The organism is Pseudomonas sp. PICF6 (assembly GCF_009831705.1).
In the GTDB taxonomy this organism is placed as follows: domain Bacteria; phylum Pseudomonadota; class Gammaproteobacteria; order Pseudomonadales; family Pseudomonadaceae; genus Aquipseudomonas; species Aquipseudomonas rhizophila.
In genome coordinates this window covers 326860-384530 of sequence record NZ_WUUD01000018.1, presented here as the reverse complement: position 1 = coordinate 384530, position 57671 = coordinate 326860, and the positions used below count along the sequence as shown (strand labels likewise).

The following is a 57671-nucleotide window of genomic DNA, read 5'->3' as shown; positions in this document are numbered from 1 at the left end:
CGCGCCGCGGCTGCCGAACAGCAAACCCAGGCCCTGGCCAGGGAACTGCAACAACTCAAACTCGCCGCTCCCGCGCTCCAACCGGTGGCATCCACTGCAAACGTTGCCACGCCGACGCTGGACACGCGGCTGGCAAAACTCGAAGCCCGGCAACAAAGCCTGGAAAAACAAGACAGTGGCGCATCCCTCACAGACGGATTCAGCTTCAAGGGGTACGCCCGCTCGGGGTTGCTGGTCAATGACGGTCTGGGTGGTGGTCGTGGCGGCCCTTATACCACCCCGGCCGGTTCCGTCGGCGGTGCCGTGGGGCGACTCGGGAACGAGGACGACACCTATATGCGGATCGACCTGTCGAAAGAGCAATACGCGCAGAACGGCACCCGCTCAAAATTCACCGTGTCCATTGCCGATGGCGTAGAAAGCTCCAACGACTGGACGGCCGACGAAAGCAACCTGAACGTGCGCCAGGTGTTTACCGAACTGGATCACATCGCGGCGTTCAAGGGGAACTCGGTGTTTGAGAATTCCACTCTCTGGGCAGGCAAGCGGTTTGACCGGGACAATTTCGATATCCACTGGCTGGACTCGGACGTCATCTACCTGGCTGGCACCGGCGGTGGCATCTACGACGTGCAGATGAACAAGAACTGGCGCTCGAATTACTCATTGATCGGGCGAAATTACGGGGAGTTCAGTGACGGCGGCGTCAATGCCGATGTTGAAAGCTACATCCTGACCTCCAACCAGTTCTTCGACAATGGGCAGTGGCAGTGGATGTTCAACGCCATTGGCGCTAAAGAGAACGACATCGGCCCCCGCAACAATGAGGCGGGCCTGACACCTGCGGACTCCGGCCTGCACAGCATGGTGGCCAATCACCAGAAGAACTTTTTCGGCAGGGAAGGCTTCTTCAAAACGGCGTTGCTCTATGGGCAAGGCCTGGGGGCAGAGGTCAAGAACATCGGCTCGGACGGCGAACTGATCGACGACGCCCGTGCTTTGCGTCTGGCGCTCTATGGTGAGACGCCCATCGCCCCCGGCTGGCGCATCGGTCCCAGTTTACTGGCCGAACAGAGCAAGGACCGGTACGTCAAGGGCGACGACTACCGCTGGATGACACTGAACGTGCGCCTGGCCAATGAAATCAACAGCAATTTCGAGATGGCCTACGAGATGAGCTGGCAAACCATGGACCTCGATCCCAAGGGCTACCTGCAACGCAATGCAGTCGACGGCAACTTCTGGAAGTTCACGGTCGCCCCGACCTTCAAACCTGATTTTGGAGACCTTCTCACACGCCCCGAGCTGCGCGTGTTCGCCAGCGTCATGAACTGGTCCTCGGATCTGGACAGATACAGCACCTCCGATTCCTTCGGCAAGTCTGACTTCAACGCAGGCGGCGTGTGGCAATACGGCATACAGATGGAAACCTGGTTCTAGATGGGAGGGCATCTTCTTCACAAGCAGAGGATGCCGCTCAACCCTCCATCAGCGCCAACCGGATGCAATTCATGCGATGCTTTGCTCCGGAGCGAATGCTGGATGCAGACATCCGTATGTCGCTGCAGCTCGATGTTCAAAAGGCACACTGACCAGTTTGCCTGATGCATCTACAAGCGGGTTCGGATAACCCGCTCATCCGAACCGGAGAAAAACAATGACATTCAAGGCTTTGCTCACCACCAAACCCGGCGATGCCATCGCGACACACCTGGTCGACTTCAAGGACGAGGACCTGATGCCAGGCGACGTGACCGTAGTGATCGAGTACTCGACCGTCAACTACAAGGATGCCTTGGCCCTGAGCGGCCGTTCGCCGGTCATTCGTCAGTTTCCGTTGATCCCAGGCATTGATTTCGCCGGTATCGTCGAGACCTCCAGCAATCCCGGTTTCGCGGCCGGCGACCGAGTGCTGGTCAACGGTTGGGGGCTGAGCCAGACCCACCATGGTGGCTTCGCGCAGAAAGCACGGGTGAGTGGCGACTGGCTGGTGAAGGTCCCAAAGGCATTTTCAACCCAGCAAGCCATGGCCATCGGCACTGCGGGCTACACGGCAATGCTCAGCGTGCTGGCGTTGGAGCATGGCGGCCTGAGCCCCGAGCGCGGCGATATCCTGGTGACTGGCGCCAGTGGCGGTGCCGGCTCGGTGGCGATCGCGCTGTTGTCGGGCCTGGGGTATCGCGTGATCGCCTCGACCGGGCGGCAAGAGGAAGCCGACTACCTGCACGAGCTCGGTGCGGCACAGGTCATCGATCGTCGGACCCTGTCCGAGGCAGGCGCCCCGATCGGCAAGGAACGCTGGGCGGGCGTTATCGATTCTGTCGGTAGTCATACCCTGGTCAATGCGTTGGCACAGACCCAATACCGAGGGGTTGTCGCCGCCTTCGGTTTGGCCCAGGGGGCAGATCTGCCGGGGTCGGTGCTGCCGTTCATCCTGCGTAACGTAACCCTGGCCGGTATCGACTCTGTCAATGCGCCCCAGAGTGCCCGCGTGCAAGCATGGTCACGACTGGCGCGTGACCTTGACGTGGACAAGCTTGCCCGCACCACCCAAGTCGTGGGCCTGGCTGAAGTTCCGGCAATCGCCGGTCGGGTGCTGGAAGGGAAGGTTCGCGGGCGCACCGTCGTGGATGTGAACGCCTGATTCTTTCGGCGAGCCGATTCCCATGAAGGCATGTCGCGGCCAGGCTCGTGCTGGCCCCGACGACAAAATCGAATACGAACTTGGAGAACATGCACAGAGACTCTTTATTTTTAAGTCGGAGGGCTGAGCGAAGGAAGTTTTCTTGCGCCTGCTGCAGAGTTTAACCAGAGCAGAATTGCGGCGAGAGAGGCGGCTAGTACCAGCGTAAGCCACATGATGACCAGCAGGGTGAATGTGACGGTATTGTTTAACTCACGGAAAATGCCGAAGGCAAAAGCGGTGTACCAAGACACACCCGAAACTGCACCGGATGCGAGAAATAAGGCGGCTCTGCTGCGGGAGACTCCAAAGAGCAGGGGGCGACTCAAGTCGCGTAGGGCTGCTGGCAACACAAATGCGTGGATGATTATTCCATTGATGGTCAGGACGATCACCACAATGACCTTCGCCCAGAGTTTGGGGTTTTCCAACTTTTCCGGCGACTCCATCGCGTAAAGGGCCAGGAAACCAAGGCCTGAAAGCCACAGGAGGCATAACCCAGCAGTGACCGCGTCGCTGATGAAGTGAAAGTTGCGGCCGATTTCAACGGGGAGGCTGCCCCTGCGCATCCACCGCAAGATCCAGAGGTCCAGCATCGTCGCCCCGCCAAGACCGAAGCACATACCGAGCAGGTGTATACCTACCAGAAGTGTCAGAACGTTCAGCTGTGGGAGTGGATCAGGCAACGGAACGCTAAGCGCAAGTGTGTCCGCGAGTAAATGACCACTGCTGGAGAGCGCAAGCAGGCCGCCGAAAAACATAAGAGACGTTCGCATCTTCATTTATTACGACCTTAGGCTAATGTTCTTATTCAGCAGGTAGCACGGGCGTGGCCACTCCTCAGGAAGGAACCGGTGCTTGAGCATCGATCAAGCTCTGGCTCTTGAGCTCCTCCCAGAAGGCTGCCGGTATACCGACCTTCATCGCTTGTACATTGGAAACTACCTGCCCCGGCGAACGCGCCCCCGGGATGATCGCGGACACTTGCGGATGTGCCGCCGCGAATTGCAGGGCGGCAGTATGAATGTCGATACCATGTCGGCTGGCAATCGCCATGATCCGCGCGCGTTTTTCTACCGCTCCGGCAGGTAGATCCAGGCTGAAGTTATATCGGCTGCGCCCTCCCAGAAATCCATCATTCAGAGGTGTTCCCACCACGACACTGGTGCCCTTACTTCTCAATGCCGGAAAGGTGTTGCGCAACGCATCGCTGTGGTCGAGGAGGGAGTACTGGCAGGCAAGCAACACGATGTCGGGCGTCGGGTCATTACTGGTCAGGGCCTGAACCACGGCGTTTGGTGTATTGACGCCGAAGCCCCATGCCTTGATGAGCCCTTCATTACGCATCTTTTCAAGCTCAACCATCGCCCCAGTGCGGGCAATTTGATACGCCGCTTCCCATCCGCTCTCCAGCTCAGTGTTATCTGGCGAGAGGTCATGGATAAAGACGATATCGATACGGGGTAACCCCAGACGCTGCAGGCTGTCTTCCACGGAGCGGCGCGTGCCTGCTGCGGTGTAGTCATATCGATAGTTGAAGGGCGCCGGCGACTTCCAGATAGCATGGTCCGCACGTAGGCCACCAGCGGCCGTCAATACGCGTCCGACCTTGGTAGAGACCACATAATCGTCTGGATTTTTGTCGTGCAGGAAGCGGCCTAGACGATATTCACTCAAGCCAAACCCGTAGAACGGCGACGTGTCGTAAAGCCTTACACCCGCCTCCCAAGCAGCCTGCAGAACCAAACCCGCCTGCTCGTCGCTGATCGGCGCAAAGATATTGCCAATCTGCGTCCCGCCCATACCAAAGCGTTGAGGCGTCATGTATCTCATGGCAAGCGAGGGCAAATTGAGGGGCAGGTCTGTGCGCACGAGCCGCCCTTGCGTAGGCATCACGCTTCCGCGTTCTGTCAGCGAAGAGGGCGCTGGGGCTGTAGCCAGTGAACTTGCGACACTCGATGCTGGCAGCAAAGCGGCTGCAACAGCACCCGCCGCCGAATAGGTAAGAAAATCTCGTCTGTCCATCCAGCATTCCTTTCACGACTGAGGGTTCACGGGCTCATCGAAGCCAGCATTCGTAATAGAAATTAGAACAACGAGGGTTGGCCGGGTGACCCTAATGCGCCGTATCTTTTGCACAATCCTGCCGATGCACTTGTGCTGGTCACGCACTCTCAGCAAACTCGAGCATTCCGTATATAGGGGCGCATGTGATGACGAGCGGTTCCTTCTCGCAGTTCCGTTTCAGCCATGTGCATTCGCCAAGCGTGCACGAACCCGCTCAGCCCAACGAACGCCTCCAGGCACTCAGGCGGCTTATCGAAAAAGTCACTCTGCAGATTGGGTTGAACGAGGTTTGCACAACGTCGATTCCAGGCTTGGCCTTTTATCGAGTGGCCGAACTAGGTACGCCCAAGTACTGCATTTATGAGCCTTGCGTGGCCATCATTCTGCAGGGCGCAAAGGAGATCGCGTTCGGCGAGCAAGCCTGTGAGTTTGAGCAAGGGGCGTTTTTTGTCACTTCGGTCGATATACCCACACTGGCTCGCGTTACCGCGGCTACCGAGCAAATCCCTTATTTATCAATTGTGTTGAAGCTCGATTTTGCCATGCTCAACGAGGTGATCCTGACCCTGGAACCGCCAAAGCAGGAAATGACTACTGAGGCGCGGGGCTTCGTATCCGGTGTGGCGACGAGTGAGATGCTCGATGCGTTCGCTCGACTCTCCACGCTGATCGACCGGCCGCTTGAAGCAGGCTTGATGTCCGGCCTTATCAAGCGGGAAATATACGGTAGGCTGCTGCTCAGTGAGGCGGGGAATTTGTTGCGCAGCGTCACTCGCGAGGGTTACCGAGACAAGGGCATCGTGAGAGCCATTGAATGGCTAAAATATCACTACGACAAGCCGCTGCACGTAGCCGACCTCGCCGAACGATCAGGAATGGCCAGCTCTACCCTGCATCACCGGTTTCGCAAGCTGACAGGCACCAGCCCCATCCAGTATCAAAAATCGTTACGACTGCAAGCCGCGCGCAGCCTGATGTTGACCGATAGGCTCGATGTGAACACGGCCGCCTTGCGGGTCGGCTATGAAAGTGTCGCTCAATTCAGTCGCGAATATGCCCGGCGTTTCGGAGCTCCACCCTCGAGAGACATCAAGCACGCACGGGAGAATGGTGGGCGGCTCGACTAATTAAGCGACCCAATCACCAACTTGATCAGGCGGTTGCAGATAAACCTAGAGTCAATTAGGCACTTAATGTGGCGTTGGTAGGTTGACCTCCGCAGCCTCGTCAAACTTCAACCGGGCCGCTTCAACTTCAGGCAATTTGTCGAGCGTCCATTTATGCAATTCGCGAAATGGCTGCTGCAGTGTTCGACCCAGTTGGGTGATCTCATACTGGACTGCCACGGGCGAGAACGAAATGACCTTGCGCGAGACGAGACCATTTCGCTCCAGCCGCCGCAGGCACTGTGTCAGTGCCTTCTGAGTGACGCCCTCCAGGCGACGCTTGATGGCATTAAAACGGTGCGGGCCATCATCCAGCACCGCCAGAACCATCATTGACCACTTATCTGCGATCTGGTCGAACAGCGCCCGGCTTGGGCACTCCGACGAAAAACATTGCGGCTTTAATTCCAGCATCGAAGTTTCCTCATGTATACCTAGGCGACTCTAAGTGCCTAATTGACATCTGGTTTACAAAATATACTTATATGGCTTCCAAAAGCAAACGGAGTCCATCCAATGTCAAACCCTGATACCAGCATCTTATTTCGTCCTTTTTCCATCCGATCGCTTGAACTGAAAAACCGGATTGTCATGTCGCCGATGACGAGGCAATTTTCGCCGGAGGGCATCCCCGGTGACGGGAGCGCCGCCTACTACCGGCGGCGGGCTGAGGGGCGGGTCGGGTTGATCTTGTCAGAAGGGACCGCCGTTGATCGTCCCGCTTCACGTAACGGTTCCGGCATTCCTTTTTTCCACGGTGAAGCAGCGTTAGCTGGATGGAAGAACGTGATTGATTCTGTTCACAACGCGGGTGGCCGTATGGGGCCGCAACTCTGGCACACCGGTGCTGTGCGTGACGTCAGCGGCTGGGAGCCTGATGCGCCGGTTGAAAGCCCATCTGGCCTCGACTCGCCAAACGTCCCGCGCGGTGTGGCAATGAGTGAAGAGGATATTGCAGACGCAGTTGCTGCTTTTGCCAAGGCAGCAGCGGATGCTAAACGACTGGGTTTCGACACCGTCGAGATCCATGGGGCTCATGGTTATTTGATCGATCAGTTCTTCTGGGCCGGCACCAATCAGCGCACCGATCGTTATGGCGGACCGACGATCAAAGAGCGCTCGCGCTTTGCCGCTGAGATTGTGTCTGCCGTTCGTCATGCCGTTGGGCCCGAATTCCCTATCATCATGCGCGTCAGCCAGTGGAAACAGCAGGACTTTGGAGTGCGCCTCGCCGAGACCCCAGCATTAATGGAAGCGTGGCTGCTACCGTTGGTTGAGGCGGGTGTTGATGTTCTGCACTGTTCGCAGCGACGTTTCTGGGACCCTGAGTTTCCCGAAATTGATGGTGAGAACGGGCTGAACTGCGCGGGCTGGGCGAAGAAAGTCACTGGAGCGACAACCATTAGCGTTGGCTCGGTCGGGCTGGACAATGACGTTACTCACGCATTCGCCGGCCAGGGCTCAACCCCTGCGAGCCTGGATCGGCTCGTCGAGCGTATGGAGCGCGAAGAGTTTGATCTGATCGCCGTAGGACGTGTTCTGCTGAGTGACAAGGATTGGGTCGCCAAAGTGGAAAATGGCGATTACGCGGAGCTGAAGGGCTTCAATCCGGCATCTTTAGCCGAATTGGTTTGAGCCTTACAGAGGAGTGGAGGGTGTGATGCCACACAGGTTTTAGTCTGAAGAAATCAGAGCTCTAGCCTAGGATTTTGCGAGGTCGAGAGCGTAATCCGTTGTTGAGTGCGCCATGACTGTTTCAACGACTGAAGCTGTTAAGGCCACTCAACACCTGTGTAAATAGGACCGCGTTGCGGTGCAGTCGTATTAAACGTTTTTCGAAACTCGGTGGAGTTCTGTTACAGGCTTTCCGGATCGCCAAAAAACATTTTGACTTGGCTCTAGGGCGATATTTTCAGGCAGAAAAATATCAGATATGCCCCCAGTTTTGCCCCCAATTGCATCAGTTTTACGAGTGATCGCGAATGGCGACTTCTTACATAGACCAAGATGGATTCGGATGGCTTTCGGTCAGATTGGACTGTTTGGCGTCGATTGTCGGTTGGTGAAGGGAGAGGGCGTGGCGCGTTTGAGCATTGCTTTTCAGGGTACACCTGAGATGATGTTCACTGATAGCATGTGGCCACTGAATGATCAGCGCTGATTTTCACATTCAATTTGGTGAATGCAATGTCCGATGCTACAGGGAAGTACTTAGACGTTTATCAAAGCTGGCAGCAACACCTCTTCAACTTCAACCTGGCAGTGCGGGATACCAATACGCCGGGCTTGCGTAAGCCTCAGCTTGCCGCCCTATACGCTTCACTGGGCCACCTGGTGATGTCTCCGGCCACGACGGCAACGATCGTGATGCCAACGGGTACCGGCAAGACCGATACCATGCTTGGTCTGCTTATCGCAGGGCGGTTGGCAAGGACATTGGTGCTCGTCCCGTCAGATGCCTTGCGTTCCCAGCTTGTCGAAAAATGCCTCGGGCTGAAAAAACTTCGGGAAATCGGTGCTGTTTCTGCCACAGTACTTAACCCTGTGGTTAGGGCGATCGGCTCAGGAATGTCGGCTGAAGATGTCCAACAGCTTGCCGAGGCGAATGTAATTGTCGCTACCCCGCAAGCATTGCAGCGATTCGACACAGAGTCCCTCCAAGCCTTGGCTGAGCTCTGCAGCCACCTGATCATCGATGAAACACATCATGTGGCCGCCATGACATGGGGGCGGGTGAAAACCGCGTTTAAAGAGAAGCCATGCCTGCAGTTCACTGCTACGCCTTTCAGGGAGGACAATCAGCCCCTTGAAGGCAAGATTATCTACAACTACCCGTTGAAGGATGCGCAGATCGATGGCTACTTCAAATCGATCGAATTTCACCCCGTGCGCGAATACAATCTCGAGTTGGCTGACCAAGTGGTTGCTGATAAGGCGGTAGAGTTGTTGCGAGGCGATCGAGAGCAAGGCTTTAACCACCTACTGATGGTACGCGCACGATCGCAAAAACGTGCTGAAGCCCTGTTTGAGCTCTACAAAAAGCATGAAGACCTCTCACCCATTCTGATCCACAGCAAGGTGCCGAATCGGGTCAAGCTGCTGGGTGAAATTGTCGAGAAGAAGTACAAGATCATCGTCTGCGTGGACATGCTCGGCGAAGGCTTCGACCTGCCAGAGCTGAAAATCGCGGCTATTCACGACCAGCATCGCAGTCCGGCCGTCACGCTACAGTTCATCGGTCGGCTAACCCGGGTTGATGACACGCTAGGCGACGCCAAATTCGTCTCAAACATTGCCAACCAGAAAGTCGATTACCAGATGGCAGTGCTTTACAAGGAAAGTGCCGACTGGAGCGCCGTGATTCGAGATGTGAGCCAAGACAAGATCGCCCGCGAAATCGAAAAAGAGACGTTCACTGAACAGTTCCCGGATGATGCCGACTCCGAGGAGATCTTCGGGTTGAACCCAAACCCCAAGATCAGTGCGATCGCCTACCATGTGGAGCGCGACCATTGGCGGCCAGAGAAAGCGAATCACTTCTCGCAGAAGAAAGAACCGCTGCAGTTCCTTTCTATCAACGACGATTCAGACACCATCATCATGGTGACCCGACGAGAAACACCCGTCGGATGGGCTCAGACCTCGGCGATTGTGGACACGAACTGGATTCTGTACTTGGCGTACTACCACGCGCCCGACAAGACGCTCTTCATTCACTCCTCTGGTGATGAGTCGCAAGCGACGCGTTTTTTGAATTTGATTGCAAAGGATGCCAGGCGAATCAACGGTGAGCCTACCTTCCGAACCCTACACGACATCAAGCTCATGAAGCTGCAGAACGTGGGGCTGTCCAGGACACGCAAGGATCTGAGATTCACGATGCACGTCGGGCGGGACATCAATACCGTCATCAGTGAAATCGAGAACGGCACGGCGAAAAAGTCCAACATCTTCGCAACGGGCTATGAAGATGGACAGCGCACCACCGTTGGCTGCTCTCACAAAGGGAAGATCTGGGAGATGAACTCTTCCAGCATCATTTACTGGATTGAGTGGTGCAAGCGCGCCTCACGGAAACTCAACGATGCCACGATCAATCCTTCTGAAGTGCTCAAGGATGTGATTCGTTCGGAGAAGATTGAGGGAGCCTGGCCAACGGGACTCTTCTATGCTGATTGGCCTGAGTCCATTGCGATCGAAAACGAGCAGAAAATTTCGCTGACGTTCAGTGGTGAGATCTTCAACCTGCTTGATGTCGAGCTTGGCAAACCTCAGCGGACCGACGATCTGACACTAGAAGTGCCCGTCATCGCCATAGCAGCAGATGGCACGGAGTGTCAGCTTCCTGGCATCACGATACGGTTACTGAACGACAGCTACAAAGTGTCCTGCCCTAGGGTGAAGATTATTTTCGCTGAAGAGAGCTCGTTTGAGCAGTACTTGGATGCGAACCCTTTAGTACTGCTAGCCGTGGACGGTTCGATGGTCGAGGGCAATTACCGGTTCTACACACCCAATAGCTTGGACTTGAAGCTTCCTATAGCGCTGATTGAGGCTTGGGACTGGCGGACCACCCAGATCCACAGCGAGTCCATGAGGGCAACTCGTAACATGGACACCGTCCAAGGGTTCACCTACAGCCGAATCGAGGACGACTATGCTTTCATTTTTAACGATGATGGCGCAGGTGAGATTGCGGATTTGGTGGCAATCAAAGAGAGCAAGGACGCAATCTTTGTCGACCTTTACCACTGCAAGTATTGCCCCCAAAAAGATGGCGAGGCTCGACCTGGAGCTCGTGTGAGCGATGTCTATGAGGTCTGCGGCCAGGCATCACGATCAGTAAAGTGGCTGCACACCGAGGAAAAACTCTTTAATCGATTGATGGGTCGGTACCAGCAATCGCTGCCGAAAGGGTTCGACAGAATCCTCAAGGGGGACCCAATAGATTTGGAGCTGCTTCGCAACAAGTGTCACGATCACGAGATGATTTTCAGATTTGTGATCGTACAGCCTGCCATTTCAGCAGCAAAGATCTCCGCTGATCAGCTCGCTGTCCTCGGGACAAGTTATTCCTACATTAAGAACGTGTCTGGCTCAGATGTCAGGGTTATAACCAGTGTATAACGCGAGGGCGAACTCATAATCCTGATTGTCGTATCTAGGTGGGGGGAAGCGTTAAATTTGCCGTAAGCCTTATATGCTATAGGAATACGGGCCTAGGCTCTGGCCAGAGCAGTGTGTCGAAGCTTTCTTCCGTTATAATTTTTTTCGCTCTCATCTTGGTTCTCCTGGCTATGTTTGAAAAATTTGCGCAACCCACCCTGTATTTCTTTCGGAAGCATCACGATCTGTAAGGTTTTTTTATGCATGCTGATTTTACTGTGAGTGGCTACGATAGGTTTTGGGAGTCCCTCTCAAGTCTGGGCCCTTTTGCCAATGAGGCGGATGTCGAACACCGGTTGGTTGCTCCTTTGCTCGCGACATTGGGTTACGAGATAGATGATATTCAGCCGAAAGTTCCGGTGTCTTTAACTAAGGGGACTAAGAAGGGGCGGTCGTTTGAAGCAGATATGGTTGTCTATGCAGGCTTGCCGAAAAATCGTGATACTTCTCTGTTGGTCATCGAAGCTAAGTCGCCAAAAAAAAATCTGGAGGATGCCAAAGATCAAGCCGAATCATACGCGGTTGCGTTACGTACTCCTGTGTTACTTCTAACAAACGGAGTGGATCTGCAAGTTTGGCAACTTCAGCGTACCCATGAGAGCGCTCTAATATTTGAATCCAATGTCATGCGTCTAGCTGAGCAACGTCCTCGGCTTGAACACCTGTTATCCAGGCAGTCGCTGATAAGACAGATCGAGGTGTTGGAAATCAAAAAAATTTCCGCCGAGCTGAACTTTAAAGATTACAAACTTGCAGAACTGTCTAGGAATAAGCAGCGCGCCATTGCCCGAAGACTGGTAGCGGAGCTTGGAGACGTGGTACTGTCAACATCGTTGATGGAGTCGTATAGTAAGGGGGCGCTTATCATTGCACCTTCTGGGTACGGAAAAACTGTACTGTGTAAGCAACTTGTGGAACAGGCAATAGAGAAAAGTTTTTATAATTTTGAACATGTCGGCGCTATTGATTTTCCGTTGTTCGAGTTTGCGCAATCGAATTGCGATGTGATGGACTTTATCTGTCAGCGTATCAAGGCGAAGCAAGCGCAAATATCGCTAGCCAGCGTTAGGTTTTCCGTGCAGCGATTTGGTGTAACATTAGTTTGCGATGGTTACGAATATGTGCCTTATTCCTTGCGTTCGTCTGTAGATTCTCAACTCCGCTTGTTCACGCGCGACTATCCCGACTGCCAGATTTTTATCTTCTCCCGCTCTTCGATGCCAGTCCGGCTAGAACTTCCCTGCCTTTTGCTGGAAAAGCTGGACAGTCAGGAGCAAAAAAATATGGTCGTGAAAACCATGGGGAAAGAGTTTCCAGCATTTGGGATGCCAAAATTCCTAACTGCATTAAGTGAAGTGCCTTTGTTACTGAGTCGTATAATAAATTTCTTTATGGTCAATAGCACTTTTCCAAGTCGTTTGGAGGAGCTGTTTGAGCACTGGCTGACTCAGTTGAGTGAAGGCTTTACGAGTACGCCTACGACTAAAATTTATTTAAATGAAGCCATGCTTTTGATCGCAGATTCGAGTGTGAAGCGCCGATTAACTGCTATAGAGGCTTTGAAACTTATCACCGACGCCGGCCTGGGTAGCGAGTGCTTTGACAACCTTCACAATGCTGGAATAATCGTGAGTACCGGTACTGGCGTAGGCTTTTTACATGACGCCCTAGGAGACTACCTTCATGCTCGAGCATTAGCGAAGAAGCCTCAGGCAGAATTTCTTGAAAGTATTGATACGTTGGATATTCAATCTGACTCATTATTGCCAGTCATGCTCATCTCGCTGGTGCATGAGTCGGCTTGCCGCAAGCGTCTATGGGGAAAAATTGATGCTTTTCCCTTACGCCAATATATAAACGTGGCGCGAAGCTGTAAGGCCGCGGGTGAGCCGAATCAGGATAATGTTCAAGAGTTTTTGAATGAAGTGTTAAGTGGTGTCGATATCATGCAAGTTCGCTACTTTCCGGATATCAGTCACGAACTCCGGTCTAGCCTTGCGTATGTGCATGTTCCGGTCGATGACGTTGCGATACATGGTGATATAGATTCAACGAGCTCTTCGAAGCTTTCATATAAAATCACGCCGTCAGATGGCTTGTCTTTGCGCGTAAAGCAGACCTCGCCAAGTGATAATCGCATGGTTCATGATGTTGATCTGACGCGCTCACGTTTGAATATGAATGGGGGTAGGTATGCTGCGGCACTAAACATAAAAGGTGCGCTTAACGAGATTGTCCGGCAACGAAATTTTCGAGGCGGAGTTTTACTGGCCAATGAACGTTCGCTTTCCCGGATACGTTATCTGGCATCGCTCGGTTTTAGAAAATTCACTCCGGATGACTCGCTAGCTTATTTGCTGGACCAACTCCGACCCTTTGCGAACGAGGTTGTGCCGGCTCGTCAGCATAGTGATATTGCCTTTCCGATTAATTCATTGATAGAAGATTTAAGATGTCTTCAGGATGCAGGTCGCGAAATTATTGAGTGGTGGTGGCTACCGCACTGGGATAATGAGGATCAAATGTTTGAAAAACCGGAGCTTGTGAAAGCTTATCTAAATTTTCATTTTTCACGAGCTACTGATCTGTATATTGAAGTCGTGAATGCCAGCTTTGGGAGTGTGGCCAGCGAATTTTCTTACCTGAACGCAATGCCTTTCAGAAGGGAGGCACTAGTGTCGGGAGGGTCGGGTGAACGGGCCATAAATTGGTACTGGGTCCCAGTGCAAAAAGTTGATGATTCTCGCACTATCTGCTGGTTCGAGCACGAGCTTCCTGATGGAGTGTTTATGAATTCCAAAAAAAGCAAGCACATAAGCACTGAGTTGTTGCGACTTAATCGTTCAGTGGGTGGGATCTATACCTCGGGAAGAGGAGGTGCTTTTCCCGCGCCCAATAAGTTTTATCAAGGAAGGCAATACAATTTCGAGGCCCCCACCCTGAGCGAGGTGGCGGAGATGGTAAAAAGTGATATCAGCGGTCTTTTTTGGAATTTGCTTCACTGATTGGTATGTCGGCGTTCGCTGTCTTTATTATCGCGTTGAGACTTTGAGTGTTTTTTTACAGTTGTCGGTGAAGCGTAATGTTCTTGTAGCTGAGCAGAATCTCCTCTGGCAATACTTGAATAAGGATGCTCATGAAAAACAAGATAGGGACGATTTTGATGAAGAGTAGGTGAGCGCTTGGTTGCTCTGCGATCTGCGCTTTGCTCTGCGGAGGGACGCCATTGTGCTCTTGCTGGAGCTGATTGATCCAGCGACGCAGCGCGAACTCGACAACTCCAAGCAAACGGCAGGCTTCGATATGGCTATAGCCTGATCGAGTACGAGGCCTGCTGCCGCGTGTTTGAATTCAGTGGGAAAGGAACGACATTGTTTGGTCATCAGGCACCTCTATCTGGCGAGCATTCTCACCTAAATGGGGGCCCGGTTTCATTAGACCACTACAAACAGGGCAGCGGCTCGACGCCAAAAAATCGGTGGTGGCCAAGGTAACGGCATGCCGCTTAGATTTACAGGCTTGGCTGCTTGATCAAAAGACTTAAGCCTCCGCTTCCCAAGGGCGACGCACGAATCGGACATAGACGCCCAAGGCGTCAACTGGTGATGAGTATTTCCTTACCCCAACGTCGGAACTGATAAGAAGGATCGGTGCACTCGGTTCTGCTGGGACCTTAGCGACCAACCAAGGAGCGAGGCTTACCATAGGCGGCTGCAGGAACGCAGTCTCGCGCCGCAGCCCCAGTGCCTCACGTACGTTCTCCTTCGAGGAGCTGCGCACGTCTTTGCAACTGATGCCCGCAAAGACCTGCAAGTGAGACGGACGTTCTCCCGCGCCAGGTTCAAGTACACAGACGTCAAGCTCGTGTCGGGCCTGGCGGGGCGCCTTGCCCGGAGTTCCACCGTTATGCGCCCAACTCAGCGACTCAAACTCGACCGAGGTCCAAGCTTCCCCCACGAACTTTCCAGCGGCGTCGAGCAGATCAAAGTGCGAGAACCTTTTGCGATCCGCCAGAGCAGGTTTGCTAGCCACGACCACCTCTGACGGCTTACCTCCTTTGGATGGTGGCCGATGAATGATTGACCCTTTTGGGTGTGCACGCCGAAATACCCTCAGTAAACGAGCTAGAACCAGCATTTCGTACAGCTTGTCGCGAGCCATCGCTTGCAGTTGAAGGGGGGCAGGCGCTTTCGCGGCAATATCGAAGAGCGCGCCCACAGCGTTGACCAGGTCAGTTGGTGCCGGTTGGTTCTTCTTTTTTTTTCTTGATGCCTGTCGCCAGGGATGATGGAGCCGTACTCATAAATCCTCCTTGGTCTCTCGTGGGAGAAATTTGAGCAACGCTTCCCGTAACGCAACTTGCTGCTTCGTCGGGCGCCGTCCAAGGTTACGTCGTAGGTTGGTTTTTCGGTTGCCGACGCGCATCTGCATTGACTCGACCTGCTGATCGCGTGCGAGCAACTCGTTGAGTTCGCAGCGAACTGCGTGCTCGGTTCCGCTGTTCACCGGAAAAGCGAGCACCATCAGTAACGACAGGGCCTCTTCAAATCGTTGTTTGGTCTCGCTGCGCCTCGCGGGTTCCGCGTTGCCACTGCTTAACCTATCACTCTGGGGCTCCTCTCCAAGAGGCTCATCAGGCTCGACTGGCGCGCTGAGCTTGGCCAGCTCCATGAACTGGTGCATCAATGGTCCCTCATACGCGCAAGCTCGTTGATGTATCTCGCGAAGTGCTTGTTCCAGGTCGTCCTCACCTTGCGATGTGATTTGCATGCTTCCTCCATGAGTGTTTCAGTGGGCGACGGGAAATTGCCTTTGATGAAGGCCCATTTTGGGTTGTGGATTCAACCATTCGCAACCGCCCGTTTTCGACCCAAAGCGAGAGTTAGGGGACTTGTCGGTAGTGACCGGAGAAGGCTGGTTGCTGCCGGCCTGATTCCGTAGCTGAACGTCGGCGGAGGCTGCAAGCTGACTTTCAACCGTGTGGGAGCCGGCAGACTAATATTCACAAGAAACCACTCGTCCTCACTTATGGTGAGGCGTTGGCATAGGGTCTTGGCCTGCACTGCCAGGATATAGATTTTTTTGACGATGACCAAGTCAGCGACTTCTTCACCATCGGTGAACCTCGGCGGTTTCAAGAGGGGATGGACGTGTCCTGCGTCCGCAGGAAGTCGAAGAGCAGCAGGCTCAACGGGGCGTGTAGTAGATGGCGTCCAGAAGCGCTGCGCGTCCCAACCAGATTTCGGCGTCAGCCGCATTGCTCGGCTGCGGATGTCTCCACCACGGATCACCGTGCATCGGCTCAATGATGCGCTGCCAGTAGTTCTCCAGGTTCGTTGTGCTCGGGCTGACACCGAAGTTTTCGCACAAGTCCTTTCGGTTGGCCGAATCGATGCACACGAATGCGTCAGGCCGCTTCATCGCCAAGAGCCTAGTCGCGGTCGGTAGTCCGCCGACTCGCCCGTCCTGATCGAAGGCTGCTCTGAACGCTTTGCAGTAGCGGTCGTAGTCGTCCTGCGTGACCGCGCCCATCAACGGGATGAAATCGAGGGCGTGGGAGAGACCTGTGGGCGCTTCGATGACCAGGTTCGCGAACGTCCCACTTGCGCCCATGCTCCCGAAAAGCCCGTAGTCCACGCCTGGCTGCTGAGACTTCTTGCGCCCGAGAGTGCCGGCAACCAGCTTGCGGTCGTCCTTGTTCCACTTCGCGTAGGGTATGCCAGTCGCGAAAAGGGCGCGAGCCTTTGTCAGAACGCCCAAGCGCTCCTTAAACAGGTGCGCAGACGGGTGTGATGAGCTTCGGACCTGCACGAGGTAGTCCGCCCAGCTCATGTCATGTGGCGCTCGCTTGGTATTCAGCTTAGAAGGTGGCCGAACGTCAGCGAACTTGATCAGTTCCTGTCGCGCAGCCGTCTTAGCTGCGTACTGGTGACGGTACCGAAAGAGGAACTCGTGAGAGATGTCCTCCGCCCCTTTCCACGCTTCTGCGACGAAGCGACTGAGGTCTACTAGCGCTGCATCGTCGAGCGAGCCATCAAGCAGCACGCTCGCCTCGACGTTTCGGCTCATCGCCGCCTTCGTGAGATTCGGGCTCCCGACGACGCAGCGTATGCGTTGCCCGTTACGAAACAGGTAGACCTTCGGGTGGAACAGATCGCCCGTAGGAGGAACGACGGCTGCGGCCGCTAGCGCTGCAGCCCGCTCAAGCACCTCGGGTTGCGTCTGGAACATATGAGTGCCGACAACGAAGTGCTCGAACTTCGAGCTGTCTTTCATCGCTGCCTCGAAGACCGCGTTCTCGGTAGACCAGGCTACTGCCCATTGCATCGACTCGCAGTTCTCAACCAGCGCTATGAGTGTCGACTGCGTCTGCGAAGCCGACAGGAACTTCACATCCATCTCTGCTTTTCCTCGTGCTTCTATTGAACTAAGTCCGGTGCGCTTCTGGGAAACGTCAGGAGAGGCGGACTGCTCGTGCAGCGACCGGCATGTAGAGCCATCGCTCGCTCACGGGCTTGGCGGTTGCGTTGAGAAGGGCATGACCGTAGGACTCGAGCTGGGGGCCGTGCTCGGCCACCAGGTCCTCGTCTCTGGCTGAGCCTCCGGGGTTCGACTTGTGGTCCAGGAGAATCCAGCCGTCTGGCAACTCCACCAGCAAATCGATGCGGCCCCTGATACGAGTGCCGTTCGGGCCATCTGCTTCGATGGGTACCTCGACGTAAACGGGACAGTCGGGCCAGCGCTTGGCTATCCAAGCTTGGAACGCTGAGGTCTGGGTGCACACGGCATCCTTATCTACAGAACCAGCCACGGCCCAGGTCTTCAGAATGCCCTCGACGTCAGGGGGAGAAATACCGCCAAGCACGACGGCGCGTGCGATACACAGGTGAAGCGCCGTGCCCAGCGATGCCATGTCGGGCTTGCCTGCCAGGCTTAGCCGAACTCCGACGGCGTCGGTCTCGACAACCGTGAATGCACCGCCCGAAGCAGAACTCGGTCGGTGCCACAAAGGTTCGGCCTGCACGCGCGGACGAGTTGTAAACCAGTGGCAAGCCTCGGAGGCTTTGGCAGGTGGCTCCGTTGAGCACTCATCCTTGTTCCAGGACTTAGATAGCCTGGAAAGCTGCTTGCCTTCGGAAGTCGTTATTATTTCTGAGTCATCGAACAACAGCTCGGCTGCACCTTTAATCTCGCCGACCCAGGCGCGGCCCGGCCCTGACCTGCGTACGAAAGATAGTGCGACGTTCATGTCACGTGCGCGGGTCAGGCCCACATATAGCAGACGCTTGTTCTCCGCCAAGGCCTCTGCCTGCATGGCTTGGCCAGTTACGCTGGCTTCGGCATTGAGTGCGGCTTGGGGCTGGGACCGCTTGCCCCAGGTCTTCAGCCAGCAGTGTACGAAGCGGTTGGCGAGCGGCTGCTGCGGATCGAAGCCCCCAACTGTCCTCGCGCGCACGCCCCAAAGTGAACTGCGTGCTGTCGCATCGAGGCTTGTCAGCACGACGATTGGCCACTCCAGCCCCTTGGCCCCGTGATAGGTGAGGACTGAGACCGAGTTGTCTTCTGAAATGGCCCGGTTATCGTCCTCTGCGCTGGCGAGTTCGTCTAGCCAACGAAGCATGCCGCTGACGGTCGCCGGTCGCTTCGCGGCGACACACTCGTCCTCGAAAGTCTTTCCGAGCTCGACCAGTGCCTCGACATTGGACAGCCTATTGCGGCTCTCGTGAGGGGAGGTGGACCATTCGCCGACCCGCCGCACTACTTGGGACTCGGCAGCAGCAAGTCGCAGTACTTCCTGTGGCGTCAAAGCCATTAGCGTTGGACGCAGCTCTTCCAATCGGGCCAGTAGCGGATGGGCGCTGTCACCCTTCGTCAGCCACTCGTGTGACCTCACCCCATCGGTGGCTAGGTATTGCAGCCTGTCTGCAAGCCAGGTCTCGATCGGAGTGCCATCGGCCAGGGTTAGTACCAGCGCCGTGGCGACGGTGTCGGTTGGGTCGTTCATGCGCCTCAGACAGGCCATGACATAGATGGCTTCGGCAGTTCCCAATAAACCGGAGCGTGGGCTGGCTGACGGGATGCCCCAGCGGGTGAGCGACGTAACGGAATATTCGACCTGGTCGTTGTAGCGACAAAGCACTCCGATATCCCCGGCCTGAATCGGACGGAGCTCCTCGGTGTCCTTGTCTTCGACCTTGACCCCGGACTCCAGCAGCTCGCGGATGGCCTGGCCAAGACATAGGTAATCCGAGTCGTTTCGGCTGCTCTCGAAGTTCCAGTTCAACAGCGCGGGCTGGTCCGGAATGTCCTTGCGCAGTGGCTGCAACCGAACCTGTTCGGGCGTCAGCTCAGGCTCGAACGCAGAGATGAATAGACCATTAGTGAGCGAGACCAGGCTTTCGTTGGAGCGCCTGGAGGTGTCCAGGGCCTTCCCTACGATTCCGCCCCAGCCCTTGATGGCGTTGAGAACGCCGGAAATGAGGCTTGCGTCAGTTCCGCGGAAGCCATAGATAGCCTGCTTGGGGTCGCCGACCCACACCGACTTCTTAGCCAGCTTGGCCAGCTCGATGAAAAGCGCTAGCTGGAGAGGGCTGGTGTCCTGGAACTCATCAACCATGATGAGATCCAGTTCTGCCGCCAAGACTTCCCGAACAGATGGCTTTGTTCTCAACGCACGTAGCAGCAACACCTCTTGGTCGCTGAAGTCGACGGCACCCAGCGCCTTCTTAGCCTGCTCGTAGGCATTGAGAACGTCGGCGGCGAGGTTGAATATCTGGTCAAGGTACTGGCGGACTTCGGCATGAAAGGCCGGGTGAGACTCGTGGACCTGCGCTGCGGATTTGACTGGCGCCACGATATCTCTGACCTTGGCGCCAGCGTAAAATCCGGCTGCGCCGATCCAGTCGGGCCAGCACCAGCGGCCTTCACGGAAGAGTCGATCTAGCTTCTGGAGTCCCTCTAGGCCTTTTAATAGGTTGTCTGCAACTTTGGCATCGACAGCTTGCTGCTGTTCTACGTATGCCGCTACCCCCTTGTGTGCTTCGGCCAGCGCAGTCGCCAATGCTTCGGTTGGGTCCAGCCCCGTAGCCGGAGCAGGCCAATTCGTGAGCATCGCGTCCGCGTTCTGGGAACCCATCACTCGAAGCTCCTCCGGTCCAATATCGTTGTCGAGTGCGGCCTTAACGACAGCCTCAACAGTCTTGGACCAGTCCGCCTGCTCGATGCCGAACCGCTCTGTGAGCCGAACAAGCTCCGTTTGAGCGTCGGCTTCCATCGACTCGGCAAGTGTAGCTTTGAGCAGTCTCTTGGATTGACCTTCGCCCAATACAGTCTGATCGGGAGACAGGCCCAGCTCAAAGCAGAACCGCTTGAGCATCTGGCCGCAAACGCTATTGACGGTGCCCAAGCGGGCCTGGCCGATAGCTGTGGCCAGGTCGATACGTCCATTTTCAAGCAGCCAGGAGCGGGCGCGTTCGCGCAGTTCGGTAGCGGCCTTCACGGTGAAGGTCGTGGCCAATATGGCGTGAGGGCGCGCTGTGCCCGATTCGAGAGCTTGAGCGAGTGTTTCGGTCAGCTTGTAGGTCTTGCCACTGCCGGCGCCTGCACTGATGAATTCTATGTTGTTCATCATTTCCAGCCTCCCAGCAAGATAAGGTGGTCTCGGTCCCATTTGTTTGGACCGTTGACCGGAAGGGTCCCCTCAGGGCCTTGGAACTCGTCACTCGGATCTTCCGGAACGACTTCGATGGTCCCCGCATCCAACTGCTGCTTGCGCCACTCCCACGTGGTGCGGGCACGGTCTAGTAGGTTGGAGACGGTTACGCCGTCGGGCGGTCTTCTGACTTGCGCTTTTGGGAAAATGTAGGCAGCGGTGATGTACAGTCCCCCGCTTTCCAGGATGAAATAGCCAAGCGCGGCGGGTGCGACACCGCTTGTTTGCTCTATGAGGCTGGAATAGAGCGCCAACTGTAGGTGCTCACCAGAGCGAAGCAGCCCGGCGTAGTAGGTATCGCCTCTCCACTTTATGTCCACGGCGACAGTTCGCTTGTCACCAAGCGTGACCAAGAGATCAATTTTGCCGATCAGCGGAACTGCTCCCAAGGTTCCTCTGAACTCCACCTCAGTCTGAACCTGAATGGCACCTGCGAGCCTGAGGTGATCGAGGAGACTACCTATGGCTCGTTCGCAAACCTTCCGGAAGTGTTGCTGCGTTACCCCCGCGCCCTGCATGAGTAGTACAGCGCCTTCAGTCAGCAAGAGCGAGTCGGCTTCGGCGCGGAACCAGGCAATGGCATCGGCGTTTGACCAACTCAGGGCATCGTTGTGCGCGAAGAGTTTCTCGAGCACCCGATGAGCGAGGATGCCCAGCAGGCGGTTGCCCTCATCCACCCCCAGGACTGAAGTAGGATCTAGCTTCGCCACTCGTTTCAAAACGAATAGGGCCGCGTCATTGAAGAGCTCGTTGAGCGTAGTAAACGACTGTGAGGCGTCGCCGAGCTGCACGGGATGAGGGAGTTGGATGTGTCGTGGAATAGCGGGCAGCGACTGACGTGCAAGCACCTCGGCAGTTACCCCGAGAAGTGTGGAGTCGAGTGCAATGTCCAGGTCAAGCGAAGCGGACTCGATATCCGGTACGAGCTTCTTAAGAAGCTGGCGAATCGGATGTACTTCTGAACCGGGGGGAGGGTAGACGATGATGAATCTTTTTCTCGCAGCAAGTAGTGGCCGCAGCCACTTCAGTGCTAACGATACAAGCTCACGCGCCGGGTCTCGCAACTGCACACCTAATTGAGTCAGAGCACTCACCTCGGCAGGAGACCAAGGCAGAGGTGAGGGCAGGGCAGGCGTAGATGGCATCCACCAGATCACTTCATCAGCGGCTTCGATGCACGCGGCTGCCGTGCTGGTCGAGCGCATGCAGCCGACATGGGAAACCGCAGCGGGGTTGGTTGCCCCGGCGGGCGTGGCGTGGGCGACCAACTGCTCGACTTGCCGAGGCAGCACCGTGGCCAACCCTTGCCGAGCCAGCTCGATCAATGCTTCATGGACGGCCGCACATTGGCTATGCGCTGCCGTGAAGCTCGCCGCATCAGCGGATTCACCTGAAAGGCGAAGCCGCATAGCCTCCTTCATCCGGGCGACGCGAGCAATCAGTGCATCGACCGGCACTCCATCGGTGCGTGACCAGCGCTCTGACTCCAGCCAGAAGGTAATTTCATCTGCTATTTCCTGGGCATCGTCACCCGCTGCGATCTTGGCCTTAGCCGCCGTCCAGGCTTCGCTCCCAATTCCAGGCTGCTTGGCGACAGCACGAGCGAGCCTGCCTCTCGCAGGACGACTGAATGGGCCAACTGGGTGCGTCAGGAAATCCAGCAGTCGGTTCATGTCTATTGGTTCCCAGCACATTTCCAAGGCAAGGATTAGTGCCTGTAGGGCTGGGCGAAGCTGACTAGGGCGTTCGAACCCGCAGTTGACCCCGCCGGTCGCAGACAGCGACACATCTAGCGAGTCGCCAGCATCCTCAGCCAGGATCAGCCGGTCGCCGGGCTGGTGCGAGTGTTGTGCGCTCAACCAGTGTTCGGCGGTCGTGGCCGCGAGAGCGTGCACTAGCAAGACACTCCTGTCGGTCTGCACGGTCAGATTGCCCGCAGAGCGTCCAGCCAGAACGGTTAGGGCTTGCTCTTGCAACGCACGGAGTTGGCCTTCTCCCTGTGGCTCGGGAAGTCGGACTTCGACCGCTGGCAGGCGCTCGAGCACCTGCCGCCAGAGAAGCGGGAAGTCCTCGGGCGGGTCAACCAGGTGAACTGACTTGATGGGGCCGGGGCCGGACGCACTCAGAGCCTGTATCACCAGGTGCAAGCGCTCGGCCTCTCCGGGCGGCAGCGTTTCGAGAGCTGCCTTTTCAATGGCGGCAAGCTCCTGGATTCGCGAAGTATGCTCTGGATTCGCGCTCCCGTCCCAACCGCCAAGCCGCCACTCGTCACGCCAGGCCAGTAGGCGCGCAGCCGTACCAATACTGTCGGCCTTCAGGGACTCACTGTAGAAGCGCGAGTTGTTGTCATGGATGCGCAGCAGGCCAGAGTAGATGGTCACGCGTTTGGCCTTGGACGCTTCTGGCGCGCTTAGACCAAGGTAGGTCTCCAGCAGGGACAGGAATCCGAGGCGGCCCACTATCGGGGTGTTGAAGAAGTTCGTCGGGGACGGACCCTGACGGGTATCCAAGAAAAGGCCAAAAGTGATGTGCATGCTAAGGTTGACTTCCTTGACGACAATCCAATGCAGGCGTCCTATTGCATCTTGTTCCCCTGCTCCTAGTCGACAAGACTAACCGAAAGCAACCATTCACGTACGACGGAAAATTGCTGAGAGCGGCTGTCAGACCACGACTGCCTGTGTGTCTGATATCGCAGCGAGGCAGACAAGGAACTGCGCCTACTGAATTTTTGCTCTTTACCGTTAGCAGCCTTTGTCCAACTAGAGGTCTGGTAAAGTCTGCTGGCCCCCTGGAGTGAGCAGCCGACTTTTGGCAGCGTTTTGAAAAGCGTCGGAGTAATACCTGAATTCAGCTTGGCGACTTACACTTGAAATATTAATTGCACAGGAGGTATCACTCGGTTGCTCACGCACTTTGGCAGAGGAGAGCATCTCATCGGCCTACCTTCACACCGCGGTGTGGGAACAACAACGGGTGACTTTTCTAGAAGGGAACTGTTGGACTTCAGGCTGGGGGCATCCTTTTCAAACCATCCAACGTATGCCCTCAGATGTGCCCCCAATGTAGCAATCTACCGGAAGTGAATGGAACTCCATGGTTTGTGGAAAGGCAGAAATGATCAGCTAAACAGCCTGCCCGACAACGCCTAAAGACTCGCAGGATCGCCAAAAAACATTTTGACTGGGCTCTAGGGCGGTGTTTTTTGGTTGTAAAACACGAGAGATGCCCCCAGTTTTGCCCCCAATGACAAAGGGTGAAAAAGTGATCGCGAATGGTGATTTCTGGCGGACTCCAGTATGGCAGTGGTCTAGGTAGCCAATGAAAGGTTTCATCTCCTTACGCGTTGGCGACTATTGGACTCGTTTCCTCGGCTGGGTCGTGAGGGATTTGTGTCAGTCGCTATCGACTTTAGGAGCAAAGTAAGCGTCCGGCAAAGTCACCTTCTCGATCCCGGACATTCAGCTTTCAATCTCCAGTGCTGTTTGTGTTAATCGCCGAAGCAGAATCGCGGATGCCCGCTAGTCGGCAGCGGGCATTAAGCGTGTCTAATCAAATTCAGGCCCCTCGGCTACAGGCTCGGATTTGTATTCGCAGCGCAAACGATTGAAGTTGGTGGGCACGGAGACCGTTTTCTCGAAGAACTCAGCGAAGTCGAAGCTGGAAAGCTTGTAGGGCGCTACCAAAACAGCCTCTTGAGCCGCACCCAGGAAAACCACTGGCCTGTCAGGCGCTATGTTGCCGCACTCATGGGAGTAACTGAAATCCAGGGCATTCGCCATCAGGTAGACTTTCTCCGGCACTCTGGAGTCTGCAATCTGGTCGTGGGACCAGCCCCAACCAAAATATAAGATCACCCCAGAAACGAGCACGGCGAGAACCGAATATAAAGGTGGTTCGTGAGGCGCCTCACCTGCCAGCTTGCCTTTGATCCAGCCTGCGCTGATGAATCCATGAGCCAAGGAAAGCAGTAGAGCGGCGATGAGCACGAACGGGAGCACAAGCTTGATGATGAGTAGCCCGGTTGTGAACACGAGCGTGATCGGCAGTGCCGATGCATCCACATGAAAGACACTATTCACGTAGGCTGCGGCGTTCCCTCTTGAATACAGCACCACACCTGAAAGGATGACGGAGACTAGAAACTTGGTGCTCGCGAAGCTCCATAGAGACCGGATGACGGCTGATCGCTCAAAGGATACGCCGATGAAGATCGTGCAAAAGACCACGGCCCACAGACGAAATGCGACAGTGTGCTCACTCACCCACTCGATGTCGCTATTGGCAGAACGAGTGATCGCGAGCAAAACGCCGATAGCTCCAACCAACCCAAGCGCCCAACTGAGCTCATAGCGGCGCCTGTCCTCAGCATAGCCTTGGTGGGAAAGCCATCCTCCAAGCTGGTGATGGATATCCCGAACATAATATTTCAATGATCTGGGACGGTTGTACGCCAAATCCTCCTCTCCACCCTGCAACTCATGCCGAATGGCTTTAACGTCATTTTCGGTTTGTTGGTTCATTGAAGCGACTTCTTATTGATGAATAGGAATCAAGGCTCGATGCGTGAGACGCGGTGACACACCGTACTGAAGGCGCCACGTCCAACCTGGGATGTAGAGCACCGCGTCGGCAGAGGGCCTCGCCGGCAGTTCGGCGCGAGTAACATTGTATCCGCTTGAGTGATTCAGCGGTTTTGCGGAGGAAAGTTGAGCTTTGCCCGAAACCGCGACATATATCCAGGTGGTGCATAACTCACTGGTGCCGGGGGACGGAGCAGATCACAGATAGCTGCGAACTCTCCTCCGAGGCTTCCGGGAAAAGGTCATGGCTAATATCGAGATCCGTTCGGCTGACCATTTCGGTTGTAAGCAGCATCCCGCCAGGGCGCGCATTAGTAAGAGACATAAATCGCCTCACCCACCCGTCAAACGTGATGTCATTGTTCTGAATTCCCCGCGATTCCAGACCGAGCATCATCGATACCGTATGGTAGAGCCCAATTGAGGCCAGATCCTGCATCGCATTGTGGACGCGGTTTGGCGTGCCGCCTTTTTTCAGGGATGGTTTGAGAATCTCATGGGCATCCTCCTGACGGTAAAGACAGGCGAGTGCGCAAATAAAGTAGATACTTTCGACGGAGACTCCGAGCCGGCTCGCTTCAGCGATCAATTCACGCTGTACGCCTTGAACTTGTCTCTGCCAATCGGTTGGAACAACCTGCGCTGGGCAAAGCCTACAAACTCGGCATAGGTATTCCAGCGATTCTGTTGGCGATCAACGATTGCGTAAAGATGATCTCCATGTGCGATCCTTGCCATGTCGTCGGTATAGGCATGCTTAAAGAAGCCTGTAAGCGCAACCGTATCCTTGGCTATCGACTCCTTGAGCTGCTCGACTGTCTGCAATACGCCTACCTGCCCCTCGAACGATGCAATGAGCGGGCTAATACGGCTGTCCTTACAATCAAGGGACCGCAGAAGGCTCTCGTCTTCCTCTGAAAGCTTCTGGTCCTTGATTTGGCTGATCACGTTGCGGTCTACAAAATGTACGAATTTGATCATTGCTATTTCCTGTTCACTCTCAGATAGCTCCAGGCCAACTGCGCAGCTTGAGAGTATCCTTCGCTAAGCCGGAGGAGAGCTCCTACAAGCGAAAAAAGTAACCGTCCGGTAGAACACGTCTTGACGAAATCATGTTATGCCATGGCGCGAGCAAGATGCCCTTGTTGACGGTTGCGGTGAAGCATCTACGATGCTTTTGGTGTTCGGGATCAGTTGACCACTACAAATCGCCTATACCTCCCCCGGCTGCACAAGCTCGGCAAGCTATGCCCCCAATCGTTGATATTTCGCTAGTAATCGCTCAACTTCGGCAGCCAACAAGTCTTCCACCATGGCCGAATATTGCTTATCAGGCGCCGCATAGGCGTAAAGCGCATCAACCTGCTGAAATGCCAGGTTCTGCAAGTTTGTGGCATGTGGCTCAGGCATGGTGATGGCCAGGTCGAGTTGGCTCTCGATAGTGGCGATCTGCGCTTTGATCTCGCGCCAGCGTGCGGTGCGTTGCTCCACCAAGCCCTGCCGGTTCAGACCAAAGACTCGATAGGTGTGGTAGCCGTAGGGGTCAATCTGCCCGTTAGGTGATTGAGGTCCAACCACGCTCAGTTCTTGCTCCAGCATCCACTTCAAGTGCTGTTTAGGGTCGCGTTGAGTAGGATCAATGAGCGCGGGGTCTTCGGCTTCGTGGTCATCACCCGGGGCGAAGGCGCGCTGTGGCCCCAAAATGGGAAATAGATCGCCTTTACCTAAATAAAACTGCCCCTCAACCTCATCTTCCAGGGGGGCTTGTTCGGTTTGCTGGGCGTCCTGATAGCGTCGCCGATTGCAGTCGATGCAACTGGCAAGTAAATTTTCCCAGCTCGCGGCGTGCCACCAATACCCTGGGTGCTCAGGGCTGCCAGCAACACGTCCTTTCGGACGGAAGTGCTCAATATCGGTCGGTTGAACGGCCCGAATGCTGGATTCGCAATAGGCGCATTTGCCAAAGAACAGCGTATTTAACGCCGTTGCAACATCATCCTCTCGATAGGCCCTGAATTTAAACTTAGTGGTGGGAGTAGTCCTAAAGTGTTGAACCGCCCGCGCACGTTCGCGGGCGGCCAGGCTTGTGGATCCGGCTAGGGATACTGGGACGGGAACCTCGCTTCGATCTACCCACCTCACGGCCGACGGCTCCGTTGCAGGGTCTTAAGCTTTGCCAGCACGCCTTGTACGGCCTCCTCTCGGACTTGACCTCGAGTAACCTCGGATGAGGCATTCATTTCCTCAATAAAGCGGCGCAAGGCTTCGTTGAGGATCTGTTCAGCAGGCGTGTCACCGAGCCAACGCAGATGTCCAAGCGTTCGCTCATCATGATGGGATAGCGCAGTGCGAGCGTGGGCAGGCAATGCGATTTGTTCCAGCACCTGTTCCAGATCAGGATCGGCGGTGCTCGACAAGCCAAAATAGTCAGAGGTCAATAACTGTTCTGCACGAAGCCCTCGAACGTCCGGCAGGTCGTTCAGGACTTCGATAGTTTGCGTTTCGTTCCGTATAAGCACCTTGACTTCATCGCCGCGCATTCCACGTAAACAGAGTGGGTCATGGGTAGTCACAATAAACTGCACATTGGGCATCGCCCTTCGCAGGGCGGACATCACCTGGAGCTTCCACCGTGGGTGCAAGTGGGTTTCGACTTCATCAATCAATACGAGCCCGCGGGCGTATTCCAGATCGCCCCATTCCTCAAGCATGCCGCGCATCACTGCCAACACCATGGCCATCAGTGAACGATAGCCATCGCTGAGCCGCTCGAGAGGCGTTTCACGGCCGTGAGCATGAACGTAGAGCCGACCCTCGGCATCCCTGCCGATATTGTCGTCGTGCTTCAAGATCAGTACCTCTCGCATCGCACGTGCAAGGGCGTCGAAGTTCGCGTCATCAAGGCTCTGTAACCAACGGCCTGGATGGGGCAGTTTGGCAAAGGGGTCGAACAATGATTTTACTGCCGAAATGTGCTGTCGACGGGTCGTTTCTTTGCCGAAGAACCGGCGCGCACCGAAGGCGAATAACACTAGCGCGGGTTGGTCTTCGCCGACAAAACGCTTGGTCAACGGGTCGATGTGGAAGCGAATGGGCTCGCCGGTGTCAAACTCGAGAACCACCTCCGGGGTAACGGTATCGTTCAAATACCATCCTTCCACTTCACGGGGAAGAAAGTCTTCTGCAGACACCCCTAAACGAGTGCGCATGCTATCGCCCATTAGGGTGAGCGCCACAGCCTGGAGGGTCGTACTTTTACCGGTGGAGTTCTCTCCTAGTAACGTGGCGCATGGCGCGCCCGTTTCATCAGAGGACGTGGCAGGAATATCGAGGTCTAGCTGGGGAATCCCCTTGAAATTGCGGATGCTAATGCGGCGCAGGAGTGAGGTTCGTGGCTCGGGGCGCAGCGGCAGCGGCAGCGTGCGCAACTCGGAAACTAGCTCGAGCGGCTCGTCATGTGCGTAAAGGTTTTGGTACGTCGCTGAGTCCAGAAGCTCTTGCCATTGTTGATCGTCAGCGCCATACACTAACTCGATGGCATCATCCGCGATGCTTTTAAACTTTGGCTTGGCAAGCTTGGCTGGCGCGGCTGACTGGGCATAGCGAGACATGAGATTAAAAAAAAATATACGGGCTACGCCAGAAAACTCGCTACTATCCTCTAGTTCCGTGCGGAACTCTTCGTAGTCCCCCTGATAATCTCTACCTCTTCCTATTTGCAGTAGGTCTAAGCAGCGTTGAAGCTTTTGTGCTCTGGCGTAAACCAATTCACTTCGATTTAGTGTAAGCGTGTCAATGGTGCCTCGACCTACAAGACCAACACCGATGGCCGTTCCATCGAACTCGAAGCGAAGATGTTTATTTGGTTCTGTGTTGCAGGGGTTGATTAACAGCGCCCGTTCAAAGGTCTCCGTTTCTGACCAAGTACTGCGGATTCTGGCGCGTGGGCCCTCTACGGGAAAAATATTCCGTTTGCTGCGGTTACATTCGACACAGGAATGAAATAAGTTCTCCCACTCGTAGGCGAACCAACTGTAATGGTCAGAACTACGGTTTTCGCTTTCACGTCGATCATTTTGTAATGCATTACCTAGCGGTCTGTGATGCACAATCTCCGTGGGGTTCTTCACATGGAGGGCGGTCTCACAGTATGCACATTTGCTGAGAAAAACCCTATGCAGTGCCTCTTGGACAAATGCAGATTTCCAAATGTCGGGTTCAAGTGGTGGGCGTCGACGCGCGCGCTCTTCAGGAGGTAGGCGGTAATGATCAGCCAGTCGTTCCTTGGCTTTCCGTACCTGTTCGTCGGTCAGAGGCCCAGGGAGTGAAGCTCGTTTGCGTAAGACTCTCATCATGGGGGTGTTGTCTCCTTTCCTTGCGCACCGTGGTTGGCGATTAACCCTAACGAGTCGGTTGGCAAGTGATTTTATGCCCGCTCGAGAGGGTTGATAATAAGTGGAGGCGTTGTTAGCTGAAGGTATTTGTCATGCCCAAGTGATATAAGCTTGCCGACGCAATTTGGGAAATAGATCTCTTATCTTTCAGAGTACACACTACGACTCTAAAGGGCGTCAGGGCGCAGGTGAGTGACAGCGATACTGTTTGTTAGATTTCGTCTACAGCCCACCTTACGATGCTTTTTTCGAAGTGTGTCAACGGTGCTGATTCGATTCTAGGGGCCCATGCGCGTAACTTGTCGAGTAGTTGGGTAAGATTTTCTGAAGGTAAGATCGCCCCTTTGAATTTCGAGGAGATCTGGGTCGGCACACCGTACTCATCCAACGCGGTGAGCAGCGGATCATGGAACAAGTTTTCAAGCTGTTCGGCGAAAAAGCCAAAGTCCCCTGGCTCGATGCCCCTGCGGGTCAAAACGTCCGCTTGGATTTTGCTCAGTGCCATGATGTCTCGGGGAAGGCGGTATGAAATGACGTTGCGTATGAGCTTGAGCCGTTGCCCTATCGACTCGCTGGGAGTCCGGTCGGAGCCATCCTCATCAATCGCTTGCTGGAGATAGGCCTTGAAGTCTTTCTGGGCTCTGAGGGCATTGATATGCCAAGCGAGTTGCAGCCCTGAATGGATACCATACTCCGGCAGCCGATGAGGAAGGTGCTCATAGATCAGAGTACAGAGATACTCAAGTTGCTTTTGCTCTGGATTACCTTTCCACGTGAGCCATGCGCGACCCAGCGCGAGCTCTCGCAGAATTCGGTCGGCCAATTCGACCTGACGTTCGACTGGAATGTGCCTGTTTTCGATCAGCGTCGCGACGGACAGCTGAGGAGTCGCATAGGCAGCCTCAAGACGCTGCCGCGACTGGTCGGTGAGGTATTCGGGTTCGAGTTTCATGAGCAGTCCCATAGGGGACGCCCCGTCTTGCAAGCCGATTGGGTACTCGACTATGAGGCTCTTCTCCTCTGGTGGCTCTTCCAGCATATGAACCTTACCGATGAAGTATTGATTCATTCGCCCGGCGCGCCCGGAAATATTCTTGAAGGTGAAAAAATCAAAGGGACTGTTGTTGATTCTTCGGTCATAGATGATGACGTTCTCTGCCGACGTGTTCACTCCCTCGATCATGGTGGACGTGCAGATGATGTAGCGAATGGTTCGCTCGTTGAACAACTTCACAAAATATTGCTGAATGGCCCTTGGTACGCCACCGTGGTGAATGCCGATGCCTAGCGAAATCGCCTTCGCTACGTTCCAGGCAGGATGGTAGTTATCCGCGATCCATTCTGAAATTTCACGGGTGCCATCAAGCGCAGAGAAGTCCCCCTCATCGATTAAATATTGCGCGACCCGATTTGCGCTTGCCGGTGACTGGCAGTAGATCAGGGTAGGGGAGGTGATCTGCGAGCACAGTTCAAGAAGCTTATCCTTTCGCGTGTCGCCGCGCGTTCGCAGGTTGTAGTGCGTCACGTCGACTGCCACGGTCGAGAAGTTCGAGGGAATGAAATTGTACTCATACCCATCCAGGCCTTGGATGTTTTGAATGTGTGGGCCGAGTAGATAAAACTGAGCATTCAGCTTCGCAAGCTTGTGAAAAGCAAGGCTGAGATCAATAGATCGATTTTTTTCGTCAGAATCGCTGGCAAGGTCGAGCTTGTAGAACTCGTCAATGACGAAAAAATCAAACTTGTCAAGCGCCCGAATGACCAGGTCACGGCCCTCCCATTCGGGATGCCCCTTGTTCACGATGAAGCTCATCCCCATGAGCAGGCCGGATTTGTCACTGTTGAGATCGTAAAGATTCTCTAGCTGCTGTTTGATGAGGTCGTATTTCATGTCAGCTTGCAGCCTTGCAGAGCGCATTAAATTTCTGAACGAGCTGGTGGATGCTCTCGATCGGTACCAGAAAGACCACTACCCTGACTTGTTTGATTTTTGACGGTAACGTACATGCCAGCGCATTGTAGTGCTGCGTAACCTCTGTCTTGAGGTTGGCCAGATAATCAGATAGGTACCCCCCGGACAACGCGTCGCTGTCGTAGGCGAGCAGGATCGGGAAGCACAGAACACTTAGCATCTCCTGTGCAGGAGCATTGCGGTGCAAGGCCTTGTTGAATGCTTCAGCCGTGGGTAGGTGGTGATGAGGCTCGCGGAGCGTGATGATGATCTCTCGCTCCTCAGTTAGTGCCGCTCTGGAGATGGTGGCATCGAGCACATCGCAAATTTCTTTCAGCGTCTGATCCATCGTTCCGGTGGAAATCATCCGCGACAAGCCGAGCCATAGCTGGTCTGCTTCACCCGGTTTCTGGACGATATGCGCATTGCCGAACTCGGAAAGCTTGCCGTTGACCGCGTAAAAGACCTTACATGCGATTGGCTCGCTGTGTTCCCGACTTCGCAGGATGGCATGCAATATCAACTCTGCAATCAATCGATCTCGAGGTACGGCGGCTTGGGTCAACGTGTTGATTGATCGCGCCAACGCCGTTGGCGTGTGGTGTATCTGGAAATTGGCTATTTCGCTCGCACGTAGACAGAATTCAGGCAGCCACTGCAGCAAGTGCTCCGCTAGTTGTTGGGATCGCCATTCCTCGAAATCGTAATCAACATCAAAGCCAGAAAGAGTACGTAGCAAACCGTCCTCCGTGGTCGTGTGAAACTCCACCAAGAACGGATCAGGCTTGGTCTTGTAGGGTTTAGCAAAGGCGGCAGAGTGCTGGGCAGCTGCACCAAGTAGAGCTTTCAGCCGCGAGAGGGCCGCCATACGACTGATTATTTTCTTCTCGGGCACGGTTTTTACATCAGCAGTTGCAGCATCGTCGGCCCACGCCAGGAAGGCATCGTAGATATCTTTTTGTTGGCGATGAGAAGGGGTCTCTCCGTACAGATCGATAACCTCTGCAAGAACACGCAGATTCGTTGCCTCCAGCGACGAAACATCACCGCAAACCTGCCAGACGAAGTTGTCTGCCCAATAGGAAAAGTCACGCCCTCTGGCAGACACGGTCTTTAATTGCTTGGCCAGCGTCAGCCCCCGCTGGGTGGCTAGATCGGGAGTAACCCGTCTGCTCAGCTCCTTGGCGAAATACTCCAGAGCTTTTGCGATATCACGTTTGGACACGATTCTGAAGCAGGCTATGCCTGGCCGCACATCGCATTTTAATGATTTCTGAAACAGGGAGGAGTCAGCTTTTTGCTTCTCCAGAGTGATGCATTCAGTCAGGTTCCACTTCTTATCATTTTCTGTGGTCTTGACCTGAATGTACTCATTGACAGTCTCCCCAGCATTCTCAGAAACCGCAACGATGTCATCAGCAGTTTCGCATTCCACCTGGAGATAGGTACTGTCACGCAGCATCTTCAAAATAAACGCAACGGCGACGTGATCCTGGTATTTGAAACCCTGTCGAGCTGCTGGCCCACCCTTATTTGAAGGGCTTGGAATACTCACCATGACGTCCTTGTATCGATGAAGAAGGTTGGCGGCCGGGCTTTGTGAAGAGCAAGCGCAAGCTTACGGACACATCCATTGATGGCTCCACGCTACCATTATTGTCGATCACTCGACTATCCCCACTTGTTCTCGTACGGAGGCTCAGCCATTAACTGAGGTGATCGGACAGCGCTCGACGGCGGCAGGGAACAGCAAAGGGTGACTTTTTCGAGAAGGGGGCTGTTGGACCTCAGGCTGGGGGCATCCTTTTCAAACCATTCATAGCATGCCCTCAGATATGCCCCCGGGAGCCTCATCCACTGGAAGTAAATGGATCTCCATGGCCTATGAAAAGCCAGAAATGATCAGCTAAACAGCCTGCCCGACAATGCCTAAAGACTCTCAGGATCGCCAAAGAACATCTGAATCCGCGAACGCAACCAGCGCTCACCCGGGTCGTTGTCCTGGGAGCCGCGCCAGGCCATGTGCAGTTCGAAGCTGCGCACCGGAATCGGTGGGTCTTCGGCGCGAACGCCGCCAGCGGCGGTCAGTGCGTCGGCGGTGTAGTCGGGCACGATGGCGATAATGTCAGTGCCCGCCAGCAACGTGCTCAGGCCATTGAACTGCGGCACGGCCAATACCACGTGACGCTTGCGGTCCAGTTTCTCCAGCTCTTCATCGATGAAACCGCTCAGGTCCCCGGCGAAGGACACCAACGCATGGGGCCGGGCACAGAATTCGTCCAGGGTCAGCCGACCCGGCGCAGTGTCGGCCCGCAGCACTTTGGGCATGCTGCGCCGCAAGACTTTACGCTTGGCGTTGGCCGGCAGATCCTCGGTGTAGCTGACGCCGATGGAGATTTCACCGGACGCCAGCAAGCCCGGCATCAGAATGTAGTTGACCCGGCGCACGACCAGGACAATGCCCGGGGCTTCGGCCCGCAGACGTTTGAGCAGCATCGGCAACAGCGCGAACTCGGCGTCGTCCGACAGGCCGATGCGGAACACCGAGGTGCTGGTGGCCGGGTCGAACTCCGCCGCGCGGCTGACCGCCGTGGAGATCGAATCCAAGGCTGGGGAGAGCAGGGCGAAGATTTCGACCGCCCGGGCCGACGGTTCCATGCTGCGACCGGTGCGCACGAACAGCGGGTCATCGAACAGGTTGCGCAGCCGTGACAGCGCGGCACTGATGGCTGGCTGGCCGAGGAACAGCTTCTCGGCGGCTCGGGTCACACTGCGTTCATGCATCAATGTTTCGAACACGATCAACAGGTTCAGGTCGACACGACGCAGGTCATTACGATTCATCTGGGGTCCTGGCAGATTCAGCAAGCTTGACGTGAGCGGCCATATGAGAACAATGACCGGCATGAATCTTACGGGGAAAGACTGGTACTCTGCACCGGCTAATTGCTTTTTCTTAGGGATAGGCCCTACAAGACTGGGTTCATTTTCTTGCTGCGGAATCAATGACAGGCATGTCGACTATTAATAGCCACTGATGGTCTTGGGTACAAAGCCCGGATAGAGTTCATGGCATTAGAGGTTACTTTGACGAGGTTTGCGATGTCCCGCACGATCCGTTTTCACAAGTTTGGTGGTGCCGAGGTGCTCAAATGCGAAGAGCATGCGGCGGCTCTTCCTGCGCCAGGAGAAGTGCAGGTCCGTGTCGAAGCGATCGGCATCAGCTGGTATGACACCCTGTGGCGCCAGAATCTGGCGTCGTCCCAGGCGCGCCTGCCGTCGGGCCTTGGTCATGAAATGGCTGGGGTGGTGACGGCTGTCGGAGACGGTGTCGACGACCTGGCTGTAGGCGACAAAGTTGCCAGTTTCCCTGCCGAGAGCCCTAACGATTACCCGGTGTACGGTGAGATCATCGTGTTGCCGCGTACCGCGCTGACCCGTTATCCCGACGTGCTCACCCCGATCGAAGCCGCTGTGCACTACACGCCACTGCTGATCGCCTATTTCGCCTACGTGGACCTGGCAAGGGTCAAGCCGGGGCAGTTTGCCCTGGTCACTGATGCCAGTCATTGCGCCGGACCATCCTTCGTGCAACTGGGCAAGGCCTTGGGTGTACGGGTGATCGCGGCCACCAAGACCGCTGATGAGCGTGAGTACCTGCTGTCGCTCGGCGCCGAAAAAGTCATCGTCACCGAAGAGCAGGACTTGTTGATGCAAATCAACAAGCTCACTGATAACCGTGGCGTCGATGTGGTGTTCGATGGCCTCGGCGGGCCGCAAATGTCGCTGCTCGGTGATGTGCTGGCGCCGCGGGGCAGCCTGGTGCTGTATGGCTTGCAAGGCGGCAACCAGACGCCGTTCCCGGCCTGTGCGGCGTTCCAGAAGAACATTCAGTTCTTTGTGCACTGCATCGGCAATTTTACCGGCAAGCCGGAACTGGGCATCATCCAGGATCAGGTTGCATTGCAGCGGGCGCTGCGTGATATCAATCAACTGACCGCCGATCGCGTGCTGTTGCCGCTCAAGACCCGGGTGTTTCCATTCTCCGAGTTTGTCGAAGCCCACCGTTACATGGGCGAATGCCCCTGCCGTGAACGCGTTGCCCTTCAGGTAGTCGACCCCGCCTGATTCCTCCTCCGCGCAAGAGTCAGCATGGCGACTCTTGCGCTGCCTTCGGCCTGAACCTGCTTTCCTTCCTTTCTTCTGCCATTGCCGCTCCGTTCGGCAATGACGCCTTGGTGCGCGGCAACCACGCCTTCGCCTGGGCGGTCCAGTTCACTCAACACCCAAAAAGCGTTTAATCCCCAGAGAACTGAACTGGTTTTTGCCCTCAATCTGTATCTTCTAATCGTTATTTAAGTCCTGATAATTGAACGCTGATTTCCATCTCAAGGAAGAAGTCGTGGCGCAGTACAAGTTTCTAGAGAATCGTCATCCTTCGGGCAAAGGTGCATCAAGCGTTAATTGTTTTAACGCCATCAATCGACTGTGGGAAAAACTGACTGGGGCAGGGGGACAATTAAAGTTAGGCATGTTCTTTGTTTTTCGTACTCATTGTCTGAAGGATGCTGTCGGAATCTTCCTAGGACGCAGGGCGGAATCGCTGAAACCCAATGCCTCAGGGCCTTGCAGGCACGTACCGAGGCGAAGCGGGCGAACTCCACAGCTTATGTATCAAATAATTACGACAAGCAAAGCTTGAGCGTATTACCAATACTCTTTGCAGTACTAGAACAACCTTCCAGATCAACCCGTCGCCCGGTCACGCTATGCCAGTGCGACGCCGATATTTGAATTTCCAGGTATATGGCTATGAGTTCAATTCATGAGCAGGCAATGAATCACGTGTATCAACAGATATTGCAGCGACTGTCAGGTTTTTATTCCCGCGCGGAACGGACGGCGTTGCAGCTTTTGATCCAGCGTTTAATTGTCGCCGCTGGCGGCATCGACCGGATCGGCGACTATCGTGTGTTGACGGTCCAGAACGGCAGCCGGGACAGTTTTTATGTCCTGACCGCCTTGCGGGCCGCACAGTTGAGCATCGCCGGCAGGCATCCGGTGACCTTCGACTTGCGTGTCGCCACGCCACGCCTGAGCGAAACCACCCAGGCGACCCTGGAAAACATCCACCGCTGTTACAGCGCGCTGTTCGTCTACGACGACCCCCGGGTGGAACTGCTGATGGCGGATAACCGCGAGGTGGTGCCGTTCAATCACAAGCAGCCATTGTCGGCGGCCGGGCATGAGGCCAATCGCATGGACACGCTGGTTCTGGGCCACCTTCGCTCGATCGACAGCCCCTTGGAAGTAGGCGATCACGGCTACCTGGCGATGGCGGAGTTCTATCGGCATATGGCTCGCTGGGAGCGCGGCGTGGACTCGTTAGTCAGCAGTGATACGCCTCGCGAGCAAAAACAGTTCATGTCGGGCCTTCGACGTGCCGCCCGCAAGGTCGGCCTGGCGACTGACCCGTCCAGCGGTTTCGACAGTCTCTTCGCGCAACTCGATACCTTGGGCGCTAATCCCTACCTGGGCTTCTATGGTCAGGACCACGAGGGCGCGTGGAAACCCGAGGGGCATTTCGAGGCGTGTCGGCGCGTGAGTCACATCGGTATCGACGACCTGATCGTCGACAGTTCGCAAGAAACCAACTGGCCGCTGTTCAGTGAATTCCTTCGGGTGCGGACCGATGAACTCGTCGCATCGGCGCCGGAAAACGAATACCTGAGCCCGCTGCTCTCAGCTCACCTGCATGGCCTGCAGGCCTGTTATCTGCAGGGGCGCAGCTATGAGGCAGGTTATGGCGACTATGTACAACGGGCGATCATGATCATGCATCGCAAGCAGTTGCCCGAGCACGTCTGCGAGCAGGCACGCATGCTGTTCGGCCCACCCACGGCCATCCCCGAGCGGCGCGCCCAGGCCACCAGCGACGCGCAAAAGACCCTGGGGCTCAACGAAACGCAACTGGTGTGCATGTTGTTCGCGCCCTTCGTGGAGCAAGGCGCTGGCCTGGAGCACTTCCTGCGCTGCTGTCATCCGGGCATGCTGGTGGCGATGCCCGATCTGCACAAGGCCATGCAGGGCGCGGCCATCGCCGATCAGGTGGCGCAATGGATGGTCGACGTCAGTGGCCTGTCCATCGATATGCTCGGCAAACTGTATCGGGCGAGTATCACGCCGCCGGAGCAGGAGCAGGCATCGGGGATGGATGCGCAGCAACCTGTCGATGACATCGACATTGAAGAAGCCGGGCAGGGCGACGATGCCATGCGCGAACGTGCGGCACGGCATTGAGGGGCAGGATTTGACGGATTCATTCGCCACGTCGCCTGGCCCAACCCCATGAAAGGTTGCCGGGAAACAGACTTCGCGTATCAGGCGGTTTATCGTTACCTCACCACCCTGATCAACGAACTGGGCGCCGACGCCCGAGTGCGTTTGCCGTCGTTACGGCAACTGGCCGAGCGCCTGAACGTGTCGATCTCTACCATCCAGTACGCTTATTCGTTGCTGGAGAAGGAAGGGCGGGTCTATTCGGTCGCCAAATCCGGTTATTACGCGTTGCCAGTACCCTGCGTCGCGACGCTGGGCGGCGGTGATGATTTGCTCGAGACCCTGTATGTCAATGCACGACGACCGGGAATGCTGGTACTCAGCGCTGACGAGCCTGCGTCGATGCAACCGCTGGACAGCCCGCTGTTGTTACTGGAGCGTGAGCTGCTGCGTCAGTATCCGCGCTCTTCACAAATGCCCTCGCAGCCTTGGGGCGAGCTGGAACTGCGCACCGCGCTGGCGGCTCGCTACACGTCTTCGCCGGCCCGGTGCTGGAACGCCGACGATGTTTATATCGGCGCTGATCTGCGCGGTGTATTGGAGATTCTGATCGCCGTGCTGGCGCTCAAGGGCGCCACGGTGCTGATCGAATCACCCTGCGACTGGACCGTCCTGCGCTTGCTGCAGGCGGCCGATATCGACGTAATCGAACTGCCACTGCTGGCGGATGGGGAGATCAATGTCGAGCAACTGGAACAATTACTGACGAGTAAAGCGGTCCGCCTGGTCATCCTGTCCTCGGTCCTGAACATGCCCAGGGGCACGCTCGCTCCTGAAAACAACCGTCGCGCCGTCGCGCGCTTACTGGATCTGCACGGCACATGGGTGCTGGAGAACGACAGCTATACAGACCTGGCGTTCGAAGCCGGGGTGACGCCTTTTCGAGACTTGCTCGACCCCGACCGGCTGATCGTCTATTCCACTTTCGAAAAAACCATCGGCCCCGAGGCCCCCTACGGCTATGTGTTATCGCGACAGCTGACGCTGGAGTTGCAGCGACATTTCCTGCTACGCGCGTTTCGTCTGTCACCGATTCGCCAGAAGGCCATCGCCCGTTTGTACAGCAACGGACGGATCGATCAGCACTTGCTGGTGTTGCGACGATTGTTGCGTGAAGGTGCGCTATCGACAACGCAAATGCTGCGCGAGCGGCTGGGGGACAGCCTGCAATGGCTGGAGCCCCAAGGGGGCGCAACGATCTGGACCCGATCTTCGCGGCGCGTCGATCTGCGACGGGTGTTCCAGCGGCTGCTTGCGCAACGAATCGTCATTGCGCCGGGGGAACTGTTCAGTTTGCAAGGGCTGTACGCACAACATCTGCGCCTGACCCACGCCTTGAGCGGTTCACACGATCTGGATACTGCACTCTGTGCGCTGGCCGATGCCTTGAGACTTGAGCAATCGTAATGGAGGGCGATGGATCGAACCCATCGCGCCACGGTCGAACTGTCAGTAAACTGCATCCATTTTATCGAGCCACTCCATTCAGAGGTTTTGCATGACAGTCAGTCCATTTGCGGGCAAGCCGGCACCGGCAGAGTTGTTGATCGATATCCCGCGACTGGTGACGGCCTATTACACCGGCCGACCCGACGCCTCGGTTTCGACCCAACGGGTGGCTTTCGGCACCTCCGGTCACCGTGGCAGTTCCTTCGACCTGGGGTTCAACGAATGGCATGTGCTGGCTATCAGCCAAGCGATCTGCTTGTACCGTGAAGCCCAGGGCATCAACGGCCCCTTGTTCCTGGGGATCGATACCCATGCGCTGTCTACCCCGGCAGGCGCCAGCGCGCTGGAGGTATTCGCTGCCAACGGGGTCACCGTGATGATCGCCGAGGCAGATGAATACACGCCCACGCCGGCGATCTCCCACGCCATTCTTTGCTACAACCGTGGGCGCACCACCGGTCTGGCGGACGGCATCGTCATCACCCCGTCCCACAATCCGCCGCAGAGTGGTGGCTACAAGTACAACCCCACCAACGGCGGCCCGGCCGATACCCATATCACCAAATGGATCGAAGCCAAGGCCAACGAGCTGCTGGCAAGCCAGTTGGCCGGCGTTAAGCGCATCAGCTATGAGCAGGCCCTGAAGGCCGACACCACTCACCGTCACGACTACGTCAACACCTACGTGGCGGACCTGATCAATGTCATCGACTTCGATGCCATTCGCGCTGCCGGCTTGCGCCTGGGCGTGGACCCGCTGGGCGGAGCGGGGGTGCGCTACTGGCCCGCCATTGCCGAGCATTACCGCCTGGACCTGGACGTGGTCAACACCCAGGTGGATTCCACCTTCCGCTTCATGACCGTCGACTGGGACGGACAGATCCGCATGGACCCATCCTCCAGCCATGCCATGCAGGGGTTGATTGGCCTCAAAGAGCGTTTCGATGTGGCCTTCGCCTGCGACCCGGACCATGATCGCCACGGCATCGTGACGCCATCCGGCGGCTTGCTGGCGCCGAACAACTATCTGGCGGTGTCCATCGACTACTTGTTCCAGAACCGGCCGCAGTGGCGTGCCGATGCCGCCGTGGGCAAGACGGTGGTCAGCAGCGGTCTGATCGATCGCGTGGCCCAGCGTCTGGGTCGGCGTCTGTATGAAGTGCCGGTAGGCTTCAAGTGGTTTGCCGACGGCTTGTTCGACGGTTCCTTGGGCTTTGGTGGCGAAGAAAGCGCCGGCGCCTCGTTCCTGCGCAAGGACGGCGGAGTGTGGAGTACCGACAAGGACGGTCTGATCCCGGCGTTGCTGGCGGCCGAAATAACCGCGCGCACTGGTCGCGACCCAAGCCAGGCCTACCGTGCCCTGACGGATGAACTGGGTGAGCCGTTCTCCGTGCGCGTCGATGCCAAGGCCAGCCCGCAACAGAAGGCGCTGCTGAGCAAGCTGGCACCGGACCAGGTTGCATCCACTGAGTTGGCCGGGGAGACCATCCAGAGCATCCTCAGCCATGCACCGGGCAATGACCAGGCCATTGGCGGCCTGAAGGTCATGACTGAAAACGGCTGGTTCGCCGCGCGGCCATCAGGCACTGAAGACATCTACAAGATCTACGCTGAAAGCTTCATCGGTGATGAGCACCTCAAGCAATTGGTGGTCGAGGCGCAGGCATTGGTCGATGGAGCCATTTCCAGTCAGTGATTCAAAACCCATCGCGAGCAGGCTCGCCCCACATTGGCGCTACGGTGCACGCCGGCCTCTGTGGGAGCGAGCCTGCTTAAGGTGGGTCGGGCGACACTGATGGCCATGTGCGACAGCACTTTCACTTCATCGCCTAAATCCATGACTTAAAAGCTTTTGGGTGGAATCCGCTGGCAAATACAGACACCATAGCCGCCATGGTTCTGAACACCGGAGTCCCCCAGCGTGTCGCAACACACTCCCGATCTTCCCCCCGAACTTCTGCCCCTGGCCCAGATGCCTCTGCTCAAGCGCCTGGCCGCGCGTTTTCTGGGTCATGGCCTGACGCGACTTCGAGCCCAGCATCGGGCTTCCTGGCTACACGGCCAGGCCGATGGCTTTCGCAGCGGGCATAGCGCCGGTTTTGACTACGGCTATAAGGAAGGCAAGGCCGATGGACTGGAAGAGGGCCGGCAGGTCCTGCTGATCCGAGATTTCCGAAGCACTGAGCACCCGGCACCGAAAGTCGATGAGCTGTTGTTCGATGACTGGCGCCTGCCGTTGACCGCCGAACTCAAGAAGCGCATCAAGGCCGATGTTGCCCGATTGCTTCCCGCTCACGCCCAGCCGAGCGCCGCGCAGTGGAAAATGATCCTGAGCGATACGCCGTCTACCTCGGTCGTCGCGGGCGCAGGCGCCGGGAAATCCACGACCCTGGTGCTACGCCTTGTGCTGCTGTCCCACTACCTGGGTTTTGAGTTGGATTCGATGACCGTGGTGACCTTCACGCGGGAATCGCGCAAGGACTTCATTCACAAGCTCATTGAAGTTTTTGCCCTGTGGGGGCGGACAATCAGCCTCAAGGAAGCTCGCGATCTGGTGCGGACCTTCCATTCACGCATCTTGCCCATGGTGCGCAGTCTGCCCGGGTTTGAGCGGCTCCAGGCGTTTGAAACCCTGAGCCATCGTAACGAAACGGCTGATGATGACGCCCAGGGCAATCCCTTTGAGCTGCGCATCAACGATGCTCAGCGCCAACAACTCAATGCCTGCTATCACGGTCTTTATCAACGCGATGAGCGTTTTCGCGAACTGATCAAACCGATGTCCCGGCACGCCTTGCAGCTCAGGGAGCTGGACCGCGAGCATCCCGATGTGCAGAAACGGGTGGCCGTGACCGAACTGGCCGCCCAGCGCGATGAAGAGTTGTGCGATGCGATCGAAGACCTGTGGTTTCGCGCCGGTGCCTGGCCGATCAAGGGCATCGAGCCAAAGCGTCAAGCCTTCCAGATCAACGGTGCGACGTTTCATTGCCACGGCTACGTTCCCACCCTGGACGCCTGGGTGATGCTGGGTTTCGACCCGCGGGAAGATGCCCGGCTCAGCCGGCCCGGCGCCAAGCTGAGTATCCGCGCAGAGTGGGCAGTAAAGCGCACCCTGTTTCAAGCTTTCTGCTCTAAGCCATTGATATGGCTAGATAGTTATGAGGCGTCAAAGCGTGTACTGAGCGTGTTGGCCGGGGATGCCAGCGCAGGCCCGGGGTTCGACTACAAGGTAAAAGGCGAACTGGGTTCGGCACCGTTGCTGGATTGTTTCGTCGCGGCTGCCGGCTTTATCGAGAACCTGGGTCTGGACGTCCCGGACGCCGTGGGCCGGATGTGTTTTGCCCAGGATGACCCGGATCGTTATTTCTTTGAGGCCCTGAGTCGCTACTGGCGAGCATTTGAAGACCACCTGCTTGACCAGTCGCCGCCCGTCATGACCTATAACCGAATGTTCGCGTTGTTCAGTGAGCACTCCCCAGAGAACTTCAAGCTGCTGAGCGATGCGACATTGCGTCCTCTGTCGCACTTGATGATCGACGAGTTTCAGGATGTCTCGCCGCAGATTGTTTCCTGGCTTCGCGCCAGCCTGCGGGAAGTGCGCAGCCGCGGCCCTGCCATGCATGTCGGCCGGGGCGCCCAGCGTTCCTCCTTGCTGTGCGTGGGTGATGACTGGCAATCGATCTACGGTTGGCGTGGCAGCTCACCCAGCTATTTCATGGCGTTCAACAAACAGTTTCCTTCACCGGCCAACACCCGGGTCATGCTCACCGATAACTACCGCAGCCACCAGCACATCATTGACGCCGCCGAACACGTGGTGCGTGCGGCTGCGGCGATTCCCGGCAAAAAGGCCAAGGCCAGCGGCACGCCTCGAACCTTGAGCCCGGTCAATGTGTTGGACAGAGACGACGAAGGCTTGGCCAAGCGCCTGGACGAGCACTACCGCAAGGGCGATTCAATCTTGATGCTCTATCGAAAAAGCAGCGATAAGTTATTGATTGAACAGCATATCCAATCAACAGTTAATGTGGATTCTAGCTTGCCGTACCCGGCAAGACGCCTACGGCAGATGACCTACCATAGCGCCAAGGGGCTTCAGGCCGACGCGGTGTTTTTGCTCGGTGACTGCCAGCACTCAACCAGTTCTCCCTACAAGAATCAGGTCTACCGAATGGCCGGGCTTGGCCAGGAAGGCGATGCCGAGCCGTACGACACGGCGCAGAAAGACGAGATTCTGCGCCTGGCCTATGTCGGCATTACCCGGGCGGTGCAGCATTGCTATTGGTATGTCGATGGGCAGGACACACAGGTCAACAAGGCGCCCAAGGCGTCGGATCGGATAGGGACCGGCAAACCGTTCTTTATCGATCATCGCCGCGCCCGCAGTTGAGAACTTCGGGGCACGAACAAAACTGTCAGGCAAAAAGAAGCCCACTGCTGTGGGCTTCATTTTTCAGGAGGCAAATCGTCGCAAGCCAACTGGTGGCACGAAAGCTTCCAGCTCGGCTTCCACCGCTTCGATTATTCGCTCCACGTCAGGGGCGTTCATCACTGTCGCGCAGGGGATGCCCGCAATCGCGATCATAGTCTCGCCGCTGGCACGGTCAAACAGCCGGGCGACCATACTGCCCGGTGCGTCCATGCTGGCCTCGAATCCCATGGGATGAAAATGCCAGCGCATCAACTGGCAGGCGTTGGGAAACGTAACCTTGCTGAAAGATCCTCTATTCATCTGTTGCCCACCTTCTTCATCAAGCGCTTCCGTTTGCTCATAGTCAGGAAGGAAGAGCCATCATGGCTCTACCAGTGAGAACTAAAAATAGCACCTGAAAATGAATGTCATGTGGCTTTTTTCAGGTCGTTTGGCGATTGGTTCACTTTTTTTGATCTGCATCACGACTTATGCCGTTTTGATCAGGGCCTCACTTTCTTCGGGCAAGGATGTCATCACACCCATCCAGGGGCTCTGGTTCACGGCATTTCAAGACGACGACCCAAGCCAGTAACATCAAAAACGTGGCAACAGAGAAGGTGAGATGCAAGCCATTTACCACTGCTTCGGGAGCTGCCTGGGCGATACCATTCGTCGGTACAGAGAGCGCAAACACTGCGCCGAGCGCCGATGCACCGGTCAAGAAACCCAGATTACGCGACAGATTGAGCAGCCCTGAGATGACGCCACGCTTGCCCGCGGGCACATCCGCCATCACCGCTGTGTTGTTGGCCGTCTGGAACAGCGCATAGCCAAGGGTCGTTACCGCGATAGCGGCGACATAGCCGCCCACACCGAGGGTCGGTGACATCAGCGACAGCATCAGGCAGCCGAGAATCATGATCAGCAGCCCAACGAGTCGCACGGGGCGCACGCCAAAGCGGTCCACCAGGCGCCCGGCAGGCACCCCCGTCAGTGCAGCGACCGACGGTCCTGCCGCCAACACCAACCCCACCAGCGCGGCAGGCAGCCCAAGGGCGACGGATAGATAAAAAGGCCCCACCAGCAGCGTCGCCATCATGACCGTTGCCACCAGAGCACTGGTCACCAGCCCGGCAACCAGCGACCGGTCCCCAAGCACCCTCAAGGGAATCAACGGCGACGCGACCCACCGTTGGGCCATGACAAACAGACCGCTGCCCAGGATCGCCATCAGCAACAGCGCAATGTTCGGCCAGCCGAAGTCGCCTCGGCCCAACGTCGTGGCCAATGCATAGGCAGCAAGCGTCGCCGCCAATAACAGCGTACCCAGGGTGTCGAAGCGGGGGCGCGCGACCGATCCCTCCGGTTGCCGAGCCGGCAGTGAACGCCAGGCCAGTCCGAACGCCAGCAGTCCAAGCGGAACGTTAATCAAAAATAGCGCCTGCCAACCGAAACCGCTGATAAGTGCACCACCCAGAGAGGGGCCAAGGGCGGTGCCCACCGCAGATAGGGTGCCCAACAGCCCCATCGCGCTACCGGTCTTTTCCTTGCTAACGGTTTCACCCACCAGGGCCAAAGTCAGCGTCATCATGATCGCCGCTCCAAGGCCCTGTAACGCCCGACCAGCGACCAACAGCCAAAGCGAGGGCGCCATGCCGCAAAGCGCCGACGCGAGGGTGAACAGCACGATCCCGGTCAATAGCAACCTGCCACGCCCGAGCAAATCGCCCAATTTTCCGAGACTGACAATCAGCGTGGTAATCGCCAGTAAATAGGCGAGAACCACCCACTGAACCTGCTGGAAGGAGGCCTCGAACGCATGGGCCAGCGTCGGCAAACCGACCGTCACCACGCTGGCGCCCAAGGAGGCCAGCAAGGTCGACAGTGACAGGCTGGCCAAGGCCCAGCGCGGTGAAAAGACCCGTTGGGTGGCCGTCGCGCTCGACAGGCTGGATTGGGTATTGGCTGGTTTCATCATGTCCCCTGACTCTGACGCTCTGAAAATGGAGCTGTCAGAACGGTACGCCCGGGCATAACATGGCGGAAGACGCATGGATTGCACTTTATAACTGCATGCAGCGCCACCTATTCCAACCCAGGACTGCGCCATGTCCACACCCGACCTCAATCTGCTGATTACCCTCGACGTCTTGCTGGCAGAAGGCAGCGTGGCCCGAGCCGCTCGGCGACTGCGACTCAGCCCCTCGGCCATGAGCCGGGCGCTGGCGCGGTTGCGCGAAACCACGGGTGATCCGCTGCTGGTGCGGGCTGGGCGCGGCCTGGTGCCCACACCCCGCGCCTTGGCGTTACGCGAGCAGGTCAGCCAACTGGTGCAGGATGCCCAAGCGGCGCTGCGGCCGTCCCAGGTGCCGGATCTGCGCCGACTGAGCCGCACCTTCACGCTGCGCACCCGGGAAGGGTTCGTTGAAAACTTCGCCATCGACTTAATTGCCCGTATCAGCGAACAGGCACCCGGTGTACGCCTGCATTTCCTGGACAAGGCCGACAAGGACAGTACGGCGCTGCGAGAGGGCACCGTGGACCTGGAAACGGCGGTCGTGGACAAGGACACCAGCCCAGAGCTACGAACCCAGGCGTTGTTCACTGATCGCCTCATTGGCGTAGTGCGCGCGGGTCACCCGCTGAGCCAGGCCGAGGTGTGTGCCGCCGGTTATGCAGCGGGCGAGCACATCGGCGTTTCCTTGCGGGGCCTGGACCACAGCGCCCTCGATCAAGCCTTGCGGTCCTTGAACCTGACACGGCAGATCGCGATCACCGTCCCGGGCTTCTCCACTGCGCTGGGCCTTGCCCGGTCCAGCGACCTGATCGCCAGCGTGCCTGAGCGCTATACCACCCGCCTGCGTGCCGGCATGCACAGCTTTGCGCTGCCGTTTGCGGTGCCCACATTCACGATTTCCATGCTTTGGCACCCCCGAATGGATGCTGATCCTGTGCACCGCTGGTTTCGTGGTTGTCTGCGGGAAGTGTGTTCAGGCAAAACCATAGATATCTAGCCGCCATTAATTAGTAGCGTTTCGCTGGCACTTAGTTGCTAGAAGTGCGACGTGATTGGCAAATAGGTGATTAACCTCATTTAATATTTAAATAGAGTTTTGTCCTACAATCTTTAATGTCGCCGGCGAAATACCTGTACTAACGGGGCGCCGTGTATCTTTTGCCGTTGTTGAACGCGTGAGTGTGAAAAGGGGGCGAAAAAATTCGCTGGACGTTTGATTTCCAATTGTGTCAGTTTTCTTGCGTCCTCAATTGGGCGAGTGATAGGACGCTCTCGCCAGAGATTGTTCTATCTGACAAAAACTGTTCCATTGCAAACAAGGAAGTGTGTTTATGTCGAAAGTCAAAACCAGCGCTATTGATTCTGCCGAACAAATGCTCTGGGCGCCGCAGTCACTGGCGGCGGCCAGCAGTGCATTCAATCAGATCAACAGTTTCAGCCACCAATACGATCGGGGTGGCAACCTGACGGTCAATGGCAAACCGTCGTACTCGGTGGACGAAGCTGCCACCCAGTTGCTGCGCGACGGTGCGGCTTACCAGGACCGGGACGCCAGCGGCAAGATTGAGTTGACCTACACGTTCCTGACCTCTGCCTCCTCGAGCACCATGAACAAGCACGGCATCAGCGGTTTCAGCCAGTTCAGCGCGCAACAGAAAGGCCAAGCGGTCCTGGCCATGCAGTCCTGGGCGGACGTGGCCAATGTCACGTTCACTGAAAGGGCCAGCGGTGGCGACGGCCACATGACCTTCGGCAACTACAGCAGCGGCCAGGACGGCGCCGCGGCATTTGCCTATCTGCCGGGCACGGGCGCCGGTTATGACGGAACCTCCTGGTACCTGATCAACAGCCGCTACACCCAGAACAAGAATCCGGAACTGAACAATTATGGCCGCCAGACCCTGACCCATGAAATCGGTCACAGCCTGGGCCTGGCGCATCCTGGCGACTATAACGCCGGTGAAGGCAGCCCGACCTACGATGACGCCACCTACGGTCAGGACACCCGTGGCTACAGCCTCATGAGTTACTGGAGTGAAACCAACACCAGCCAGGACTTCAGCAAGGGCGGCGTCGAAGCCTATGCCTCGGGTCCGCTGATGGATGACATTGCGGCCATTCAGAAGCTCTACGGTGCCAACACCAGCACCCGGACCGGCGACTCGACCTACGGCTTCAACTCCAACACCGGTCGCGACTTCTACAGCGCATCCTCGTCTTCGGACAAAGTGGTGTTCTCGGTATGGGACGCCGGCGGCCGCGATACCCTGGATTTTTCAGGCTTCACGCAGAACCAGAAGATCAACCTCAATGGCGCCTCGTTTTCCGACGTTGGCGGCATGGTGGGTAACGTTTCCATCGCTCAGGGGGTGACCATCGAGAATGCCATTGGCGGCTCGGGCAGTGACTTGCTCATCGGCAACTCCGTGGCCAACGAACTCAAGGGCGGCGCCGGCAACGACATCCTCTGGGGCGCGGGCGGTGCCGACAAGCTGTGGGGCGGTTCGGGCTCGGACACCTTCGTGTTCGCGGCCAGTTCTGACTCACGGCCAGGTGCGGTCGATCAGATCCTCGATTTTGTCAGCGGCCTGGACAAGATCGACCTGACCGGCATCACCCAGGGCGCGGGCCTGCACTTCGTGAATGCGTTCACCGGTGCGGCGGGTGATGCGGTGCTGTCGACATCGGGTGGCAACAGCCTGCTGTCGGTGGACTTCTCCGGGCACGGCGTGGCTGACTTCCTGGTCAGTACCGTCGGCCAGGCGGCTGTCTCGGATATCGTGGCCTGATGTCCCCGATCCCGTGGGAGCGGCCAGCGCTCTTGCGGGATCCTTCAGGATTGAACAGATGTGCAGAAATCCCCAGCCCCAAGGCGTCCAGGCAAGTGCCTGGTTACTCGCTACGCTGATGATGTTTACCGGAGAAGCCGCCATGGCGCGCAGCCTGTTGTTAGCAGAACCTTCCCAGTTGGCCGGTCAGTGGCAGGCTGTTCTGTCGGGGCCGCAGGAGCCTGCGCAAACCCCGCCGTCCAGCATTTGCCTTATCGAGCTCAGGGCAGATCAAACCCTGGTCGGGCAAACCGCCTGCCTGGGACAGTGGCTGGGCGATGAGCCGGTCCATTGGTTCACCGAACCAGACGGTCTTTCACTGATTGGCAAACAGAACAGCCGGATTCACTTGCAACTGCGTCAAGAACAACACTATCAAGTCACCTTGAAATCAGGTCAGGTAGTGACACTCGAACGGAGCCCCCCCCAAACCATTCCTTAACACGTTAGTACAGTTTGCGAATGCCCCAGGCGCGCCTGTTTAAACAGGCGTGCAGCGCACCGCGGCCCGATGTAAATCATTTAAAGATTGGCAAGTTGAATAACCTGGCAAAGCCAACAGCAAGGATATCTTCATGAACATGACAAAGCGCGCTGCGACGGTGCCGCTGTTTAGAGCGCTGGGCGACTATAAAAATATTTTGATCAGCGTCGGTTGTTTTACCGCACTGATTAATGTCCTGATGTTGGCACCTTCGATTTATATGCTCCAAGTGTATGACCGGGGTCTGTCATCACAAAACGAAACCACGCTGTGGATGTTGTCGTTGATGGTGGTGGGTTTCTTCGTATTTATCGGGCTGCTGGAAATGGTGCGCAGCTTCATTGTCATCCGTATCGGCAGCCAGCTGGAAAGACGCTTGAACCTTCAGGTGTACAAGGCCGCGTTCGAGCGCAACCTGCGCCAGGGCGAGGGCAACGCCGGGCAGTCGCTGGGTGACCTTACCCACATCCGCCAGTTCGTCACCGGACCTGCGCTGTTCGCATTCTTCGACGCCCCGTGGTTTCCCGTGTATTTGCTGGTGATCTACCTGTTCAACGTGTGGCTCGGCGTGTTCGCCAGCGTTGGCACCTTGCTGCTCATCGGCCTGGCCTGTCTCAACGAAGCCATGACCAAAAAACCGCTGGGGCAGGCCAGTGTCTACTCGCAACAGTCCAGCCAACTGGCGACCAGCCACTTGCACAACGCCGAGACCATTCAGGCCATGGGCATGCTCGGCGCATTGCGCGGGCGCTGGTTTGCCGTGCATTCGCGCTTTCTCGGCCTGCAAAACCAGGCCAGTGATACCGGCGCGGTGCTCAGTTCCCTGAGCAAAACCCTGCGCCTGTGTCTGCAATCGCTGGTGCTGGGGTTGGGCGCGTTGCTGGTGATCAAGGGCGACATGACCGCCGGAATGATGATTGCCGGCTCGATCCTGATGGGTCGGGTGTTGAGCCCCATCGACCAGTTGATCGCCGTGTGGAAGCAGTGGAGCGGGGCCAAACTGGCTTATCGCCGTCTCGATGCGCTGTTGCAGGCTTACCCAGCCCAGGACGAAGCGATGACATTGCCGTCGCCCAAGGGCCAGGTGAGCTTCGAACAGGTCAGCGCCGGCCCGCCGGGGCAGCGCAACGCGACGCTGCATCAGCTCGGTTTCAGCCTGAGCGCCGGGGAAGTGCTCGGGGTGCTGGGGGCGTCGGGGTCCGGCAAATCCACCCTGGCCCGTGTGCTGGTGTGGCCTACGCTCGGAGGCACAGTGCGGCTCGACGGGGCCGACATCCATCGCTGGAATCGCGACCAGCTCGGTCCGCACATCGGTTATCTGCCCCAGGACATTGAGTTGTTCAGCGGCAGCATTGCCGAGAACATTGCCCGTTTCCGCCAGGCCGATCCGCAAAAGGTCGTCGCCGCCGCGCAACAGGCCGGCGTGCATGAACTGATCCTGCGCATGCCTCAAGGCTACGACACCGTGCTGGGAGAGGATGGCAGCGGTTTGTCCGGCGGCCAGAAACAGCGCGTCGCCCTGGCCCGGGCCATGTACGACCAACCGAGGCTGGTGGTGCTCGATGAACCCAATTCCAATCTCGACACGGTCGGTGAAGCAGCACTGGCCGGCGCCATCGCACAGATGAAAGCCCAGGGCACCACGGTCGTGCTGGTGACCCATCGCTCCTCGGCACTGGCTCAGGCCGACAAGCTGCTGGTGCTCAATGAAGGCCACCTACAAGCGTTCGGTCCAAGTCAGGAGGTGCTGCGGGCATTGTCCGGCCAGCCGCCATCGCAACGCGACAAACCCCAGGCAGCCCCCAACGGACTGAGCATGAGTCGCCAGTATTCGGCTGCCAGCAAACCCAGCGGCGCATGAGCAAGGATCGCGACATGAATCTGCAACACTCTCAAGACTTCGAACATCCCGAGCGCGATGCCCGTTTCTTCACCCGCCTGGGATGGGCACTGGCGATCATTGGCGCCGGCAGTTTTTTCACCTGGGCCAGCCTGGCGCCGCTGGACCAAGGTATTGCGGTGCAAGGCACCGTGGTGGTGTCCGGTAAGCGCAAGGCCGTGCAATCGATGAGCAGCGGGGTGATCAGCCGGATCCTGGTGCGTGAAGGCGAGGCAGTGAAACAGGGCCAGCCGCTGTTCCGCCTGGACCAGACTCAGACAGCCGCCGATGTGCAAGCACTGCAGGCCCAGTACCGCATGGCCTGGGCTAGCCTGGCACGTTGGCAAAGCGAGCGGGACAACCTCCCACAGGTCAGCTTTCCGGCCGAACTGAGCAACGACCCCGACCCGCGCCTGGCGCTGGTGCTCGAAGGCCAGCGGCAGTTGTTCAGCAGCCGCCGCGAAGCGGTGGCCCGGGAGCAGGCCGCGTTGCGCGCCAATATCGAAGGTGCCACGGCGCAACTGGCGGGCATGCGCCGGGCTCGCAATGACCTCAATGCCCAGGCCCAGTCCCTGCGCCAGCAGCTAAGCAACCTGCAACCGTTGGCAGACAACGGCTACATCCCGCGCAATCGTCTGCTCGATTATCAACGGCAACTGTCGCAAGTGCAGCAGGAACTGGCGCAGAACAGTGGCGAAAGCGGCCGGGTGGAGCAGGGCATCGTCGAGTCCCGCCTCACGCTTGAGCAACACAACGAGGAATACCAGAAGGAGGTGCGCAGTCAGTTGGCCGAAGCGCAGCTCAAGAGCGAAACCCTGCAACAGCAACTCAAGTCTGCCGCGTTCGAGCTGCAACACAGCGAGATCCTCGCCACCGCCGACGGCATCGCCGTGAACCTGGGCGTACACACCGAAGGCGCCGTGGTCCGTCAAGGCGATACCTTGCTGGAAATCGTGCCCCAAGGCACGCGACTGGAAGTGGAAGGGCGCCTGCCGGTCAACCTGATCGACAAGGTGGGCACCCATTTGCCAGTGGACATCCTCTTCACCGCCTTCAACCAGAACCGCACGCCGAGGGTGCCGGGGGAGGTCAGCCTGATTTCCGCCGACCAGATGATCGATGACAAGACCGCCGAACCGTATTACGTCCTGCGCAGCAGCGTCAGCGAAGTGGCGATGGAAAAACTCAACGGACTGGTGATCAAGCCCGGAATGCCGGCGCAAATGTTCGTGCGCAGCGGCGAGCGCTCGCTCATGAACTACCTGTTCAAACCGCTGCTCGACCGAGCCGGCTCCGCGTTGACCGAAGAATGAGGATGTTCGGGGGTATGAAGGGACGTTACTGGGTCGCCGCGCTGGCGGCGGTTATCTGCAACAGTGCCTGGGCCATGGGCCCATTCGAGTTCTATGAACAAGCCCTGCGCAATGACCCGGCCTACCTGGGCGCGATCAAGGAGCGCGATGCCGGCCTGGAGAACCGCGCCATTGGCCGCGCCGGGCTGCTGCCGCACCTGGGCTACAGCTACAACAAGGGCCGCAACCAGTCCAAGGTCACCTACCTCAACGACCGCGGCGCCAGCCAGCATGACGACCGCAACTACAGCAGCTATGGCTCCAGCCTGACCCTGCAACAACCGCTGTTGGACTACGAGGCCTACGCCGCCTATCGCAAAGGCGTGGCCCAGGCGCTGTTTGCCGACGAAAACTTTCGTGGCAAGAGCCAGGAATTGCTGGTGCGGGTGTTGAGCGCCTACACCCAGGCGTTGTTCGCCCAGGATCAGATCGACATTGCCCAGGCCAGGAAAAAGGCTTTCGAACAGCAGTTTCATCAGAACGAGCATCTGTTTGCCCAAGGCGAAGGTACGCGCACCGACATCCTTGAAGCCGAGTCGCGCTATGAGTTGGCGATTGCCGAAGAGATCGAGGCCCGCAACGAGCAGGACGCATCCTTGCGCGAACTTGGCTCGTTGATTGGCGTCCCGACCCTGAACATCGGCGACCTGGCGCCCCTGAGCGAAACGTTCCAGACCTTCACCCTGCAACCGGCCAGTTTCCAGACATGGCACGAACTGGCCGTGAGCAACAACCCGACCCTGGCATCCCAGCGCCAGGCCGTGGACGTGGCGCGCTACGAGGTCGAACGCAACCGCGCCGGACACCTGCCCAAGGTCAGCGCCTACGCGACGATGCGCCAGAACGAATCGGAAAGCGGCAACACCTACAACCAGCGCTACGACACCAACACCATTGGACTTGAGATCAGCGTGCCGTTGTACGCCGGTGGAGGGGTCTCGGCGTCGACCCGTCAGGCCAGCCGCAACATGGAGCGGGCCGAATATGAGCTGGACGCCAAAACCCGGGAAACCCTGATCGAGCTGCGCCGCCAGTTCAGCGCCTGCCTGTCGGGGGTGAACAAATTGCGGGCATACCGCAAAGCCCTCAGCGCCGCCGAGGCGCTGGTGGTGTCGACCCGGCAAAGCATCCTCGGCGGCGAACGGGTCAACCTCGATGCCCTGAACGCCGAAGAACAGCTCTACACCACCCGACGCGACCTGGCCCAGGCCCGTTATGACTACCTCATGGCCTGGACAAAGTTGCACTACTACGCCGGCACCTTGGGCGCGCAAGACCTGGCCCAGGTGGATGAGGCATTTGTGGCCCCGGCGCTGACCCAATGACGGGCAGTGCCCAAGAACTTCGCCTGTATCGACAACCTTTCCAACAACAAAAAAAGAGGTCATCACGATGGGTATCTACGACTATAAAAACCTCGGCACCACCGAGTCCAAGGCGCTGGTCAGCGATGCAATGGCGATCATGCTGTATTCCTACCACAATCTGGACCACGGCTTTGCCGCCGGCTACCAGCAGAACGGCTTCGGCGCGGGACTGCCCGCCACGCTGGTGACGGCGCTGCTGGGCAGCACCGATTCGCAAGGGGTGATCCCAGGTGTGCCGTGGAATCCCGACTCGGAGCAGCTCGCCCTGGAGGCGGTGCAAAAGGCCGGCTGGACCCCGATCAGCGCATCGCAACTGGGCTACACCGGCAAGGTGGATGAGCGTGGAACGTTTTTTGGTGAGAAGGCCGGCTACACCACCGCGCAGGTGGAAATTCTCGGCAAGTACGACGCCGATGGGCAACTGACGCAAATCGGGGTGTCGTTTCGTGGCACCAGCGGCCCACGGGAGACGCTGATCAGCGACTCCATTGGTGACGTCATCAGCGATCTGATGGCGGCTTTCGGCCCCCAGGACTACGCGAAAAACTACGTCGGCCAGGCTTTTGGCAACTTGCTCGGGGACGTCGCGGCGTTCGCCCAGGCCCACGGCCTGACGGGCCAGGACGTGCTGGTCAGTGGCCACAGCCTCGGTGGGCTGGCGGTCAACAGCCTGGCGGACTTGAGCACCAGCCAATGGTCGGGGTTCTACAGCAGCGCCAATTACATCGCCTATGCCTCGCCAACCCAAAGCAGCACCGACAAAGTGCTGAACATCGGTTATGAAAACGACCCGGTGTTCCGGGCCCTGGACGGCTCCACGTTCACCTCCGCGTCGGTGGGCGTGCATGATGCTCCGCAGGAGTCAGCTACCAACAACATCGTCAGCTTCAACGACCACTATGCCTCGGCGGCCTGGAACGTGTTGCCGTTTTCCATCCTCAACATTCCCACCTGGATATCCCACCTGCCCACCGGTTACGGCGATGGCATGGGCCGGATCCTCGATTCGGCGTTCTACGACCTCACCGAGAAAGACTCCACCATCATCGTCGCCAACCTGTCGGATCCCGCACGCAGCAATACGTGGGTCCAGGACCTCAATCGCAACGCTGAAACCCACACCGGCAGCACGTTCATCATCGGCAGCGAGCGTGATGACCTGATCCAGGGCGGGCAGGGCAATGACTATCTGGAGGGGCGCGCCGGCAACGACACCTTTCGCGACGAGGGTGGGTACAACGTGATATTGGGCGGGCAGGGCAGCAACACCCTGCAGCTGCAGTCCTCGGTGAAAGATGCAAGCTTCGTCCAGGACGGCGCCGGGACCTTGTACGTGCGCGATGCCCAGGGTGCAATCAGCATGACCCGAGACATCGACACGCTCGTCAGCAAAGAGCCCGGTTTGTTCTGGGGCCTGCTCAAAGACGAGGTGAGCCACAGTGTCACGGCCAACGGCTTGGTGGCGGGGGACAAGCTGACGGCGTATGCATCGTCGACCGCAGGCACCTCGGCAGACGACACCTTGACCGCGCGATCATCGGGGGACTGGCTGTTCGGCCATGACGGCAACGACGTGCTGTTGGGCGGTGCGGGTAACGACACCTTTGTCGGCGGTTCGGGCAATGACTGGCTGCAATCGGGCGGCGGCTCTGACACGTTCGTTTTCAATGGCGCGTTCGGCCATGACCAGATCAGCGGTTATGATGCCGGCGACACACTGGTGTTCCTTGGCGTGCAGGGCGCCGGGGAAGGTTTCGACTACCGCCAGCACCTGTCTCAGGTCGGCAGTGACACGCGGCTTGAGGTCGGTGACAGTTCCGTGACCCTGGTGGGGGTCAATCCGGGCCAGGTAGGAGGCGAATTTGTGTTCGCCTGATCCAAGGTTGTTTTGAGTACGTGGTGCCGAGGGGATGCGTGTGTCCCCTCGGCACAAGAGGGAGTGAAGCAGTGAGCAGTAAACAAGCCTCAATCATCGGCCTGATGTGGGGACTGGCCTCGGCTGGCGCCTTGGCCGAATTGCCGGATCAATCGATTCTGACCCGCTACGGCGTCACCTCGGAGCAATTGCCCGCCGCCCAGGCAGGCGCCCCTGTCGAGGCGACGTCGCCCCGACCGCGCTTCGACGTGCAGGCAGAAAAGCCCTGGGTATCGGTGAGTCTCGGGGAAGTGAACAAACCGGCCACGACCGGAAACATCAGCATCGATCACGCTATTGAACAGGAATACAACCGCTGCCTGCGATTGAGGGAGCAGATGATGCGGCGAAAAGGTGGGCTGATCAGTTGCCAAGAGGGTAGTCCGACACCCGGGATGGACATCGGATTGAGCCGATGACATGAGATCAGGCCCTCTCCGAGGGAGAGGGCCTCAATAAACTCAGTCTTCCTTGCGTACTGTCGCCACTTCATCGGCGCGAACCCGCACTTTCTTGCCGGAAATGTCTTCGAATTCGTAGAAGCCGTCGGCGGTACGGGTGTTAGGGGCATCCTTGGTCAAATACTGGGTACCGTTCTGCAAGGTCACCACCGTGGGTGACGAGCAGCCGGCCAGAGCCAGGAACGCAGCGGCGACCAGGGGCAGACCCAGAATCCTGATGTTCATATCCGTAACCTCTCAATCAAAAAGACGCGGTTCAGTTGATTAGACCGCGCCATCACTGTAGTTAACCGCCATTGGTCTCGCTTGCCGTAGGAAAGTTCATCGCCGACTGCAGGATTTCCCTCCTGAATGCGGGCGACCGCTCATCTTTTGCAGTTGCCTGGGCCCGCCGCAGCTGATATCTGTACGCATAACCAGTATTCCAGCAGGCATGGCACCTCTTTCCGTGACAAATAACCCCCTCGACGACCCTTTCTACTACCTGAACAACTTTCAGCAGGTGCTCGCCTGGTTGGCAACGCGCTATGCCGATGTGCTCAGCCCTGAGGAGCAACGCTTCATCGACGAGTTCGCCAGCTTGCCCCGTGCATCCCAGGGATTGCTGGTGCGCATGGTGATGCGCAAGGGGCTGCATTTTCGCCAAAGCAAGCTGCATTACCCTGAGATCGGTGATATTGGCAGCACCATCGAGCCGTTGCTGGCGCGGGGCTGGGTCGAGGATCAAGCGCCTCTTGGCCTTGGCGAGCTGTTCGAGGTGCTGCTCAAACAGGAAATCATCCTGTGCCTGGGTCACCTGATCGAACACCCCAAGGCGACAAAGGGCCAGTGGCTGGAGTCCTTGCAGGATCATTTCAATCAACCACAGCCTTTTCGCAGCTGGTGCCCGCGGCTGGAAGACCGACTCTTCAGCCTGACGATCATGAACCTCTGCGACCGGTTGCGGTTGCTGTTTTTCGGCAATCTCTATCAGGACTGGTCAGAGTTCGTGCTGGCGGACCTGGGCATCTTCACCTATGAAACCGTCGAGTTCAGTGCCCAATCCCGTGGCCTGCGCAGCCGCCAGGATGTGGATGCCTGCCTCTTCCTGCACGAATGTCAGCAGCGTTTCGAAGCCGGCGAGCCTCTTGAAGAGATCGTTGCCCAAGTCCATGCCCTGAGCCTGGACAATCCGTGGCTGGAGCGACGCCGAGGCAAGTTGCTGTTCCAGATCGGCCAGCACGCTGAGCGTATCGGCGATTTCACCCTGGCCTTGCGCATTTATCAGGATTGCAACTACCCCGGCGCACGGCTGCGGATGATTCGGGTGCTGGAGCGCATCGGCGAGTACGCCCAGGCCCTTGAATGGGGTGAAGCGGCCGCACAATCGCCGCAAAGCGCCGCCGAAACCCAGGCACTGCTCAGGATCCTGCCCCGGCTGCGCCGCAAGCTGGGCGGGCCGCCG

General features: G+C 57.2%; 37 protein-coding genes and 2 pseudogenes (1 of these 39 running past the window's edge). 20 read left to right on the top strand and 19 right to left on the bottom strand.

Features of this window, described 5'->3' with window-relative positions; translation table 11 throughout:
- On the top strand, nt 1-1440 hold the 3' portion of the coding sequence (locus tag GSM73_RS12770; RefSeq protein ID WP_160892798.1) for a carbohydrate porin. The gene continues 123 nt to the left of window position 1, outside the view; 1440 of the gene's 1563 nt are visible here — the last part of the coding sequence; its start codon lies beyond the left edge, outside the window; its stop codon occupies nt 1438-1440.
- A 217-nt stretch (nt 1441-1657) separates the two neighbouring features.
- Nucleotides 1658-2644 (top strand): MDR family oxidoreductase, encoded by a 987-nt coding sequence (locus GSM73_RS12765; RefSeq protein WP_160892796.1) that lies wholly within the window; start codon nt 1658-1660, stop codon nt 2642-2644.
- 110 nt (nt 2645-2754) lie between these two features.
- On the opposite strand, the gene GSM73_RS12760 is transcribed toward GSM73_RS12765, so the two are convergent.
- Both GSM73_RS12760 and GSM73_RS12755 read right to left on the bottom strand, forming a co-directional pair.
- Nucleotides 2755-3465: a hypothetical protein gene (locus GSM73_RS12760; protein ID WP_178129672.1), complete on the bottom strand. Its 711-nt coding sequence runs from the start codon at nt 3463-3465 to the stop codon at nt 2755-2757.
- Between the two features lie 58 nt (nt 3466-3523).
- Nucleotides 3524-4708, bottom strand: coding sequence for an aldo/keto reductase (locus GSM73_RS12755; RefSeq protein ID WP_160892794.1), 1185 nt, complete (start codon nt 4706-4708; stop codon nt 3524-3526).
- Between the two features lie 188 nt (nt 4709-4896).
- Between GSM73_RS12755 and GSM73_RS12750 the strand changes: the two genes are divergently transcribed.
- Entirely contained in the window at nt 4897-5877 is a 981-nt protein-coding gene (locus GSM73_RS12750) for an AraC family transcriptional regulator (protein ID WP_160892792.1), read from the top strand.
- A gap of 63 nt (nt 5878-5940) precedes the next feature.
- Here GSM73_RS12750 and GSM73_RS12745 read toward each other — a convergent pair whose 3' ends face one another.
- Nucleotides 5941-6330 (bottom strand): helix-turn-helix domain-containing protein, encoded by a 390-nt coding sequence (locus GSM73_RS12745; protein ID WP_160892790.1) that lies wholly within the window; start codon nt 6328-6330, stop codon nt 5941-5943.
- Nucleotides 6331-6432: 102 nt separating this feature from the next.
- Here GSM73_RS12745 and GSM73_RS12740 point away from each other — a divergent pair, with 102 nt between their 5' ends.
- From GSM73_RS12740 to GSM73_RS12730, 3 genes are all read left to right on the top strand, one after another.
- The gene (locus GSM73_RS12740) at nt 6433-7551 is read left to right on the top strand and encodes an NADH:flavin oxidoreductase (RefSeq protein ID WP_160892788.1); all 1119 of its coding nucleotides are present in this window, start codon (nt 6433-6435) and stop codon (nt 7549-7551) included.
- Nucleotides 7552-8103: 552 nt separating this feature from the next.
- Nucleotides 8104-11043: a DEAD/DEAH box helicase gene (locus GSM73_RS12735; RefSeq protein WP_160892786.1), complete on the top strand. Its 2940-nt coding sequence runs from the start codon at nt 8104-8106 to the stop codon at nt 11041-11043.
- A 239-nt stretch (nt 11044-11282) separates the two neighbouring features.
- A complete protein-coding gene (locus GSM73_RS12730) occupies nt 11283-14087 on the top strand; it encodes a type I restriction enzyme HsdR N-terminal domain-containing protein (RefSeq protein WP_160892784.1) in 2805 nt (934 codons plus the stop codon).
- Nucleotides 14088-14208: 121 nt separating this feature from the next.
- On the opposite strand, the pseudogene GSM73_RS12725 reads toward GSM73_RS12730, so the two are convergent.
- The 13 genes and pseudogenes from GSM73_RS12725 to GSM73_RS12665 all read right to left on the bottom strand — a co-directional run.
- A pseudogene (locus GSM73_RS12725) lies at nt 14209-14465 on the bottom strand (transposase); the annotation flags it as partial.
- Nucleotides 14466-15381: 916 nt separating this feature from the next.
- Nucleotides 15382-15852 (bottom strand): hypothetical protein, encoded by a 471-nt coding sequence (locus GSM73_RS12720; protein WP_160892782.1) that lies wholly within the window; start codon nt 15850-15852, stop codon nt 15382-15384.
- A 417-nt stretch (nt 15853-16269) separates the two neighbouring features.
- On the bottom strand, nt 16270-17481 hold the full coding sequence (locus GSM73_RS12715) for a phospholipase D family protein (RefSeq protein WP_160892780.1): 1212 nt from the start codon (nt 17479-17481) through the stop codon (nt 16270-16272).
- A 55-nt stretch (nt 17482-17536) separates the two neighbouring features.
- Nucleotides 17537-20713, bottom strand: a complete 3177-nt coding sequence (locus tag GSM73_RS12710) for an exodeoxyribonuclease V subunit beta (RefSeq protein WP_160892778.1) — start codon at nt 20711-20713, stop codon at nt 17537-17539.
- Nucleotides 20710-23328: a PD-(D/E)XK nuclease family protein gene (locus GSM73_RS12705; RefSeq protein ID WP_160892776.1), complete on the bottom strand. Its 2619-nt coding sequence runs from the start codon at nt 23326-23328 to the stop codon at nt 20710-20712. Before GSM73_RS12705 ends, GSM73_RS12710 begins: the two co-directional genes overlap by 4 nt.
- Nucleotides 23329-24342: 1014 nt before the next feature.
- Nucleotides 24343-25317, bottom strand: coding sequence for a hypothetical protein (locus tag GSM73_RS12700; protein ID WP_160892774.1), 975 nt, complete (start codon nt 25315-25317; stop codon nt 24343-24345).
- Nucleotides 25318-25549: 232 nt separating this feature from the next.
- Nucleotides 25550-25966 carry a hypothetical protein gene (locus tag GSM73_RS12695; protein ID WP_160892772.1) on the bottom strand — a complete coding sequence of 139 codons (417 nt, stop codon included), beginning with the start codon at nt 25964-25966 and terminating at the stop codon, nt 25550-25552.
- Nucleotides 25963-26358, bottom strand: coding sequence for a hypothetical protein (locus GSM73_RS12690; protein WP_160892770.1), 396 nt, complete (start codon nt 26356-26358; stop codon nt 25963-25965). Before GSM73_RS12690 ends, GSM73_RS12695 begins: the two co-directional genes overlap by 4 nt.
- Nucleotides 26359-26622: 264 nt before the next feature.
- On the bottom strand, nt 26623-27519 hold the full coding sequence (locus tag GSM73_RS12685; RefSeq protein ID WP_160892768.1) for a hypothetical protein: 897 nt from the start codon (nt 27517-27519) through the stop codon (nt 26623-26625).
- Nucleotides 27516-29732 (bottom strand): AAA family ATPase, encoded by a 2217-nt coding sequence (locus GSM73_RS12680; protein ID WP_160892766.1) that lies wholly within the window; start codon nt 29730-29732, stop codon nt 27516-27518. The genes GSM73_RS12685 and GSM73_RS12680 overlap by 4 nt, the downstream gene beginning before the upstream one ends.
- 250 nt (nt 29733-29982) lie before the next feature.
- The gene (locus GSM73_RS12675) at nt 29983-31662 is read right to left on the bottom strand and encodes a helicase-related protein (RefSeq protein ID WP_256676889.1); all 1680 of its coding nucleotides are present in this window, start codon (nt 31660-31662) and stop codon (nt 29983-29985) included.
- Between the two features lies 1 nt (nt 31663).
- The gene (locus GSM73_RS12670) at nt 31664-33280 is read right to left on the bottom strand and encodes a dsDNA nuclease domain-containing protein (protein WP_034103458.1); all 1617 of its coding nucleotides are present in this window, start codon (nt 33278-33280) and stop codon (nt 31664-31666) included.
- 371 nt (nt 33281-33651) lie between these two features.
- Nucleotides 33652-34566 (bottom strand): LysR family transcriptional regulator, encoded by a 915-nt coding sequence (locus GSM73_RS12665; RefSeq protein ID WP_160892762.1) that lies wholly within the window; start codon nt 34564-34566, stop codon nt 33652-33654.
- Nucleotides 34567-34824: 258 nt separating this feature from the next.
- Here GSM73_RS12665 and GSM73_RS12660 point away from each other — a divergent pair, with 258 nt between their 5' ends.
- The 5 genes from GSM73_RS12660 (at nt 34825) to GSM73_RS12640 (ending at nt 43900) form a co-directional block, all read left to right on the top strand.
- Nucleotides 34825-35850, top strand: coding sequence for a zinc-dependent alcohol dehydrogenase family protein (locus tag GSM73_RS12660; RefSeq protein WP_047226435.1), 1026 nt, complete (start codon nt 34825-34827; stop codon nt 35848-35850).
- A 684-nt stretch (nt 35851-36534) separates the two neighbouring features.
- On the top strand, nt 36535-38022 hold the full coding sequence (locus GSM73_RS12655) for a hypothetical protein (RefSeq protein ID WP_160892760.1): 1488 nt from the start codon (nt 36535-36537) through the stop codon (nt 38020-38022).
- Nucleotides 38023-38070: 48 nt separating this feature from the next.
- On the top strand, nt 38071-39468 hold the full coding sequence (locus GSM73_RS12650) for a PLP-dependent aminotransferase family protein (RefSeq protein WP_047226437.1): 1398 nt from the start codon (nt 38071-38073) through the stop codon (nt 39466-39468).
- Nucleotides 39469-39559: 91 nt separating this feature from the next.
- Entirely contained in the window at nt 39560-41206 is a 1647-nt protein-coding gene (gene pgm, locus GSM73_RS12645) for a phosphoglucomutase (alpha-D-glucose-1,6-bisphosphate-dependent) (RefSeq protein WP_160892758.1), read from the top strand.
- Nucleotides 41207-41431: 225 nt separating this feature from the next.
- Nucleotides 41432-43900, top strand: a complete 2469-nt coding sequence (locus GSM73_RS12640; protein WP_160892756.1) for a UvrD-helicase domain-containing protein — start codon at nt 41432-41434, stop codon at nt 43898-43900.
- Between the two features lie 63 nt (nt 43901-43963).
- Here GSM73_RS12640 and GSM73_RS12635 read toward each other — a convergent pair whose 3' ends face one another.
- Both GSM73_RS12635 and GSM73_RS12630 read right to left on the bottom strand, forming a co-directional pair.
- The gene (locus GSM73_RS12635; RefSeq protein WP_047226440.1) at nt 43964-44242 is read right to left on the bottom strand and encodes a DUF1652 domain-containing protein; all 279 of its coding nucleotides are present in this window, start codon (nt 44240-44242) and stop codon (nt 43964-43966) included.
- Nucleotides 44243-44432: 190 nt separating this feature from the next.
- Nucleotides 44433-45899, bottom strand: coding sequence for an MFS transporter (locus tag GSM73_RS12630; RefSeq protein WP_160892818.1), 1467 nt, complete (start codon nt 45897-45899; stop codon nt 44433-44435).
- A 133-nt stretch (nt 45900-46032) separates the two neighbouring features.
- Between GSM73_RS12630 and GSM73_RS12625 the strand changes: the two genes are divergently transcribed.
- The 8 genes from GSM73_RS12625 to GSM73_RS12590 all read left to right on the top strand — a co-directional run bounded on the left by GSM73_RS12625 (nt 46033) and on the right by GSM73_RS12590 (nt 56185).
- The gene (locus GSM73_RS12625) at nt 46033-46938 is read left to right on the top strand and encodes a LysR family transcriptional regulator (protein WP_160892754.1); all 906 of its coding nucleotides are present in this window, start codon (nt 46033-46035) and stop codon (nt 46936-46938) included.
- Nucleotides 46939-47272: 334 nt separating this feature from the next.
- Nucleotides 47273-48730, top strand: coding sequence for a serralysin family metalloprotease (locus GSM73_RS12620; protein WP_076384645.1), 1458 nt, complete (start codon nt 47273-47275; stop codon nt 48728-48730).
- Nucleotides 48731-48788: 58 nt separating this feature from the next.
- Nucleotides 48789-49211 carry an AprI/Inh family metalloprotease inhibitor gene (locus tag GSM73_RS12615; protein WP_160892752.1) on the top strand — a complete coding sequence of 141 codons (423 nt, stop codon included), beginning with the start codon at nt 48789-48791 and terminating at the stop codon, nt 49209-49211.
- A gap of 133 nt (nt 49212-49344) precedes the next feature.
- Nucleotides 49345-51114, top strand: a complete 1770-nt coding sequence (locus tag GSM73_RS12610; RefSeq protein ID WP_160892750.1) for a type I secretion system permease/ATPase — start codon at nt 49345-49347, stop codon at nt 51112-51114.
- Nucleotides 51111-52445 carry an HlyD family type I secretion periplasmic adaptor subunit gene (locus GSM73_RS12605; RefSeq protein WP_160892748.1) on the top strand — a complete coding sequence of 445 codons (1335 nt, stop codon included), beginning with the start codon at nt 51111-51113 and terminating at the stop codon, nt 52443-52445. Before GSM73_RS12610 ends, GSM73_RS12605 begins: the two co-directional genes overlap by 4 nt.
- Before the next feature lie 14 nt (nt 52446-52459).
- Nucleotides 52460-53809, top strand: a complete 1350-nt coding sequence (locus GSM73_RS12600; RefSeq protein WP_047226629.1) for a TolC family outer membrane protein — start codon at nt 52460-52462, stop codon at nt 53807-53809.
- Between the two features lie 67 nt (nt 53810-53876).
- On the top strand, nt 53877-55727 hold the full coding sequence (locus GSM73_RS12595; protein WP_160892746.1) for a polyurethanase: 1851 nt from the start codon (nt 53877-53879) through the stop codon (nt 55725-55727).
- 71 nt (nt 55728-55798) lie between these two features.
- On the top strand, nt 55799-56185 hold the full coding sequence (locus GSM73_RS12590; protein WP_310662574.1) for a hypothetical protein: 387 nt from the start codon (nt 55799-55801) through the stop codon (nt 56183-56185).
- A 42-nt stretch (nt 56186-56227) separates the two neighbouring features.
- Here GSM73_RS12590 and GSM73_RS12585 read toward each other — a convergent pair whose 3' ends face one another.
- Nucleotides 56228-56452: a YgdI/YgdR family lipoprotein gene (locus GSM73_RS12585; RefSeq protein WP_047226447.1), complete on the bottom strand. Its 225-nt coding sequence runs from the start codon at nt 56450-56452 to the stop codon at nt 56228-56230.
- Between the two features lie 208 nt (nt 56453-56660).
- Here GSM73_RS12585 and GSM73_RS27275 point away from each other — a divergent pair.
- Nucleotides 56661-57671: pseudogene (locus GSM73_RS27275) on the top strand (VRR-NUC domain-containing protein); the annotation flags it as partial.

Coding starts and splice junctions, on each gene's coding strand:
- GSM73_RS12765 (WP_160892796.1), top strand. CDS start 1,658: ATGACATTCAAGGCTTTGCTCACCACCAAACCCGGCGATGCCATCGCG.
- GSM73_RS12760 (WP_178129672.1), bottom strand. CDS start 3,465: ATGAAGATGCGAACGTCTCTTATGTTTTTCGGCGGCCTGCTTGCGCTC.
- GSM73_RS12755 (WP_160892794.1), bottom strand. CDS start 4,708: ATGGACAGACGAGATTTTCTTACCTATTCGGCGGCGGGTGCTGTTGCA.
- GSM73_RS12750 (WP_160892792.1), top strand. CDS start 4,897: ATGACGAGCGGTTCCTTCTCGCAGTTCCGTTTCAGCCATGTGCATTCG.
- GSM73_RS12745 (WP_160892790.1), bottom strand. CDS start 6,330: ATGCTGGAATTAAAGCCGCAATGTTTTTCGTCGGAGTGCCCAAGCCGG.
- GSM73_RS12740 (WP_160892788.1), top strand. CDS start 6,433: ATGTCAAACCCTGATACCAGCATCTTATTTCGTCCTTTTTCCATCCGA.
- GSM73_RS12735 (WP_160892786.1), top strand. CDS start 8,104: ATGTCCGATGCTACAGGGAAGTACTTAGACGTTTATCAAAGCTGGCAG.
- GSM73_RS12730 (WP_160892784.1), top strand. CDS start 11,283: ATGCATGCTGATTTTACTGTGAGTGGCTACGATAGGTTTTGGGAGTCC.
- GSM73_RS12720 (WP_160892782.1), bottom strand. CDS start 15,852: ATGCAAATCACATCGCAAGGTGAGGACGACCTGGAACAAGCACTTCGC.
- GSM73_RS12715 (WP_160892780.1), bottom strand. CDS start 17,481: ATGGATGTGAAGTTCCTGTCGGCTTCGCAGACGCAGTCGACACTCATA.
- GSM73_RS12710 (WP_160892778.1), bottom strand. CDS start 20,713: ATGATGAACAACATAGAATTCATCAGTGCAGGCGCCGGCAGTGGCAAG.
- GSM73_RS12705 (WP_160892776.1), bottom strand. CDS start 23,328: ATGCACATCACTTTTGGCCTTTTCTTGGATACCCGTCAGGGTCCGTCC.
- GSM73_RS12700 (WP_160892774.1), bottom strand. CDS start 25,317: ATGAACCAACAAACCGAAAATGACGTTAAAGCCATTCGGCATGAGTTG.
- GSM73_RS12690 (WP_160892770.1), bottom strand. CDS start 26,358: ATGATCAAATTCGTACATTTTGTAGACCGCAACGTGATCAGCCAAATC.
- GSM73_RS12680 (WP_160892766.1), bottom strand. CDS start 29,732: ATGATGAGAGTCTTACGCAAACGAGCTTCACTCCCTGGGCCTCTGACC.
- GSM73_RS12675 (WP_256676889.1), bottom strand. CDS start 31,662: ATGAAATACGACCTCATCAAACAGCAGCTAGAGAATCTTTACGATCTC.
- GSM73_RS12670 (WP_034103458.1), bottom strand. CDS start 33,280: ATGGTGAGTATTCCAAGCCCTTCAAATAAGGGTGGGCCAGCAGCTCGA.
- GSM73_RS12665 (WP_160892762.1), bottom strand. CDS start 34,566: ATGAATCGTAATGACCTGCGTCGTGTCGACCTGAACCTGTTGATCGTG.
- GSM73_RS12660 (WP_047226435.1), top strand. CDS start 34,825: ATGTCCCGCACGATCCGTTTTCACAAGTTTGGTGGTGCCGAGGTGCTC.
- GSM73_RS12655 (WP_160892760.1), top strand. CDS start 36,535: ATGAGTTCAATTCATGAGCAGGCAATGAATCACGTGTATCAACAGATA.
- GSM73_RS12650 (WP_047226437.1), top strand. CDS start 38,071: ATGAAAGGTTGCCGGGAAACAGACTTCGCGTATCAGGCGGTTTATCGT.
- pgm (WP_160892758.1), top strand. CDS start 39,560: ATGACAGTCAGTCCATTTGCGGGCAAGCCGGCACCGGCAGAGTTGTTG.
- GSM73_RS12635 (WP_047226440.1), bottom strand. CDS start 44,242: ATGAATAGAGGATCTTTCAGCAAGGTTACGTTTCCCAACGCCTGCCAG.
- GSM73_RS12630 (WP_160892818.1), bottom strand. CDS start 45,899: ATGAAACCAGCCAATACCCAATCCAGCCTGTCGAGCGCGACGGCCACC.
- GSM73_RS12625 (WP_160892754.1), top strand. CDS start 46,033: ATGTCCACACCCGACCTCAATCTGCTGATTACCCTCGACGTCTTGCTG.
- GSM73_RS12620 (WP_076384645.1), top strand. CDS start 47,273: ATGTCGAAAGTCAAAACCAGCGCTATTGATTCTGCCGAACAAATGCTC.
- GSM73_RS12615 (WP_160892752.1), top strand. CDS start 48,789: ATGTGCAGAAATCCCCAGCCCCAAGGCGTCCAGGCAAGTGCCTGGTTA.
- GSM73_RS12610 (WP_160892750.1), top strand. CDS start 49,345: ATGAACATGACAAAGCGCGCTGCGACGGTGCCGCTGTTTAGAGCGCTG.
- GSM73_RS12605 (WP_160892748.1), top strand. CDS start 51,111: ATGAGCAAGGATCGCGACATGAATCTGCAACACTCTCAAGACTTCGAA.
- GSM73_RS12600 (WP_047226629.1), top strand. CDS start 52,460: ATGAAGGGACGTTACTGGGTCGCCGCGCTGGCGGCGGTTATCTGCAAC.
- GSM73_RS12595 (WP_160892746.1), top strand. CDS start 53,877: ATGGGTATCTACGACTATAAAAACCTCGGCACCACCGAGTCCAAGGCG.
- GSM73_RS12585 (WP_047226447.1), bottom strand. CDS start 56,452: ATGAACATCAGGATTCTGGGTCTGCCCCTGGTCGCCGCTGCGTTCCTG.